The sequence below is a fragment of the Pseudoduganella rhizocola genome, assembly GCF_045984285.3.
Lineage (GTDB): Bacteria > Pseudomonadota > Gammaproteobacteria > Burkholderiales > Burkholderiaceae_D > Rugamonas.
On sequence record NZ_JBJQIK030000008.1, the window covers coordinates 223,888 to 277,541 of the forward strand.

The following is a 53,654-nucleotide window of genomic DNA, read 5'->3' on the forward strand; positions in this document are numbered from 1 at the left end:
ATGCTGGACAGGCTGGAGGAAGGCGTGCAGCGCCTGTCCGGCTTTGCGGCCGACCTGGCGCATGATATGCGCACGCCCGTCAATACGCTGATGGTGGAAACCCAGGTGGCGCTGTCGCGCCCGCGCACGGTGGAGGAGTACCAGGCGCTGATGGCGTCCAATCTCGAAGAATACGAACGCCTGGCGCAGATGATCGAAAACACCCTGTTCCTGGCACGGGCCGACAATGCGCAGCTGGGACTGCAGCGCGAGCCGCTCGAGCTGCGCGCGGAGCTGGAAAGAATCGGGGAGTATTTTGAAGGGCTGGCCGACGACAGCGGGGTGGCGCTGGCGCTGGAGCTGCCGGAGGGCGGCAGCCTGCAGGCGGACGCGATCCTGTTCCAGCGCGCCGCCAACAACCTGGTGTCGAACGCGATCCGGCATACGCCGCGCGGCGGCCGGGTGAGCCTGGGCGCCCATTTTGCGGACGGTGAACTGCTGGTCAAGGTGCGCAATACCGGCGAGGGCATCGCGCCGGAACACCTGTCCCATATCTTCGACCGCTACTACCGCGCCGACCCGGCCCGGCCGGCTTCCAGCAGTTCGGCCGGACTGGGCCTGTCCATCGTGCGTGCCATCATGGCCCTGCACGGGGGCCGGGTGGATGCCGCCAGCGGGCCCGGCGAAACCTGCTTTACGCTGCACTTCCCCCACAATGGCTAGAGCGGCGGTAGCGGCACAGCAGCCGTATCGGGCAATTGCAGGGAGGGGAAGCCGGCGCCGGCATGGGGTGCTGCGGCGGGGGTAAGGTCTTTTGCATCGCAATCCTCTCGAAAAACATCCGGACAAAAAAATGCCCGCTCAAGAGCGGGCTAAGTCCAAAACTAGGGATGTCCTGAAAGAGACGGTTCCATAGTAGGCCAAGGACTTGCCGCGCTCTGTGCGCCAGCTAACATAACTTGATAAATCACCAGACCGGGTTGGTGTGCTGCCAGGCCGGCAACTGCTGCACCCTGCCGAACCATGCCATCATGTGCTGGTACTGCGCCACCGGCAGGCCGGCACGCTCGATATACATCAGGGGCGCCGCCACCGCGAAGTCGGCCAGGGTCAGGCCGTCGCCGCACAGCCATTGGCGCTTCGCCAGGTGCTGGTCCAGCACTTGCGCGTATTGGGCCAGTTCGGCGGCGCCGCGCGCCAGCTCAACCGGGTCCGGTTCCGTGCCCTCGACAAACTTCTTCCACACGTTTTCCCAGGTGAAGATGCCGACCGAAGGCGAAAAATGCTGACAGGCCCAGAACAGCCAGCGGTTGACGTCGGCCCGCGCCCGGCGTCCTTCCGGATACAGGGTCTGCTGCGGCGCCAGCTCGGCCAGGTATTGCATGATGGCGCCCGATTCCCACAGCAGCATGCCGTCATGCTCCAGCACCGGCACCTTGACGTTGGGGTTGATCTCCGCCAGGCGGCGGCGGTCGTCCGGGCTGCCGAGGTTAATCTCGGTAACATCCAGCTTCAGGCCGAGGTGCAGCGCCGTCATCATCACGCGCCGGGCGTTGGAGGAAAAGGGGTTGTGGTAGAGGTGCATTGCCGTCTCCTTCATGCATAGTCGATCCATGCATGGTAGCGAGAGGCGCTGACAGATTCTGTCAGTAGTGTTCGTCGATGCGGTACTCTTCGCGCCACTGCCGGATGAGGACCGCGCGCGGGGTTGGGTAGCGGTCTGCAAGCTGCTCGGCCGCCTGGATGCGGTCGATGCGGAAATGGCGCGTGGCGTCGCGCAGTTCACACCATGCGGCGAGCACGCGTTTGCCCTCGAAGAAGGCCAGCGCGAAGGGCCAGACGGTGCGCTCGGATGCCGCGCCGTGTTCGTCGCTGTAGCCGAGCCGCAGTTTGCAATGGCGCCGGATCGCTTCGCGCGCGGGCTGCAGGAAGGCTTCCTGGCTGAAGTTGTTGGCGGGCGGCGCCACATACAGGCTGGTTTCGGCCATGTGGTCGCGCAGGTCTTTCGGCGTGGCGGTGGCAATCTTGGCCAGGGCGGAATTGGCGGCGCGCGACAGCGCGGCATCGCCCTGGTGGCTTACCCAGCGCGCGCCCAGCACCAGGGACTCCAGTTCATCGGCGTCGAACATCAGCGGCGGCAGGAAGAAACCGGTGCGCAGCAGGTAGCCCACGCCCGCCGAGCCTTCCACCGGCGCCCCCAGTTCGGCCAGGGTCTGGATATCGCGGTAGATGGTGCGTTCGGAGACGCCAAGCTGCCCGGCCAGCACAGCCGCGGTCACAGGGCGGCGGTTGCCGCGCAATGCATCCATCAACTGAAACAGGCGGCCGGTGCGGCTCATGCTCTTTACTCTCTGCGTGCAAAGATCGCCAGCTTATCACGGCGCGCTCATTGACAGGGACGGCAATTCACGGTGAAATCTAGCCGCCCTTAACAGTAAATGAGCGAGATGAGCAAAGCCCCCTCCGGAAAGAGCCGTGCCAGCGGCCGCGTTACCCTCAGCGATGTAGCGCGCCTGGCCGGCGTGGCCCCGATGACGGCTTCGCGCGCCATCAATCAGCCGGAGCTGGTGTCGTCCATCCTGCGCCAGCGCGTGCAGGAGGCGATCGATGAACTGGGCTATGTGCCGAACCGCGCCGCGCGCGCGCTGGCCTCGGCGCACTCGAATGTGATCGTGGTGCTGGTGCCTTCGCTGTCGAACGCCGTGTTCACGGCCGTGCTGGCGGGCATACAGGATGCGCTGGATGCGCACAACTACCAGATCCTGATCGGCAATACGCGCTATTCGGACGCGGAAGAAGAAAAACTGCTGAACATCTACATGCAGTCCAACCCCGACGGCATCCTGCTGTCCGGGCTCACGCACAGCCCGCGCGTGAACCAGATGCTGGCATCTTCCCGGGTGCCGGTGGTGTCGATGATGGACCTGGCGGCCGATCCCGAACAGCTTTCGGTCGGGTTCTCACAGTACGAGGCGGGACTGACGATGACGCGCTACCTGATCGAGAAAGGCCGCCGCCGTATCGGCTTTATCGGCGCCCAGCTTGACGAACGTACGCTGAAGCGTTTCGAAGGCTACCGCAAGGCCATGGAGGAGGCAGGCCTGGGCGACCCTGCGCTGGAACTGATGGTGCCCGATCCCTCGAACATCGCCCTCGGCGCCGAGCTGCTGGGCCGCATGATGGCCAAGGTGCCGGACTGCGACGCCATCTTCTGCTGTAACGACGACCTGGCGCACGGCGCCATCTACCAGTGCCAGCGGCGCGGCATCGCGGTGCCGGAGCAGCTGGCCATCGCCGGCTTCAACGACCTGCCCGCCTCCGCCTGGATGAAACCTTCGCTGACCACCATCGGCACCCCGCGCTACCGCATCGGCTATGAGGCCGCAATGCTGCTGCGCGCCGCCATCAAGGGCGAAGCACCGCCCCAGACCCGCATCGACCTTGGCTTCACGCTGATGGCGCGCGAGAGCGCCTGATCCGCTGACAACTGGCGTCCTGCGCCCGATATCCGCAACGAGCCAGAAACTCGTTGCGGCCATCCTCAAGGCCTGATCACTTGCCGCGCACGTTCAGCGCGCGCGCCTCCAGCTTCACCGTCACGCTGGCCACCGGCGCAGCGGACGATTCACCCAGCGTCAGCACATAGTCGCCGGGCGCAATCTTCCACTGCTTGCCGGCGCTGTCGTACATCGCCAGCAGGCGCGGATCGATACGCACCGTGCTGCTGCGGCTCTCGCCCGGTTTCAGCGCCAGCTTGTCCCAGCCGGCAAGGCGCTTCGGCGCTTCCCAGCCGCCGGCCTTGGGCGAGATGTAGAGCTGGGGTACTGCGGCGCCTTCGCGCTTGCCGGTATTCTTCACCGTGAAGCTGGCTTCCAGTGTGCCATCCTTCGCCTCCGCCTTCAGGCCGGAGTAGGCATAGCTGGTGTAGGAAAGGCCGTGGCCGAAGGGGAACAGCGGCTTGTAGCCCTTGCGCTCGAACCATTTGTAGCCGACCGCCGCGCCTTCGATGTTGTAGTCCACGTCGGCACGCACCAGGTCCTTGCCATCGCCATCGATCTTCAGGCGCGGCAGCTGCTGTTCGGATACCGGGAAGGTGGCAGGCAGCCGGCCGGATGGATTGACTTCACCGGTCAGCACGCGGGCAATCGCTTCGCCGCCGCGGGTGCCGGGATACCAGGCCTCCACGATGGCGGCAGCCTTGTCCACCCATGGCATGGTGACGGGGCCGCCTGTCTCCAGCACCACCACCGTGTTGCCGTTGGCGGCGGTGACGGCGGCGATCAGCGCGTCCTGGTTGTCCGGCAGCGCCAGCGAAGGCGCATCGATGCTCTCGGCGGTCCATTGCGTGGCAAAGACGATCACCACATCGGCGCCCGCTGCGGCGCGCGCGGCCGCTTTCACGTCCTTGCCGTCGTGGTAGCTGATCTGCGCCTTGCTGCGCGCCTGCAGCGCTTTCAGCGGAGAATTCGGCAGGTAGACGATGGGGCCGGGGAATTCCGGCGTGCCGAGGTCCGGCACGGCAAAGCCGCCTTCCGGGTAGACCAGCGCGGAACCGCCGCCGGACAGCACGCCCTTGTCCGCGTAGCCGCCGATGACGGCAATCTTGCGCAGGCCGGGCGCCAGCGGCAGCAGGCCCTTGCTGTTCTTGAGCAGCACAATCCCCTCTTCCGCATCGGCCTGCGATACCAGCGCATTCGCCTTCATGTCGATCGGCTGGCCCGGCGCGGGCACCGGGTTGTCCATCACGCCATGCGCATACAGCGAGCGCACCACGCGCTGCGCCATATCGGTCAGGCGCGCTTCCTTCACGTGGCCGTTCTGTACCGCCTCCAGCAGGGCGCCGTTGAAATACTCGGATTTGTCGAAGGGCCAGCCGGACTGCTGGTCCAGGCCTGCATTCGCCGCCGGAATGGTGGAGTGGGTGGCGCCCCAGTCGGACATCACATAGCCTTTATAGCCCCAGTCGCGCTTCAGCACCTGGTTCAGCAGCCAGTCGTTCTCGCAGGCGTAGTCGCCGTTCACGCGGTTGTAGGAGCACATGACGGAGCCGGGGTCGCCGCGCTCGATCGCGATCTGGAAGGCCAGCAGGTCGCTCATGCGCGCCGCTGCGTCTTCCACCTTCACGTTGATGGTGTTGCGGTTGGTTTCCTGGTCGTTCAGCGCGAAGTGCTTGATGGTGGAAACGATATTATTCGACTGCACGCCGCGAATCTGCTCGCCCACCATCACGCCTGCCAGCAGCGGATCTTCACCGGCGTATTCGAAATTGCGGCCGTTGCGCGGCTCGCGCATCAGGTTCACGCTGCCGCCCAGCATGACGTTGTGGCCGGACAGGCGGGCCTCCTTGCCGATCATGGCGCCGCCTTCGAAGGCGCGCTGCGGATTCCAGGTTGCGGCCGTGGCCAGTCCGGAAGGCAGCAGGGTGCGCGGACGCGGCTCCTTGGTGCGCTGGGTGGAAACGCCGATGCCGGAGTCGGTGAGGTGCTGGTTCGGCAGCTTGAGGCGCGGCACGCCGTAGACGAAGCCCGCAGTATCGGCCACGCTTTCCGCCGGGCGCTTCACACCCTTGAAGTCGGTGGCGAAGTAGCCGAAGACCACGCGGATCTTTTCTTCCGGCGTCATCTGCGCCACCAGCGCGCGGGCGCGTTCGTCGGGATCTGCCGTCTGCGCCTGCGCGGGGATGCCGAAAGCGGCCCCCAATGCGAGCGCCAGCGGCGCCAGTTGCCATGCCTTCACCATCCTCGTCTCCTTTTGTTATGGAATACTGACTTCCAGTTCGTAATGCTTGCCTGCCTCGATACCGCTCACATGTGCCGCCGGTAGCAGCTCGCCATTGCAGCGCACCTGTACTTCGGCCGCGCCGGTGCGGCGCACTGCCACGTTGAAACTCGCGCCGCGGAAGCTGCGCTGGATCTTCATGCCATCCCACCCTGCCGGAAGCTGGGGCGCAATGCGCAGGCCGTTCGCATCGCCGTGCAGGCCGCACAGGCCTTCCACCACGCAGCGGTAGACCCAGGACACCGTGCCGGTGTTGAACAGCTGGCTGGAACGGCCTGCCGTGCGCGGATACTCCTTCCACGCGCCACGGTAATAATTCGGGATGAAGACCGGAAGCTGGCCGCGCTGCAGGTAGTCCGCCTCGTCCGGGCCGGGAATCATCTGGCGCAGCAGCTTGTAGGCGGTATCGGTTTCCGCGATCGTGTAGAGGCTGTAGATGTAGAACACGGCGGCGTGGTTGTACACCGCGCCATTCTCCGCCGAGCCGGGATGCTTCTGCGTGACGCGGCCGACGTCGTCGCGCATCTTCGAATACGGCGGCGCAAACATCTGCACGCCGAACGGCGTAAACAGCTGCTGCGCCACTTCCTCGAGCATCAGTTTGCGCTGTTCCTCGCTCGCGGCGCCGCCCAGGATGGACCAGGCCTGCGGGTTCAGGTAGATGCGGCCTTCCTTGTCCTTGCTTACGCCGAATACCACGTTGTCGTCGGTGATGCCGCGCGCGAACCAGCGGCCGTCCCACAGGTGGCGGTTGGCGGCCTCGTTCAGCTGGCGCGCGCCGTCGGCATAGTTATCGCGCCCGCATTCGTCGCCGCGCTGGGCGCACATTGCCGACCACAGGTTCAGCGCGTAGCCCGCCGCCACCGTCAGCCAGCCGGACACGCCCTTGCCGCGGTAGCCAACCATGTTCATCGGGTCGCACCAGTCGCCTTGCGCGATGAAGCTCAGGCCACGATGGTCGCGCTCCTTCAGCAGCCAGTCCATGGCGCGGCTGATGCGCTGGTGTACGCTCAGGCTGTGGCCTGCGGCATCGATCACCTGTTCGTCCAGCAGCGCCCAGTCGGCCGTTTCGTCGAGGTAGGCCTTGAGGCAGACCGGCAGCCACACGCAGTGGTCAGTGTGCGGCACCTGGTTGATGTACTTGAGCTCCGCCCCCTCCACCAGCAGGATCCCGTCCGGCATGGCGCCCGTTTCCTCCTGCTGGCTCAGCGCATGCAGGAAGGCGGCCCGCGCGACGGAAGGCTTGATGAAGCTCATGCCCATATTGTCCTGCAGGTAGTTGCGCGTCTGCGGGTCGGTGGTCAGGCGGTTCACGTCGCCGTGATAGAAGACCTGGCGCGGCAGCCAGTTGTTGACGAAGTTATCCAGTTCCTTGTCAGGCGTTTCAATGCGCACGCAGCCGCTGCCGCCTGCCACGTACTCCGCGTATTCCTGCGCCGCGGCGCTGAAGCCCTCCGCGCTCAGGTAGCGCGTGCGCACGGCCGCGATCTCGGCGTCGTCCAGCGCGGGGCCGAAGACGAAGCGGAACTCCTCCGCCGCCCCGCTGCCCAGCGCCAGCCGGTATTGCACGGTGGCCGCAGGCGTTTCATAGCGCGCATCGCCGCCGGCCAGCATTTCGCGCTGCGTGCCATCCGGCTTGTGCAGGCCCCCCTCGCCTTCGAACGCTTCCTGGCAGGCTTCCCATGCATCCGGCGCGCGTTCGCAGAGGAAGTAGGTCTTGTCCTTGAAGTCCTTGTTCTTGAAGTAGTCGGCAACCTTCTGGTAAGGCGTGACGCTGCTGGCGACGATGCCGCCCAGGTCATGGCGATACTCGGCCGACTGGTTCATCCACGACATATAGCCGATCGGGAAGTAGGGATAGATGCTGACCTTGCGCGCGCGGCCGGACAGGTTGCTCACGCGCAGGGACCACAGCTCCACCACATCGTCCACTGGAAGCGTCATCGACATTTCGATGCGCAGGCCGAGGTGTTCGATGGTCCACGCCAGGTCACTCTTGCCGACCGAGAAGCTGAAGCTGTCCGGCGCTGCGCGCACGGGCTCGTACGGCGCGGAGAACAGCTCGCCGCTCTCCTCGTCCTTCACGTAGAAGAAGCGGCCCGGATGATGCGCGAAGTAGCCCTGCTCCGGCTGCATGAAGCTCTTTGCTTCCATGTTCGGCGCATGGGCGTACTTGGCGGGCTCCGGCTGCATGAACTGCGCGACGGCATAGCCGCGACAGTTCAGCTGGATCATCATGCTGCGGTTCCACAGGAAGCCTGCAGCGCGCGGCATGGCGGTAGGGCTCTGCAGTTCGTAGCGTTCACCGTTGTCGGTGGGGCGTAGCATCTTACTTTTCTCCGGTATTTCAGGCGTGGCGTTCGGCCAGTTCGCTCTGGATCTGTTTCAGTTTGGCGGCGTCCAGCTGGTAGAAGAACATCGCCGCGACGGCCATCAGTGCAAAGAAGGCTGGAATCAGCGACATCAGCCACACGATGCCCGCCTGCGAGCCCGTGCTCTGTTCCGCATTGGGCACATAGCCCAGCGCCGTGAACAGCGCACCGATTACCGCAACGGCCAGCGCGGTACCCAGCTTCTGAGAGAAGGTGGCGGCGGCAAAGGTCATGGCCGTGGCGCGGCGGCCGGTGCGCCATTCGTTGTAGTCGGCGGTGTCGGCATACATGGAGAAGGCCAGCGGCGACTTCGGGCCGAGCACCAGGCCCATGCCGACCTGCAGGGCAAACATCAGGCCGACCTGGTCTTTCGGAACCACGAAGAAGGCGGCCGACAGCAGCGCCGTCAGCGACATCAGCACCATCATCAGCTTTTTCTTGTCGAGAAAGCGCGTCATCAGCGGCGTGAGCGCGGCGCCTGCCGCGGCAGCCATCATGTACGCCGGAATGAAGCCGGCCAGCAGCTCCGGACGGCCCACGTAGTACTTGAAGTAGTAGGCAGCCGTGGTGGTGCGCAGCGTGATTGTCACCATGATGATCAGCGCCAGGAAGAACAGCACCACCCAGGGTCCATTGCGCGTGAGATCCTTCACGTCCTGCACCACATTGCTCTTTTGCCCGGCGGGCGGCGCGATGCGTTCACGGGTGTTGAAGAAGGTGATGGCAAACATCAGCGCTGCCGCCACGGACCAGGCGAACATCGTTATCTGCCATCCCAGCTTGTCGTCGCCGCCGCCAAAGAAACGCACCAGCGAGGGCGTGGCGGCGGTAACGATGGTGCTGCCGCCGAAGGCGCAGATGAAGCGCAGGCCGTTGACGGTGGAGCGCTCCTGCGGGTCGGCCGTCATCACACCCGACAGGGCGTTGTAAGGAATATTGATGGCGGTGTAGCACACCATCATCAGCAGGTAGGTGCCGTAGGCCCAGATGATTTTGCCGTCATGGCCCAGGTCCGGCGTGGTGTAGGTGAGCACGGCGGCTGCGCCCAGCGGCACGGGCATCCATATCAGGTAGGGGCGGAACTTGCCCCAGCGCGTGCTGGTGCGGTCGGCCAGCGCACCGATCATGGGGTCGGTGAAGGCGTTGATCAGTTTAATCAGGAACATCATCGACGCCGCGGCCGCCGCCGAGATGCCGAAGACGTCGGTGTAGAAGATCAGCAGGAAGGTTGCGACATTGGTCCAATAAAAATTGAAGCCCATGTCGGCAATGCCGTAGCTGATTTTTTCGCGCCAGGAGAGGATCACGACCAGGCTTCCGGCGCAAAAAAGGGCTGTGCGGGTGCGCCTCCCGGGGCCCCGCCCGCACAGCTAAAAAACAAGCTGGGCGAGTGTGTCCCAGCCTGCCATCGGACCATCAGCATTTCTGTCTCCTGATTTTTGTTGATAGCGCTATCATTGATTATCTGGAGTGTAATAACAGCGCATTCCAAAGTCAACCGAAAAAAAAGCCGCGCAGCTTGCGCGGCGCGGCCTTTTGCGGAGAGCTGCCGTTTATACGACGGCGCCGTCCGTTTCGTCTTTTTCCTTGATCGGCTTGATCAGGTCTTCGCGCTTCACGCCCAGCCACATGGCGACCGCGGCGGCCACGAACACGGAGGAGTAGATACCGAAGCAGATACCGATGGTCAGTGCAATCGCGAAGAAGTGCAGCGTCTGGCCGCCCAGCAGGAGCATGGACAGCACCATCATCTGGGTGCAGCCGTGGGTGATGATGGTACGCGAGATGGTGGAGGTGATCGCATTGTCGATCACTTCATGCACTGTCATCTTGCGCTGCTTGCGGAAGTTTTCGCGGATACGGTCGAAGATAACCACCGATTCGTTCACCGAATAGCCCAGCACCGCCAGCACTGCGGCCAGCACCGTCAGCGAGAATTCCCACTGGAAGAAGGCAAAGAAGCCCAGGATGATCACCACGTCGTGCAGGTTGGCGATAATGGCGGCCACCGCAAACTTCCATTCGAAACGGATGGCCAGGTAGATCATCACGCCCACCACCACCATGATCAGGGCGTTCAGGCCGTTCTGCGCCAGTTCCTCGCCCACCTGCGGGCCGACGAATTCCACTTTCTGCAGCTGCACGGACTCATTGCCTGCAGCGTCCACGCAGCCCAGCTTGGCGATGTGCTCGCCCTTCGCGGTCACGGTGTCGAACTGCTTGGTGCTGCCCTGCTCGGCCTTGCACAGCGCCTCGAAGACTTTGCGCGAGGTGTCCGCGGTGTTCGAACCTTCTGCGATCGGCAGGCGGATCATGGCGTCGCGCGCGGTATCGAAGCTGGTGACTTCCGGCAGCTCGTAGCCCAGGCCTTCCAGCGTGTGGCGGATGCCGGGCAGGTTGGCTGCCTTCGGATACTTCACCTCCATCACCGTGCCGCCCTTGAACTCGATGGACAGGTGCAGGCCTTTGTGGACCAGGAAGAACACCGCCGCCACGAAGGTCAACGCCGAGATGACGTTGAACACCAGCGCGTGGCGCATGAAGGGAATGTCTTTATGAATGCGGAAAAATTCCATTTGATTCCTCTATCTTCCGTTGCCGATTATTTGGACTGGCCCGGCACCCAGACGGTACCGATCGACAGCGTTTGCAGTTTCTTCTTGCGGCCGTACCACAGGTTGACCACGCCGCGCGACACGAAGACCGCGGAGAACATCGAGGTCAGGATGCCCAGGCAGTGCACCACGGCGAAGCCGCGCACCGCGCCGGAACCGAAGACCAGCAGCGCCAGGCCGACGATCAGGGTGGTGACGTTCGAGTCCAGGATGGTGGCCCATGCGCGGTCGAAACCGGCCGCGATGGATGCCTGCGGCGAAGCGCCGGCACGCAGCTCTTCCCGGATACGTTCGTTAATCAGCACGTTGGCGTCAATTGCCATACCCAGCGCCAGCGCGATTGCCGCAATACCCGGCAAGGTCAGCGTGATCTGCATCAGCGACAGCAGGGCCAGCAAGAGCAGCAGGTTGACGGCCAGCGCCAGCACGCTGAAGAAGCCGAACATCATGTAGTACATGATCATGAAGACCGCGATGGCGGCAAAGCCGTACATCGTGGAGTGCAGGCCCTTGGAGATATTCTCGGCGCCCAGCTGCGGGCCAATGGTGCGTTCTTCCAGGAAGTCCATTGGCGCATACAGCGCGCCGGCACGCAGCAACAGCGCCAGTTCGGTGGAGTTCTCGATGGAGCCCATGCCGGTGATGCGGAAGCGGCTGCCCAGTTCTTCCTGGATGGTGGCCACGGACAGCACTTCAGGCTTGCCCTTCTCGAACAGGACGATGGCCATGCGCTTGCCTACGTTGCCACGGGTGGCTTCGCGCATCTTGCGGCCGCCGTCGCCGTTCAGGTCCAGCGATACGGCTGGCTGCTGGTTTTCGTCGAAGGTGGCGGTAGCGCTGGCGATGTAGTCGCCGGTCAGGATCACGTCTTTCGACAGCACCACGGGCACCGCCTTGCCGACCGTGAACAGCTCGGAGTTGAACGGAATCGCGGCAGACAGCTCGGTGCCCGGGGTGACGGTTTCGTCCACCAGGCGCACTTCCAGTGTTGCGGTGCGGCCGATGATGGACTTGGCGCGCGCCACGTCCTGCACGCCCGGCAGCTGCACCACGATACGGTCCGGGCCCTGCTGCTGGATGATCGGTTCGGCCACGCCCAGCTCGTTCACGCGCTTGGACAGGGTGGAGATGTTCTGCTTCACGCCGTTGTCCAGCGTATCCTTGAGGGCTGCAGGCTTCATGCTGGCGACCAGTTTCAGGTCGGCGCCATCGGCGCTGTCGGCCAGCTGCAGGTCGCTCATGTCCGCCAGCGCCTTGCGCGCAGCCTGGCGGGTTGCGTCGTCGCGGAACTTGACGATGATGCTGTCGCCGGAACGCTCGATGCCGGCGTGGCGCACATTCTTGTCGCGCAGTTCGCTGCGGATCGCGGCCTGGTAGCCCTGCACGCGCTTGTTCAGCGCTGCCTTGGTATCCACCTGCATCAGGAAGTGCACGCCGCCACGCAGGTCAAGGCCGAGATACATCGGCAGCGCGCGCACGTTCTGCATCCACTGTGGAGTATTCGGCATCAGGTTGACCGTCACGATATAGGTCGGGTCGGCCGGATCGGCGTTCAGGCCTTTTTCCAGCGCCAGGCGGGCCCGGAACTGATCGTCGGGGCTGGCGAAGCGGGCGCGCACGGAGTGGCTCGCCCCTTCATCGAGCGTCACGCCTTCATTCGGAATGTTTTCGCGCTTGAGCACAGCTTCCACTTCGGAAGCCACGGCACTGGTGATCTTCACGGTGGACTTGCCGCTGGTGATCTGCAGCGCAGGCGATTCGCCGAAGTAGTTAGGCGCCGTGTACAGCGCGCCAAGCAGCACCACCACGAGGATGACGATATATTTCCAGACAGGATAGCGATTCATATTCTTCAGCGTTCAATAAGCCGATACACAAACGGGCGGCAGAGCCGCCCGTACCGTGGGATTACAGACCCTTCAGCGTGCCCTTCGGCAGCAGCGTGGTAATGGATGGCTTCTGCACCACGATTTCGGTGTTGGCCGCCACTTCCAGGGTCACGTAGGTATCGGTCACTTTGGACACTTTGCCCAGAATGCCGCCGGCGGTCACGACTTCATCGCCCTTCGCGAGCGCGTCCATCATGGCGCGTTGTTCCTTGGCGCGCTTCTGCTGCGGGCGGATCATGAGGAAGTACATGACCACGAACATCAGGATCAGCGGCAGGAAGGTAGACAGGTTGCTCATGGTTGCTGCTTCGGCGCCCTGAGCGTATGCGTTGGAAATGAACACGGATGACTCCAGATAGTGGTATTACTGTTTTAAAAAATTTAGCGCTGTATTCTAGCACTCGCCGCAGGCGCCCAGATTGGGGCCTATATCACTTTTTACAAGATCGTGCTTAAACCCCACGCGCGCGGTCGGCATGGAACTGTTTCACCCAGTCCGGGAAGCGGTCTTCATCCAGCGCCTCGCGCATCTGGCGCATGATGTCCAGGTAGTAGTGCAGGTTGTGGATGGTGTTCAGGCGCGCGCCCAGGATCTCCTGTGCGCGGTGCAGGTGGTGCAGGTAGGCGCGGCTGAAGTTGCGGCAGGCGTAGCAGGAGCAGGTAGGGTCCAGCGGCTCCTTGTCATCCTTGTAACGCGCATTCTTGATCTTGATGTCGCCGAAACGGGTGAAGATCCAGCCGTTGCGGGCATTCCGGGTCGGCATCACGCAGTCGAACATGTCCACGCCGTTCGATACGCCGGCCACCAGGTCTTCCGGCGTGCCCACGCCCATCAGGTAGTGCGGCTTGTTGGCAGGCAGGCGCGGGCCCACGTGCTCCAGCACGCGCATCATGTCTTCCTTCGGCTCGCCCACGGACAGGCCACCGATGGCCAGGCCGGGGAAATCGATCTTTTCCAGGCCTTCCAGCGATTCATCGCGCAGGTTTTCGAACATGCCGCCCTGCACGATGCCGAACAGCGCGTTCGGATTCTCGCCGCGCCTGAATTCATCCATCGAGCGCTGGGCCCAGCGCAGGGACATGCGCATCGATTTCGCCGCTTCGTCCACGGTGGCGGGACGGCCGTCGATTTCATACGGCGTGCACTCGTCGAACTGCATCACGATGTCCGAGTTCAGCACGCGCTGGATCTGCATCGAAATTTCCGGTGAGAGGAACAGCTTGTCGCCATTGATGGGCGAGTTGAAATGCACGCCCTCTTCCGTGATCTTGCGCATTTCGCCCAGCGAGAATACCTGGAAGCCGCCGGAGTCGGTGAGGACAGGCTTGTCCCAGCCCATGAAGCCGTGCAGGCCGCCAAATTTCGACATCACGTCGTTACCGGGGCGCAGCCACAGGTGGAAGGTATTGCCGAGAATGATCTGGGCGCCGATTTCCTTCAGCTCCAGCGGCGACATGGCCTTCACCGAGCCGTAAGTCCCCACGGGCATGAAGATCGGCGTCTGCACTTCACCGTGGTTCAGCTTCACGGTGCCGCGGCGGGCCTTGGTTTTGCCGGTGGTATCGGTCTTGAGTAGCTTAAATTCCAACATTGTTTAAATCCTAAATCAAGCCCGGTTGGGCGTCGTCAGCAGCATGGCGTCGCCATAGCTGAAGAAACGGTATTCATTGGCAATGGCATGCGCGTAGGCGGCACGGATCTCATCGAAGCCCGCGAAAGCCGACACCAGCATCAGCAGGGTGGACTTCGGCAGGTGGAAATTGGTGATCAGGCGCGTTACCGTCTTGAACTGATAACCGGGCGTAATGAACAGGGCCGTGTCGGCGCTGCCCGCTACCAGTTCGCCCGTCTGCGAGGCCGATTCCAACGCACGCAGGCTGGTGGTGCCGACCGCAATCACGTCGCGGCCCGCCTTGCGCGCGGCCTGCACCGCATCCACGGTGGCCTGCGGCATGGTGTACCACTCGGTGTGCATCTTGTGTTCGGCCAGGTTCTCGGTGCGCACCGGCTGGAAGGTGCCTGCGCCCACGTGCAGCGTGACATAGGCGAACTGCACGCCCTTTTCCTTCAGCTTTGCCAGCAGCGCTTCGTCGAAGTGCAGGCCGGCGGTCGGCGCGGCAACGGCGCCCGGCACCTTGCTGAAGACCGTCTGGTAGCGCGTTTCATCAAATTCTCCCGGTGCGTGCTCGATATAGGGCGGCAGCGGCAGGCGGCCGTACTGCTCGATCAGCTCGAAGACGTCGGCGTCGAAATGCAGGGTGTAGAACTCGCCGGCACGCTCCCCCACGGTCACGTCGAAAGCGTCGGCCAGGCGGATCTTTACACCGGGGCCGGGCGACTTGGACGCGCGCACCTGGGCCAGCACCGTGCGCGTGTCCAGAACGCGCTCCACCAGCACTTCCACCTTGCCGCCGCTGTCCTTCACGCCGAAGAAGCGCGCTTTCAGCACGCGCGTGTCGTTCATCACCAGCAGGTCGCCGGCTTGCAGCTGGCCGAGGATATCGGTGAACTGCCGGTCCACCAGGCGTGCGCCATCGACGTGCAGCAGGCGCGAGGCGCTGCGGTCCGGCAAAGGAAATTGCGCAATGCGCTCTGGCGGCAAGTTAAAATCGAAATCGGAGAGCGAATACATATGAAACACGGCTAAAAACGTTGGGCGAACCCTCTATTTTACGCCATCTGCCCAAAAAAACCGCAAACTGATGCCTGAACCGAAGCAAAAGAAGCCTGCCGCCACCGTCGAGAGCAAACTCGCCAAGCTGGGCCTGCACTCCGACATGGACCTGGTGCTGCACCTGCCCATGCGCTACGAGGACGAAACCGAGGTGATTTCGATCCGCGAAGCCTGCCTGCGCGGCGGCCAGACTTCGCAGGTGGAAGGCGTGGTGACGAAGAACGAAATCGCCTACAAGCCGCGGCGCCAGCTGCTGGTGCATATCGCGGACGAAACGGGCGACGTGCAGCTGCGCTTCATGAATTTTTACGGCAGCCAGGTCAAACAGCTATCCGAAGGCGTGCGGGTGCGGGCGCGCGGAGAACTGAAGCACGGCTTCTTCGGCGCGGAGATGGTGCATCCCGCCTACAAGGTGATCAACGAAGGCGCGCCGCTGCCGACCTCCCTCACCCCGGTCTATCCCGCAGGCGAGGGCTTGTCACAGACGGTGCTGCGGCGCGCCATTGCGGAAGCGATGAAGCGCGTGAGCTGGGCCGATACGGTTCCTGCCGAGGTGGTGTCGCGCATGCAGCTCTCGGCTTTCGAATCCAGCGTGCGCCTGCTGCACTACCCGCCGCAGGATGTGGACGAGCATGCGCTGGCCGAGCGCACGCATCCGGCGTGGACACGCATGAAGTTCGATGAACTGCTGGCGCAGCAGTTGTCGCTGAAGCGCGCGCAGCGGGCGCGCCGCATGAAAGGCTCCCCGGCGCTGAAGAGCGTGGGCAAACTGTCTGCCGCGTTCCAGGCCGCGCTGCCGTTCAAGCTGACCGGCGCGCAGCAGCGCGTGCTGAAAGAGATCCGCGCCGATATCGGCCAGCCGTATCCGATGCAGCGGCTGCTGCAGGGCGACGTCGGCAGCGGCAAGACCGTGGTGGCGGCGCTGTCCGCCGCGCAGGCCATCGACAGCGGCTACCAGGCGGCGCTGATGGCGCCCACCGAAATACTGGCGGACCAGCACTTCCGCAAGATCGCCGCATGGATGGAGCCATTGGGCGTGAAGGTGGCATGGCTCACCGGATCCCTGAAGAAGAAGGAAAAGCTGGCCGCAACGGCGCTGGTCGAATCCGGCGAAGCGCAGCTGGTGATCGGCACGCATGCGCTGATCCAGGATACGGTGCAATTCCCGAAACTCGGCCTAGTCATCGTGGACGAGCAGCACCGCTTCGGCGTCGGCCAGCGCCTCACCCTGCGCAACAAGGGCAGCGACGGCCTGGTACCGCACCAGCTGATGATGTCGGCCACGCCGATCCCGCGCACGCTGGCGATGACCTACTACGCCGACCTCGAAGTATCCGTGATCGACGAGCTGCCGCCGGGCCGCACGCCCATCGTCACGCGCGCCATCGACCAGAACCGGCGCGACGAAGTGATCGAGCGCGTGCACGCAGCAGCGCTGGAAGGCCGCCAGGTCTACTGGGTATGCCCGCTGATCGAGGAATCGGAAGCACTGCAGCTGCAGACCGCGACCGAGACCTATGAAACACTGGCGGCCGCCCTGCCCGACCTGCGCGTAGGCCTGGTGCACGGCCGCCTGAAGCCCGCCGAGAAGCAGGTGGTGATGGATGCTTTCGCCGCGGGCGAAGTGCATGTGCTGGTTGCCACCACGGTGATCGAAGTCGGCGTGGACGTGCCGAATGCCTCGCTGATGGTGATCGAACACGCGGAGCGCTTCGGTCTCTCACAGCTGCACCAGCTGCGCGGACGGGTGGGCCGGGGCTCCGCGGCCAGCGTGTGCCTGCTGCTCTACCAAAGCCCGCTGGGCCCGATCGCCAAACAACGCCTGATGACGATGCGCGAAACGACGGACGGCTTCGAAATCGCGCGGCGCGACCTGGAGATCCGCGGCCCCGGCGAATTCCTCGGCGCGCGCCAGTCCGGCCAGGCCATGCTGCGCTTCGCCGACCTCGAAACGGACGGCTGGCTGGTGGACCACGCCCGCGACATCGCCGCCGCCCTGCTGCAGGACGCCACCCCGGCCAGCAAAGCCACCGTCGAAGCGCACCTCGAACGCTGGCTCGGCGGCCGGGAAGAGTTCCTGAAGGTCTGATCAGAACTTCGTCGATACCTTGGCGTAGAAGTAGCGGCCACGCGTATCGTAGGTGTACATATCGAAGTTGATCGGGTTGTTAGCTGCGGAAGGAGGCGGCATCTTGTCGAATACGTTGTCGATGCCGAAGCCCAGCGAGGTCTTCCCGCCCGGCAGGTTGTAGTTGAACTGCAGGTCGTGGTACACCACCGATGCCGTTTCGCCGCCGTTCACCGCATTGTTCGCGATGTCCTTCGTGCTGCCGATGTAGCGTGCTTTCCAGCCGGCCGAATAGGCAGATGCCAGATAGCGCAGAGCCGCCTGGGCCTTCACACGCGGGAAGGTGGAACGCGGCTGGTCGCCCTTGCCGGCCCGGTCGTCCACCGCTACGCTGCCATCGGCCTGCGGCACGAAGGAACGGTAGCGGTCCAGGTAGGACATATCCAGCGACGTATCGAACTTGCCTTTCAGCGCCGGGAAGACATAGCGCAGCGTGGCGTCGACACCGGATACCTCCAGCCGCGAAAGGTTCACCACGGCCTGCGTGAGCTGCAGCACCTCGCCGCTCGCGCCGCGCTGCACCAGGTCGCAGAACTGCCCGGACAAGGCGCAGGCCTGCAACAACTGGGTGCCGGTCTGCGCTGCGATGGCGTCCTTGATCTTGATGAGGAACTTGTCCGCCACGAAGCTCAGGCCGTCGATCGAGGACGGAGTCCAGGACAGGCCGATGCTGTAGGTGTCGGCGGTCTCCGCATTCAGGTTCGGATTCCCCGCCGTCACACCGCGCATCAGGCCGCTGTTGTAAAGGCTCTGGTTATAGGTGGCCGGAATGCCGGCGCAGCCCGGCAGGCCCGCACCGCCGCCATTGCAGGGATCGACCGCCTGGAAGTTGGTCTGGCGCTGGCCCTGGTACAGCTCGGAGATCGACGGTGCACGGAAGCCCTGCGAGTACGTGCCGCGGATCAGGGTCGATTTCACCGGGCGGTACAGCAAGCCCAGCTTGCCCGTGGCCTTGCCGCCTACCGTGGAGTAGTGCGAGTAGCGGACTGCCGCGTCCAGCTCCAGGTAATGCACGGCCGGTTTTTCGGACAGCAACGGCACGCTCAGTTCCGCATACGCTTCCTGCAGGTGATAGCTGCCGTTGGTCGGGCTGCGGCCCGGATTGGTGGTCGGCGACTGGCCGACGCCGCCCACGGCCGGCAGCACGGTCGATATGCTGCCGGCGAATGCGTCCGGCGAGTCGCTGCCGCTTTCACGGCGGTATTCGTAGCCGGTGGCCAGGCCCAGGTCGCCTGCCGGCAGTTCCATCAGGGTGCGCGTGGCATTCAATGCGACGTCGGTCTGCGCGGTGCTGTTGCGTTCCTTGGCGTTATAGCGGATGTAGTTCGCCATTTCCGGCGTAATGGTGCCAAAAATATTAAGAGGCGTGCAGCCTGCTGCTGCCGCACAGACAGCCGGCGACGCCAGCGCGTTGTACACGTGATCGAGGTTGATCTGGTTGTAGGAATCGAAGTTCGCGCGCGACTTGGTGTAAGTCGCGGTCGCGTCCCAGCGCCATTCGCCTGCATTGCCTTCAAAGCCCAGCAGCAGACGGCCCAGCTTCACGTCCTGCTGCACCAGGCGGTTTCCTACCTCCACCGGCACCCGCTGGATGCGGAATGCAGATCCCGAGAAGGCGAGCGCATTCGCCGCCGGTACGCCGTTCGCGGTGCCGAAAGGGTTGAACGCCTGGTCGTTCGAAATGCGGAAGCCGTTGCTGCCGCGGATATCAAGCGAGAACGGGGCATACAGCTGGCTCGATTTGCGCTCGCTGTACAGGGCTTCGATACGGGCCGTGGTGTGCTCCGTCAGCTGGTAGCTCACGCGGCCGAAGATGCCACCGCGCTTGCTCGGGCCGGAAGCTTGCAGGCCCTGCGTCATCGTGTTGTAGTAGTCACCCGGCAGCGTGGCGGTGTGGAAGCTGTTGTCGGCGGCTGCGCCGGCGCCGATAGCGCCCACACCCTGGTTGCGCGTGATCGCGTTCGCAGCATTCTGGGCGAAGCCGGCCGGCGTTCCGAAGTAGGCATTGTTCGACAGACCCGGCAGCACATACAGGCCTTGCGGGCTGGTAGGAGGCGCCGTGAGCGGCGCCAGCGCCACCTGCGTAATGCTGCGGTCTGCGTTGGCGATCGGCTTGGTGTCGTTGAAGCTGGCGGACAGGAAGACCGTGGTCTTGTCGAAGCGCTTGCCCCAGTTCAGGTAGCCGCTCACGTTCTCGGCATCCTCGCGGCTGCTCTGGCCCACCCTGAGATCGGCCTCGAAACCGTCCAGGCGCTTCTTGGTGTAGATGTTGACCACGCCCGCGATGGCGTCGGCGCCGTAGATGGCGGAAGCGCCGTCCTTGAGTACTTCCATGCGGTCGATAATCCCCAGCGGGATGGTGTTCAGGTCGACGAAGTCGCGGAAGCCGCGGCCGCCGGCCGCATTGCCCCAGCGGTGGCCATCCACCAGCACCAGAGTCCGATTGCCGCTGCCTTCGGCGCTGCCCAGGTAACGCAGGTTGACTGAGCTGACGCCGTACGATGTGCCCTGGGTGCCGTTCGAGTTGAGGCTGACGCCAACGCTCGGCACCGCCTGCAGCAGGTCGCCCACCGAGGTCGGGGCAGCGAACTTCATGTCGTCCCTGGTCAGGGTCAGCATCGGGCCAACCCCGTCGGCATCGCGGCGCTGGATACGGGAGCCGGTCACCACCACCGACTGGGTTTCCCCCTCGGCCTGCGGCGCGGCCGGCGCGGCGGCCGCTGCCGTCTGGGCTGCTGCCCCGAGTGGCGCCAGCAGGCCAAGCGCCAGCGCTTCCAACACCCAATTTCTCTTGAAAGTCATTATTCACCTCTTCAATTTTGATTGCGCCTTGCCGGCGCCGATCCCCAGGCTGCAGGGTACGAATTGCTGGAACAACCGTGACCGCTTGTTCGGCCGTACATCTACAAGCGCGCGTAGCGCTCCGCGCGAGTTAATCGTTTCAGGCGCGCACCTCGTTCAGGTGGCAGGCCGACCAGTGGCGCGGCGCGATCTCGATGAAGGCCGGCGCCTGTTCGGCGCAGCGCGGCATCGCGTGCGGACAGCGCGGATGGAAAGCGCAGCCGCCGGGCCGCTTGAGGGGGCTTGGCAGCTCGCCCTGGATCGGCCGGTGCTGTATGGCCGGGCCATCCATGCGCGGCGCGTCGGCGGTCAGCGCCTGCGTATAGGGATGGTTGGGGCGCGCGAACAGTTCCGCGGTATCGGCCAGTTCCACGATCTGGCCCAGGTACATGACCGCCACGCGGTCCGCGATGTGTTCCACCACCGCCAGGTTGTGGCTGATGAACAGGTAAGTCAGCTGCTGCGCTTCGCGCAGGTCCATGAACAGGTTAAGGATCTGGGCCTGCACCGAGACGTCCAGGGCCGACACTGCTTCGTCACAGACGATGAGGCGCGGCCGGAGCGCCAGAGCGCGGGCAATGGCGATACGCTGCCGCTGGCCGCCGGAAAACTGGCGTGGATAGCGCGCGGCGTAGCTGGCGTCCAGCCCGACCTGGGACAGCAGTGAACGCACAAAGTCCGGGCCATCCTCCGGCGCCACGATGCCGTGGTAAAGGGCCGCTTCTCCCACCAGTTGCTCGATGCGCAGGCGCGGATTGAGCGAGGCATAGGGGTTCTGGAACACCATCTGCACCAGCCGGTGCTGTGCCACACCGGGCCGTTCGACGCCGCGGCCCGCCAGCTCCATGCTGCCGCTGGTCGGGGGCAGCAGTCCCGCCACCATGCGGCCGACGGTCGACTTGCCGCAGCCCGATTCGCCGACCAGGCCCAGTACCTCGCCTTCCGCGATGCTGAGCGACACCCGGTTGACCGCATACACGGTTTGCGGCGCGCGCCCGCGCAGGCGGGCCAGCAAGCCTGGCGCAGCACTGAAGCTCTTGCTCAGTTCTCGTGTTTCCAGCATCGTCGTCATGCCTCACCTACCGGTATCAAAGGGAAAAAGCAGCGGTGCTCGCGCTGGCCCGCGCGCACCACCGGCGGCGGCGCTGCACACGCGGCCTGGGCGCGGCCGCAGCGCGGCGCGAAGGCGCAGCCGGGCGGCAGCGCCAGCAGGGGCGGCGCCGCGCCCGGAATGGCATAAAGGCGCTTGCCGCGCTGCCCCGCATGCGGCAGCGAGTCGAGCAGGCCGCGGGTGTAGGGATGCTGCGGATGGGCCAGCACCTCGGCCGCAGGGCCCCGCTCCACCACGCGGCCGGCGTACATCACGCACAGCTCGTCGGCCAGGTCCTTGATCAGGCTGATGTCGTGGGTGATCCACATCAGGGCCGTGCCGCCTTCGCGCGCAAGCTTCTTCATCTCATACAGGATCTGCGCCTGGATGGTCACGTCCAGCGCCGTCGTCGGCTCGTCGGCGATGACCAGGTCCGGCTGGTTGATGATGGCGTTGGCAATGGCCACACGTTGCCGCATGCCGCCCGACATTTCGTGCGGCCAGGCGCGCATACGCTCTTCCGGCGCCGCAATGCCGACCCGCCGCAGCGCGTCCGCCACCTGCCGCGCGATCTCCGCCCTGGGGAGCTTGCGGTGAATGGCGATGGTCTCGCCCAGCTGGTCGCCGACGCGCACCACAGGATTCAGCGACATCATCGGATCCTGGAACACCATGGCGATGCGGTCGCCGCGCAACTGGCGCCAGCGCCGCGCATCGGCCTGCCGCAGGTCTTCGCCCTGGAAGCGGATCTCGCCGCTGGCGATCCGCCCCGGGGCATCCAGCAGATTCATCAGCGAGAACGCCGTCACCGATTTGCCGGATCCCGATTCGCCGACAATGCCCAGCACCCTGCCGCGCTCAATGGAGAACGAGACTTCGTCCAGCGCGCGTACCACCCCGGCCCGCGTGTGGAACTCGGTCACCAGATTGTTCACTTCAATCAAAGCCATGCCTTGTGCCCTCTCAAGCGTCCGAATCCGGCTGCAGCATCACGCGCAGGCGGTCGCCGACCATGCTGATCGATACCACCAGCAGCACCAGCGCAATGCCGGGGAAGACGCTGATCCAGTAGCGGTTGGAAAACATATAGTCGAAACCATTGGAAATCAGCAGGCCAAGCGAGGGCTGGGTCTGCGGCAGGCCGATGCCGAGGAAGCTCATGGTCGCTTCCAGCGTAATGGCCGATGCCATCTGGTTGGTGGTGGTGACGATCAATGGCGCCAGGCAGTTCGGCAGAACGTGGCGGAACAGGATGCGGCGCACCGGCAGCCCCTGCCCGCGTGCCGCCTCCACGTAGTCCTTGCTGCGCTCCACCAGCGCGGTGCCGCGCACATTGCGCGCGAACACGGCCCACTGCACGAGGATCAGCGCCAGCAGGGTCCTGTCTGCGCCCTGCCCCAGCACAGCCAGCAGCACCAGCGCCACCAGGATGGTCGGCAGGCTCAGTTGCACGTCCACGATACGCATCAGGAGTGCATCGATCCTGCCGCCGAAATGCGCCGACACCAGGCCGACACAGGTGCCGATCAGCAGCGCCAGCACGGCACTGGCGACGCCGATCACAATACTCACGCGCAGGCCGTAGAGAATGGCGCTGAGCACATCGCGGCCTGCGCCGTCGGTGCCGAGCAAGAAAGTCAATGCGCCGTCGTCGCTCTGCGCACCCGGCGCCCGTTCACTTTCCACGATCGTCACCTGGCGCAGGTCGTAGGGATCCTGCGGCGCCAGCCACGGCGCGGCGGCTGCGGCCACGCACAGCAGCACCAGCAACAGCACGGCGGCGCAGGCAGCGGGGCTGCGGAAGAAGCGGATCAGCAGGCTGCGCCACGGCGCCTGGGTCTGGATGGTGTGGTTCATCTTTGGTTTCTGGATCATGTCGTTCATCGCATGGCTCACACGGAACTGCTGCGCAGACGCGGATCCAGCACCAGGTACAGGATGTCCACGATCAGGTTGATCAGTACATAGAGCACCAGCACCACCATCAGGTATGCCACCACGACCGGGCGGTCCAGCTGCAATACCGAGTCGATAATCAGCTTGCCCATGCCGGGCCAGGCAAAAATGGTTTCCGTGATCAGCGAGTAAGCCACAAGATGGCCGAATTCGATGCCCATGAAGGTGACGATGGGGATCATTACATTGGGTGCGATATGGCGCAGCATCAGGCGCGCCGGGCCCACCCCCTTGGCACGCGCGAACTTGACGTATTCCTGCATGGCGACTTCGCGCGTGCCCGCCTCCGCCATCCGCAGGCCGAGCGCCACATGGTGCAGGGCCAGCGTGAGCGCCGGCAGCACGAGATAGGACAGGCCCTCCATGGTCAGGAAGCTGAGCTGCATCCCCAGCACTTCAACCGTCGGTCCGCGCCCGCCGGACGGGAACCAGCCCAGGGTGACCGAGAACACGAGGATGAGAATCAGGCCGATCCAGAACGAGGGCACGGTGACGCCCAGTACCGAAATGCCCATGGCCAGCCTGTGCGCCCTGCTGCCGGGGCGCAGGCCGATCCACATGCCGGCCGGCACGCCGATCAGCAATGCCAGCAGCAGGGCGCTGGTGGCCAGCTCGAAGGTGGCCGGCATGCGCTCGAAGATCAGGTCGATGGCCGGCCTGTTGAAGACGAAGGAATGTCCGAGGTCCCCGTGCAGCGCGTTGCGCAGGAAGCGGCCGTACTGCTCGTAGACCGGCAGGTCCAGCCCGAGCGCTTTCGAGGCGCGGGCAATTTCATCCGGGGTGGCGTTGGGCGGCACCAGCAGGTGGACCGGGTCGCCCACCAGGTTGATGCCGGCGAAGGCGATGCAGGACATCAGCAGCAGGACAGCGAGGCTTTGGGCCACGCGTTTGAGCAGCATTTCAAGCATGGCCGCCTCCTTCTTGGGCGCGCGGGGGGATCACCGGCAGCACCACGTGCGAGGGCCGCGCGCGGTCGAGGTACACGCGGTTGGTGGCCACCCGCACCGGGCCCGGCCAGCCTTCCGCATTGCCGGTATTGGGATTGGTGTCGAAGTGCGGGAAATTGCTGCTCGAAATATCGATGCGGATGCGATGCCCCCGCCGGAACAGGTTACTGGTCGGGAAGGCCTCGATGCGCAGCGCATAGACATGGCCGGGTTCCATCAGCGAAGGTTCCGACCAGGAATCGCGGTAGCGCGCGCGCAGGATGCCGTCACACAGGTTCATCGCATACCCGTCCGGATAGTCCGCGCTCGGCGGGTACACATCGATCAGCTTGAAGGTAAAGTCAGTGTCCGGACAATCCGACGACACCCACAGGTGAGCCACGATATCGCCGGTCACTTCAACATCCTGCTCCAGTGCCGCGCTCTGGAACACCAGCACGTCGTCGCGCTCGGCCAGCGCGCGGTATGGCGGCCGGGCGCCGAACACCTGCGGCCCTTCGCGCTGGTCAAAGGCGCCGCCAACCATCAGTGGCTCGCCCGAGGTTACGGCGCCGCCGACGGTCGGCACCGGCATGCGCGGGTCGTAGCGCCAGGCCCGTTCGGCGCCGTCCTGCTGCGGCTTGTGGCGCGCCAGGCTGCCGTCGGCATGCAGGTAGAATGCACAGGCTTGGGCATCCGGTAGCGGCCACGCTGCTTCGCGCCGCCACCGGCCGCCGTGATCCAGGCGGCCATCGGCATTGCGTTTGCCGCTGCCGCCCCCCATCACGAACAGCATCACCGGCGCCAGGCCGTGATCGGCGCCGGCATCATTTTTCAGCCAACGGTCGAACCAGCGCAGGCGCAGGGCCAGGAAGTCTTCCGCCAGCTGGCCGTCGAGCTTGGCCTGCGGGCCGAAATCGACGTCCCCCGCATAGCTCAGGGAACGATTGCCGTGGGTCCATGGGCCGAGGATCAGGTGCACCGGCCCGCGCTTTTCCGCGGACAGGCCGACGTAGTTGGCCGCCGCCGTGCGCGGGTACGGGTCGTACCAGGACGACATATGCACCATCGCCGCCTCGCTGAACTGCTTGTAATAGCCTTCGGCGTACAGGCCGGGCTGCATCCAGTACGCGTCGAAGCTGCCGTGGCGCCACTGTTCGAACATGAAGGCTTCATATTCGGGCACCAGCGCCAGCGGAGAATGGCCGGGCTGCCACTCCGAGAGACGGCCAAACCAGTCGCGGATATCGACCGCGCTCAGGGCTTCCAGCGTAGCGGGATCGTCCTGCACTTCCTGGCTTTCCAGTCCCTGGCGCAAGGCCCACGTGGCCTGTTTCAGTTCGAAGGCGCCGCCCTGGCGGATGCCGCCCTGGTAGGCGTTGGAGAATCCGCCTGAGTCCACGAACATGGCCACCACGCCCGGCGCATTGAGGCTGGCCAGCGCAACCTGTGTGTGCGCCGCGTACGACAGGCCCTTGGTGCCGATACGTCCATTGCACCATGGCTGCGCCACGATCCACGCGCAGGTGTCGTAGCCGTCCTCGCCGTCGCTGGTGTATTTCACGAAGCTGCCTTGCGACTGGTAGCGCCCGCGGCAATCCTGGTAGATCACAATATAGCCGTGGCGGGTGAAGTAGGCAGCCACCTCGGCGCGGCTTTTCGGCTTCGGATCCCGCGCATTGCATTCGCTGCGGCTGGGCAGGTGCTTGCCATAGGGCGTGCGCTCAAGGATCACGGGCAGTGCGGCATCGCCGCGGCCGGCGGGCATATAAATGTCGGTCGCCAGCAGCACGCCGTCGCGCATGGGAACCATGACGTTGGACAGCAGGGTATAGGTAGGAGCAGTCATATAAAAAATCAGTGAGCAGGCACGGCGCGCACTGCGGTGGCCATGGTGAAACCGTCGGCGCGCGGCGTAATCGCCAGGCCTTTGCGCATGGCCCAGGTAGCGTTGAGGTGAACCAGCGGGATGATGGCCCCGTCCTGAATGGCCAGCCTTGCAGCCTGTGCCAGCCGCGCCTCGCGCTGCGGCAGGTCAAAGGTACGCGCCGCCTCGTCGATCAGCCGGTCGACCCCCGGATTGCTGTAGCCGCCATAGTTATTGGCGCCGAGGCCTGCCCTGGTATCGCGGCTGCGGATCACGGACACCAGGCCAGTCATCGCATCGCCGGTGACGGAACCGTAGCCGATCAAGAACATGCTGAAGTCGGAGGCGCCGGCAGTACCCACCAGGCGGGTCTGGAATACCGCAAAAGGCATTGCCGCCAGCTCTACCTTGATGCCGATACGGGCCATCTGCTGCGCCAGCGCTTCACACATGCGGGCATCGTTGATGTAGCGGTTGTTCGGGCAATGCAGCGTGATGCGGAAACCATCGGCGTAACCTGCCTGCGCCAGCAGCGCCCGCGCCGCAGCTTCGTCATGACGCGGCAGCTGCAGGCCTGCGTCGTAGCCGACAAAGCCGGTCGGCACAATCTGGCGCGAGGCAGTGGCATCGCTTTTCATCAGGTATTGCACGATGGCTTCCCGGTTCACGGCCAGCATCATGGCCCGGCGCACGCGCAAGTCGCGCAGCGGATTGGCGGGCATCGGCCGGCCCTGGTTGTCGCGGATATAGGGCGACACCGCGCGGAACTGGTCCAGCCCGAGATAGTTCAGCATGTAGGAGGTGACCGAGCTCAGTTCGACCTTCTGCGACCGGGTCAGCGAGTAGGCCAGGTTGGCGGTGGCGCCGTCGATCAGGTCCACCGAGCCGGATAACAAGGCCGAGGCGCGCGCCGGTTCGCGCGGAATGAATTCGAAACTGACCTTGGCCCATGGCTCCTTCTCGCCCCAGTAGCCATCGTTGCGTGCCAGGATCACCCGCTGGCCATGGGTCCAGCTGCCGAACCTGTAAGGGCCGGTGCCGATGGCGCTGCGGCCGTTGGCGAACGTCTCTTCGCTGGCCGCACCCAGCGATTTCGGCAGGATGGCGATCAGTCCCAGGTTATCGGGCACCGTGGGGTTGGGCGTACTGGTCTTGACCTGGACCGTCATCGGACCGGTGGCGGTGACGGACGTGATGCCCTTCAGGTAGGTGCGGAATGTGCGTGCGCCCTTCACGGCCATGGCGCGGCGAATCGAATACTCCACGTCTGCGGCCGTCATCAGTTCGCCGTTGTGGAAGTGCACGTTGGGACGCAGCACGAACTCCCAGGTAGTGGGGTCGACGGTGCGCCAGCTCAGCGCCAGGCCGGGCACCGGCCGCAGCTGGCTGTCATGGATGGCAAGCGCTTCGTACACATGCAGCCAGACGTTCCGGTTCTGGCCGTTCAGCACGTGGGGGTCGGCTGACGTGACTTCAGCCTTGAAGCCGATGCGCAACTCCTGCGCGGCGGTACCGACCGCTACCGCCAGCAGCACCAACATCAAGCAGCACCTGAACCACTTCGACATCTGTGTCCCCTGAGAAGATTTGTTGTTTCACTGTGTGTTACAGTATCTCATTGAATGATACGCGTCAAGAAATTTGCTACATGGCTGGGCTTCGCTGGGGCGAGTCGGTGCCGCCGGCATACCGGCTTTCATAGGGAAAGTGGCACCGTCGCGCGGTACGCGCGGTGCTTATGGACTGTAGGAAAAATGCGACGCGGGCGCGGCGCGGAGAGAAATTCCGGCGTGCTCAGCCGCCGGTGTAGCCGAGTTCCTGTGAGAACTGCCGTGCGCCTTGCTGCAAGGCCGTGATCAACACCTGCAGCTTCTCGTCCGGAACGCGGCTGGATGGCGCGGTGGTCGCCAGCGATGCGATCACGGCGCCGCTGGCGTCGAAGATCGGGGTCGCCACGGATACGGTGTCGATGGCCTTCTCGGCATAGGAAATGCTGTAGCCCTGTTCGCGCACTTTCTGGATCGACTGCTTGAGCTGGTTCGCGCCTGTAATGGTATTGCTGGTAAAGCGTTCGCGTTCCGCGCCCAGCACCTGCTCCTGGATTTCTTCCGGCGCATAGGCCAGCAGCAGCTTGCCGGAGGCGCCTGCATGCAGCGGGCGGTAGCGGCCCAGCTGCGATTCCACCCTTACGGTATTGGGCGCGTCCCACCAGGCAATGCAGACAGTTTCGGTCGCTTCGCGGATGCGCACCAGCACGCTTTCGCCGCAGGCGGCGCCGACGGCTGGAAGCAGGGCGTCGGCCACTTTGGACAGTTGCACCTGCTCCCTGGCGGCCGCACCAACCAGCAAAGCACGGTAACCCAGGCTGTAGGTGGCAGCCGGATCCTGACGGCGGATCAGGCCGGTTTCCTCAAGCGTATTGAGCAAGCGGAAGGTACGGGCTTTGGTGATACCCGAACGCTTGGAGAGTTCGGTCACACCCAGGCCGGGGTTTTCCGCCACCACCATCAGCAGTTCGATCGCCACGTTCACCACGTCCACGGTGTAACTCATGCTTGATTCCTCTGTGTCCACATCGCCAGGTTATTCAGCCGGTATTGTAATGGTATGTCGACCGTTCATTGCCGCATATCATCCTGGCCCGGGCTTTCCTGATGGGACGCCGCGTGCATGCCAAGTCCCACGCCGATGCCGCTGCCGCCAGCGGCCGCATTGCCAACACCGCCCTTCGCGCCCTCGCGGCCGCCTTCCGCCTTGCCGCGGCCGGCGCCGCCTTGCACGCGTGCCGGGCCCTGCAGGGGAATGTTGACGCCTTCCGGAACGGGACCGAGGTCTAACGCCTTGCGGATGAAGTCTCGCAGCGAGATCACCAGTTCCGCCGTATGGATCGGACGCCCGGCGGCCATGTCGTTGGCGGCCTGGGCGGCAAGGCGGCAGTGCTCCTCAGTACCCAGCAGGATGATATCGGCCAGCGCTGCCTCGACCGCATCGCGAATGCGGCGCGCGCGCTCCGAACCAATGTCCTGGCCCTGCGCCCGCAGCTCGCGCAGATGGGCCGGATCGACCGCCAGCTGGCCTGTGAAAGAACCGCCAAGGGTCTTGTAGGCTGCAATCAAGGTGCGCAGGCGCTCGTTGATCTGACGGTTCATGCGCTCACGCCGCTGCTGGATGGTTTGCATCATCAATACGCGGATGCCAACGCCGATTAATGTGAAGACCGCGAGACCCAGCAAAGTGTTGAATACACCGTGCAATGAACTGAAATCGAAATAACGCACATATCCTCCCTGTCGAGGAAGTCTAGCGAGATTGGGGATGTGGGCGCGCCACCAAGCATTGCAACTGAATTAGGGTCTGTCCCCAATTAAAAGCACATGTAGATGCGGTTGGCGAGGTCGAACATGAACTCGGGCTGCAGGTAGGCGAGGAAGGCCAGCGCGAGCACGGCCGCTCCGGCAACCCAGAGGGTGGCGCGGAGCAGGCGCCGTTTCATCATGCCGCCTTCAGGTTTTCCCGCACCAGCGGACGCTCGTCCACCGGCAGGTTGGCGGTGCCGGCGAAGATGCCGAGCGCGATGGCGATGCCCCAGACCAGGTCATAGCTGCCTTTGAGGTCGAACACGTAGCCGCCCAGCCAGACGCCGAGGAAGCTGCCGATCTGGTGCGAGAAGAACACCACGCCCGCCAGCATCGACATATGGCTCAAGCCAAATACGCCCGCAATGATGCCGTTCGTAAGCGGCACCGTGGACAGCCACAGAACGCCCATCACGGCGGCAAACAGGTAGACCGACAGCGGCGACAGCGGCGCAAGCAGGAACAGGCCGATCACCACCGAGCGCGCGAAGTAGATGAAGGACAGCAGGTAGCGCTTGGGCAGCTTGCCGCCCAGCTGGCCCGCCATATAGGAGCCGAAGATATTGAACAGGCCAATCAGCGCCAGCGCCATCACCGCCACCTTGGGATCGGCAATGCCCTTGTCCTTCAGGTAGGCCGGCAGGTGGACGCCGATGAACACGACCTGGAAGCCGCACACGAAGTAGCCCGCCACCAGCAGCAGGAAGGAGCGGTTGCCCACCGCTTCGCCCATCGCTTCGCGGATGCTCTGGTGGTGCCCGCCCGCCTTCTGCACCGCCGGTTCGCGCAGGCGGAAGGACATCGGCACCATCAGGAACACGACGATGGCGGCCAGCAGGAAGAAGGCGTTCTGCCAGCCGACACCGGAAATGAGCTGCTGCTCGACAGGCATCATGAGGAACTGGCCAAATGAGCTGGCAGCGCCCGAGATGCCGAAAGCCCAGGAGCGCCTCTCAGGCGGCGCTGCACGGCCGATGATGCCGCTCACCGCGCCGAAGGCGGTGCATGCCAGGCCGAGGCCAATCAATACCCCCGAACCAATGATGAACAGCGACGGCTGCGTGACCACCGCCATCCAGATCAGGCCACCCATGTAGGCGAAGGCGCCCAGCAGCACCACGCGCATGGTGCCGAAACGGTCCGCCACCATGCCGGCGAAGGGGCCGAAAGCGCCCCACATCAGGTTCTGCAAGGCCAGCGCCAGCGAATAGGTTTCGCGCGACCAGCCGTTGGCCTGGGAAATCGGCTGCAGCCAGAAGCCGAAGCCATGGCGCACGCCCATCGCCAGTGTCAGGATGACGCCGGTCGCCAGCAGGACGGTTTTGAGGTCGGGGGCGCGTTGGGCTGTGAACATGGCAGTCAGCGTTAGCATTAAAACATTCAGTGTAGCGCAACTGTTTGCCGCGCGCTGAGGCCCGCTTTTATTGCTGCTGGTCCGCCTTGTAGCTTACGCCGATCTGCCTGCGGATCTCATCCATGACGCCCATCAGCGCCACGGTTTCCCCCCATGGCATGACCGGGCTTTCCAGCAGCCCTTCATTCAGGCAGCGGTTTACTTCGATGACTTCGTAGTTGTAGCCCGCGCCATTGCGCGGAATGTGCAAGTTGCGCCGCACGCCGTTGCGCAGGTCCACCGTGATGTCTTCCGTGCTGTGGAAACGGCCGCCAAGGCGGATAAAGCCCTTGTCGCCGCAGATGGTGAATTCGGTCGGCGTATTGGCCAGCAGGCTGCTGGTGCAGGCGGACATGCCGCCCCCCGCATGGCGCAGCGCGAAGGCGACCTGCACATCCACCCCGGTCGGCCCCAGCACGCCCAGCGCCTGCACGGCTTCCACATCGCCCAGCACATAGGCTGCAATCGAGAGCGGGTAGATGCCGATGTCCAGCAGCGAGCCGCCGCCCAGTTCCGGATTGAACAGGCGATGCTCGGGGCCTGCGTCCGCCGCGAAGCCGAAATCGGCCTGCACGTTATAGGGCTTGCCGATTTCGCCGCTGTCGATAATGCGGCGCACTTCCTGCACCAGCGGCTGGAAGCGGGTCCACATGGCTTCCATCACGAACAGCTTTTTCTCGCGCGCCAGTGCGAACACTTCCTCCGCTTCGCGGCGGTTGACCGTGAAGGCCTTCTCCACCAGCAGCGCCTTGCCGCCGTTCAGGCACATAATGGCGTTCTCGCGGTGCATGGGGTGCGGCGTGGCGATGTAGACCACGTCCACTTCCGGATCATCCGCCAGCGCCTGGTAGCTGCCGTGGCAGCGCTTCGCGCCGTGCTCCTTGCCGAAAGCGGTAGCGCTATCCAGGCTGCGCGACGCAACGGCCGCCAGTTCTGCATCAGGCACCTGCTTGAGCGCCAGCGCCAGCGCTTTGGCGATCTTGCCCGTTCCCAGAATGCCCCAGCGAATGACTTTGCTCATGGTATGTGTCGCTTTCTCCGCCTTGCGGTGTCAGGCCGCCGGTTTCCGTTTGGGACGGAACACGGTGGCGTCATCATAGAATTCCTTGTCCTGCTGCGGCCACCAGCCGGGAATGCCCAGCACCGGCAGCGGCGTGAAGCCTGCGTTGCTCAGTCCTTCTTTTGCCAGCGTGGCGGCCACCGTCTCGTCTATCCAGGCGCGGCGCTGCGCTTCGCCGCCATCGAACCAGCTATCCGGCGCGCGCATGATACGGGTGTGCGCCGTGATGGCCTTGTAGGGCGCGACCAGCTTTTCCATCAGCGCGTGGCCGAACAGCCAGACCTGCGCGTCCTTGCCGAACATGGCGGCGCGTTCGACAAAGGCTTCGTTCCAGCGGTGGCTGCGCAGCGCGTCTTCCAGCGCGGCGCCTTCGGCATTATCGCGCAGCACGAGCAGCGCGGCATTTTCGTCGAAGATTGTGGCGGCATCGCGTGCCGGACCGCGCGACTTGCCTACGCCGTCGCGCGCGATCTGCGCGGCCTGAAGCGCGTTCAGCTGCTGCTTGATGCGGGGGAAAGTGAGCCAGACCAGCCCATTGAAGAAGTCATGCAGATTGTCGCGCGTGGGCACCCTGCCTTCGGCGCCGATGAATTCTTCGTAGGCCGTACCTTCCGGCAGGTCGGCCTGCGGCACGAATTGCAGCGGCAGGCCGCGGTGGTTGCGCAGCGCCAGCGACTGTGCGGCGTGGTTGAAATCGGCGATCACGCTGGCCGCGTTCAGGTCCATGCGCAGCGCGGCGGACCGCACGGCGTCAAACCATGGACGGCCCCAGTCGATCCCGGCGAACACGCTCCCGCCTCAGACCATCTTCCAGTTGATGGTTTCGCCGGCGTTCAGCGGCACCAGCTGGGTTTCGCCAAACGGCAGCGATTGCGGCAGCGTCCATTGCTCACGCTTGAGCGTAATCTTTTCTTCGTTCGGTTCCAGGCCGTAGAAGGCCGGGCCATTCAGGCTGGCGAAAGCTTCCAGCTTGTCCAGCGCGCCCGCGCGTTCGAAGGCTTCGGCATACAGCTCCATGGCGTGCAGCGCCGTGTAGCAGCCCGCGCAGCCGCAGGTGTGCTCCTTCATGCCCTGTGCATGCGGCGCCGAGTCCGTGCCGAGGAAGAAGCGTTCGTCGCCGCTGGTGGCGGCCGTCACCAGCGCCAGGCGGTGCTCTTCGCGCTTCAGCACCGGCAGGCAGTAGTAGTGGGGACGGATGCCGCCCTTGAAGATCTCGTTGCGGTTGTAGAGCAGGTGGTGGGCCGTGATGGTGGCCGCGATCGGGCCTTCCGCCTCGGCCACGTATTGCGCGGCGTCCTTGGTGGTGATGTGCTCGAAGACGATGTTCAGCGCCGGGAAATCGCGGCGCAGCGGGCGCATGATGCGCTCGATGAAGACGGCTTCGCGGTCGAACAGGTCGATGTCCTGGTCCGTTACTTCGCCGTGGACCAGGAAGGGCATGCCCACTTCCTGCATCTTTTCCAGCACCTTGTAGCAGTTGGCCAGGTCGGTCACGCCTGCGTCCGAATTGGTGGTGGCGCCGGCCGGGTAGAGTTTGACGGCGTGCACAAAGCCGCTTTCGCTGGCGCGCACGATTTCGTCCGGCTGGGTGTTATTGGTGAGGTAGAGCGTCATCAGCGGCTCGAACTTCATCCCCTGCGGCAGCGCGGCCAGGATACGGTCGCGGTAGGCGGCGGCAGCCGCCACGGTGGTGACCGGCGGGCGCAGGTTCGGCATCACAATGGCGCGGCCGAACTGGCGCGCGCTGTGCGGCAGCACGCTGGCCATGGTGGCGCCGTCGCGCAGGTGCAGGTGCCAGTCGTCCGGGCGGGTGATGGTCAGGCTGGAAGGGGCTTCGAAGGTAGACATGGCAGCTCACAAATCAGGAATGCCGGTATTTTACCTTCTTCACGCTTGACGCATCGTACGCAAAAGCGTACGTTTCAGTATGACAGGAGGTCCCCATGAACAGCATCTCAGCAAGTGAAGCACGTGCAAATCTCTACAAACTGATTGATGAAGCGGCGGAGAGCCACGCTCCGCTCACCATTACGGGGAAGCGCAATAACGTAGTCCTCATTTCGGCTGAGGACTGGGCGGCGATTCAGGAGACACTGTATTTGCTGTCGATTCCGGGTATGCGTGAATCCATCCGTGAAGGCATGGCAGAACCCCTTGAAGACAGCGTTGCGGAACTCAAGTGGTGAAATGGCGCGTCGTCTTCACGAGACAGGCGGAGAAAGACGCGAAGAAGCTCGCAGCGGCGGGGCTGAAACCTAAGGCGCAGTCGCTTCTGGATGTTCTTGCTGTGGACCCTCTGCAAAGGCCGCCGCCATTCGAGAAGCTGGTTGGCGACCTGGCTGGGGCCTATTCACGCCGTATCAACATCCATCATCGGCTGGTATACGAGATCTTCCCCGAGGAACGCACAGTGCGCGTGCTGCGCATGTGGTCACACTACGACTAGTGAATGATGCGTGCGAGGAAGTCGCGGGCGCGTTCGGAGCGGGGAGCGGCGAAGAACTCGTCTTTGGCGCAGTCTTCGATGATGTGGCCCTTGTCCATGAAGACCACGCGATTGGCCACTTTGCGGGCGAAGCCCATTTCGTGGGTCACGACCATCATCGTCATGCCTTCCTGCGCCAGGCCGACCATTACATCCAGCACTTCGTTGATCATTTCGGGATCGAGGGCGGAAGTCGGTTCGTCGAACAGCATGGCGATGGGGTCCATCGACAGCGCGCGGGCGATGGCGACACGCTGCTGCTGGCCGCCGGAGAGCTGCACCGGGAATTTGTCCTGGTGCGCCAGCAGGCCCACGCGGTCCAGGTATTTGAGGCCGCGCTCCGTAGCTTCCCCCTTGCTGCGGCCCAGCACCTTCACCTGCGCCAGGGTCAGGTTCTCGCGCACGGAGAGATGGGGGAACAGTTCAAAATTCTGGAACACCATGCCGATGCGGGCACGCAGCGCATTCAGGCTGGTGCCCTTCGCGCCGACCGAGGTGCCGTCGACCAGGATTTCGCCCTTCTGGAAGGGTTCGAGCCCGTTAACCGTCTTGATTAGTGTGGACTTGCCGGAGCCGGAAGGGCCGCAGATCACCATCACGTCGCCGCGGGCGACACTGGTGCTGCAATCTGTCAGTACCTGGAACTGCCCATACCATTTGCTAACGTCTTTTATCTCGATCATATCTGTCCACATCTGGCCTGCAGCACGATGTGGAAGAGCCCCCACACTCGCTTGACAGTACACCTTTCCCGCAAGGATACTGCGGAACTTGCTGTTAATTGCCTAATAATTCAACATTCTACCGGCAAACTTGGTCCCGCCGCACCACGACGGAACACAATCTGGAGATCTCCGCACATGGAAAAGAAAAACCGCCTGACCACCTATATCCTGGTTGGTCTCGCCCTCGGTATCCTCGTAGGCTACTTTATTAACGCCTCGATGGCCACCCCGGCCAGTTATGCGGACACGATGTCGCTGATCACGACGATGTTCCTGCGCCTGATCAAGATGATCATCGCGCCGCTGGTGTTCTCCACGCTGGTGGTTGGCATTGCCCGCATGGGCGACGCCGGCGACGTGGGCCGCGTGGGCGCCAAAACGCTGGGCTGGTTCTTCATCGCTTCCGTGATCTCGCTGGCCCTGGGCCTGGTGCTGGTGAACCTGTTCCGTCCGGGCGATGCGCTGCTGGGCCACCTGCCCACCACCGCAGCCGCTTCCGGCCTCGCCACCAGCAGCCTGACGCTGAAAGACTTCGTTACCCACCTGATCCCGTCTTCCATTGTGGACGGCATGGCGAAGAACGAGATCCTGCAGATCGTGGTGTTCTCGCTGTTCTTCGGCCTGGGCGCTGCAGCCGTCGGCAAGAAGGCCGAACCGATGATCGAGGCGATCGACGGCGTGGCCCACGTGATGCTGAAAGTGACCGGCTACGTAATGAAGTTCGCGCCGTTCGCCGTGTTTGCGGCGGTGTCGGGCACCATCGCGAAAAGCGGCCTCGGTGTGCTGTCCACTTACGGCGTGTTCATGGCCGAGTTCTACTTCGGTATCGCGCTGCTGTGGGCCCTGCTGATCGGCGTGGGCTTCCTCTTCCTCGGCCGCCGCGTGATGGCGCTGATCAAGGAACTGCGCGGCCCATCGCTGCTGGCCTTCTCCACCGCATCGAGCGAAGCGGCATTCCCGAAAACGCTGGAAGGCCTGGAGCGCTTCGGCGTGCGTAACCGTATTGCCGCCTTCGTGCTGCCGATCGGTTATTCCTTCAACCTCGACGGATCGATGATGTATTGCACCTTCGCCGCCGTGTTCATCGCGCAGGCTTACGGCATCGAGATGTCGCTGGGCACCCAGATGACGATGATGGCCGTGCTGATGCTGACCTCCAAGGGCATGGCCGGCGTGCCGCGCGCCTCGCTGGTGGTGATTGCTGCAACGCTGTCGCAGTTCAATATCCCCGAGGCAGGCCTGGTTCTGCTGCTGGGCATCGACCACTTCCTCGACATGGCACGTTCGGCCACCAACGTGATCGGCAACGGCATCGCTACCGCCGTGGTGGCGAAGTGGGAGGGCGAACTCACAACGCCGGGGCAGAAAGAGCCCGCGGAAGCGCCGCTGACCTAAGACAAAGGCTCCCTCGGGAGCCTTTGTCTTACCTGTCCCTTGCTTAAACTCGTGCGGCCAGTACGGCGCCAAAGGTGGTCTGTGCCCATGCTTGCTTGTTACCCACCACATACAACCGGCGTTTCGCCCGTGTCACGGCAACATTGATAATGTTCGGCTTCGCGCCGGCCCAGTTCCTCGCTCCCGGCGATTTTCCGCCCAAAAGGAAGACCACCGACTCGCATTCCTTCCCCTGGAAGGTATGCACTGTGCCCACATGTGACTGCAGCCACGCGCCGACGACTTCTTCATCGATGCCATCGGCCCATTTTTCCGTTTGCTCACGCAGCAATGCTTTCATATCCGTTGCTACCGACTTGAATGGAGAGATCACGTAAAGGTCTGGCAGTCCATCCTTCTTGTTGCACAGTCCTAGCCGGCGGTATTCAAGAACGAATTCAAGCGCAGCACGTCCTTCTTGCTGGCTAAAATGATCCTCAAAATCGTCGGCAACGATGTCAACCCAACGCGAAGGACCCAATAGCGGACGTTCAATCGTGGCACGCTGTTCCTCTTCCGGTTCTGGCCCGAATACCATCTGGCCGTTATACGCGATTGCGTTGGAGATGCCAAACATCGGTGCGGCGCAACGGCGATGCACGCGCAGAGGCGAGCCGACCCAAAGCCTGGAACCATCGTATTGGGTAACGTATGCTCCATAGCCATTTGCCCGGTCTGCCAGGTGTTGTGCCGAATGCCGTGTCAACAGGTGCTCTTCCGACGCACCGTGGTACTTCATAATCTCAAAATCCAGTTTCACATCCATATTTATGACTGGCTCTACCTGCAAAGGATCGCCAACGATCAGGGCCCGCCGCGATCGCCATATCGCCCCAAGCGCATGGGAGGGAACAGCCTGCCCCGCTTCATCGACCAGCAGAAGGCCGATTTCCCCCTCGCCCACATGACTGAAGCAGCGCGAAACTGATGCGAAAGTGCTGGACACGACGGGAACGACCAGGAAGAACGTATTCCACAGATGCCGCGACATATCGGGAAGATGGTTTTGGATGTGGGCATCACCTGTCAACATGGATAGGGCCAGGCGGAAATTCGTTTCGAAAGGTTTTCCGGCATGCTTCATGAATGCTTGATGCAAGGCCATCGCTGCGACAAAGACATCGGCGCGCGCCTGATGATATGTCTCGTTACTGCGCGGGAGGAATTTCTGTTGCCGCTCCACCGGCCACGCTGCGAATTCAGAAGGATCGAAAGCGGCACTGCCCAGCTGTGCGCCCAGTCCGGAAAGCTGCCCTTCGGTCTGCGTTATCTCCTTTTCGTGGGCAGACACTGTTGTTTGCATCCGCGCTACTGCGCCTGACAGTTTATCCACGCTTGCCTGCAGTGCGCTGGCAGAACGCTTCAGCTCAGATCGGTTTTCCCTCAATTCCGCGTACTCGTCCTGCAGCTCCTGCCGCCGCGCCGTGAATTCGGCATGCAGGCCAGGATTGAATATACGAGCCCACAGTACGCGCCACCAAGCCCAATCATCGTTATATTGCTTTCGTTCCGCGAGATTGCGCGTCAGGCTTGCCTCAATATCGCCCACATTGGCCAGCACCTCATGAAGGCTGCCGGTGCTTGCCTGGAGCTCTTCTTCCTGCCGTCTCAATTCAGCAACTGCAAGGAATAACTGCTGTCGCGTACCTTTCAACGCGGCCAGCAGCCTGTCGAATTCACGTATCGCCTGACGGATAGCCAAAACTCCGTCAACCGCAGACTTGAAGCGCGCCTTGGCTTCGGGCCAACTTAATCTGGAAGGTTCAATCTGCTGCAGCGCCTTCTGAATACCAAATTCGCTGAATGCTCCCAGTTGGCTGGCCACCCTGCTGCGATTCTTCTTACTGCCCAACGCCGCGGAAATCAGTCCCCAGCAGCGAACGCCTTCCACATCCTCGACTTCAGCCTCGCCGGGCTCCGGTACATCATCGGCGGAGTCGGCTTGCGGCTTCGCATCCGCCTTCGTATTAAGAATTGCTTCAGCCGTTGAAGCGAAATAATCGAAATCCTCACCGTCCAAGGACAAGGGATGAGGGAAGACCTTTTCCAGGTTGGGCAAGTCGAGCGTGATATTTTCGACGGCCTTGTTGTTAGCGCTGGCCACAACGATGCCACAATCGAGCAGCCGTTCGTCCAAAAAGAAGCAAGGACCTGAGCGGATCTCTCCGGCCTTATTGGCGGGGTAGCTTATTGTGGCCGGGCTTTTTTTGAAGGCGTGCTCTGGATTCTCAAACGTTAGCAGGACCATCGCGCGATCAACGATGCGGGCGGCTATAACGTCCATCAGTAACGTTGTCTTGCCTGTTCCCGGCGGCCCGTTTACCGAGAATATCCCTTCAACGGCCAGCTCTTCAAGCGCAGTGTTCACCGCAACCTGCTGCATCAGGAACAAAGGGAATCTGCTGGGCCACCGGCCCAAGGGAAACTGATCAGCCTGCAACTTGCTATTGAGAGCATCGAACTGACTGAGAATTACCCGCGCCTTGTCGTTTCTCTCACCAGCGAGATATGCAGTGACCTGCTTCGGTACAGTTCCCGAAGCCGCTTTCGCACTTAATAGTTGAAGATCGCTCAGGTAGAAAGAATTAATCGGTTCCAATTCGGGCGGCTTGCGCAAAGGCTTACCGGTGCCTGTAAGCAGTGCGACACGATGCACGCAGATCTGTTCGCGGGCCATCAGCTCACGCGGTTGCCAATCCAGCTCGTCCATCAGGAACTCAATAACTTCCTCGAACCATTTTGAGTCCGCCAGCCTGGAAGTAGCGTCCGATTCGATGTTTCTGATCTTGTCCTGCAGGCGCGCCAGCACACCGGCATGGCTAATGTCGCGTGTACCTTTTTTCTGAGCGAATGCAACCGCATACGCTGCTAACTGAAGTGTGGCGGCAATTGGCACGCCATACCCGTTCACCTCGATGGCACATAAAAAAGTTTTTCCCGTCTTCTTCCGCTCTTGCGTACCACCGGGGTTTGCTTCCGCCCGCGTTTTGAACAGATCGTACAGTTCGGCCTCGAGCACGTTTTTCTGCACAAGGCCGAAATAAACAAAATACTTATGCGTGTCAGGCTGGCATGGGGGTTGCCACGGCATAGCTTCGCCATAGCCGAGAATATAAGATGGGCGCCTGCCAGGCTTCGGTATTTCGGGATAAGTTAACGCTTCTACCTCAAGCCAATATCGCAGAGTATTTGAGTGCAAGGAGGACATTTCAATCCCATGTAAAGTAGCGCAAACTTTACCATTCCACTCATCATTATTGCCAGGTATTAATCCTGATTAAGCCAACTATCCTAACGATAGTCGGGGCGCAGTTATGCTGCCTCATCCACGACATTATCTTCCCGGCGCGCTTGCTGGCGCTCCCACATTTGCGCATAAAGCCCATGCGCCGCCAGCAGATCCTGATGGGTGCCGCGTTCCACGATGCGGCCGTGGTCCAGCACCAGGATCTGGTGCGCGTCCGCCACGGTCGAGAGCCGGTGCGCGATCACCATCGTCGTGCGGTCGCGTGCAATCTCTTTCAACTGCGCCTGGATCGCCTGCTCGGATTTCGAATCCAGCGCCGACGTGGCCTCGTCAAAAATCAGGATCGCGGGATTCTTCAGCAAGGTGCGGGCAATCGCCACCCGCTGCTTCTCACCACCTGACAGTTTCAGTCCGCGCTCCCCTACCATCGACTGGTAGCCGTCCGGCAGGCTCTCGATGAAATCATGGATCGAGGCTGCGCGCGCAGCTGCCACAATCTCCTCCTTGGTGGCGCCCGGCTTGCCGTAGGCGATGTTGTATTCGATGGTGTCGTTGAACAGCACCGTATCCTGCGGCACGATGCCAATTGCGTGGCGCAGCGAATCCTGCGTGATGGAGCGCAGGTCCTGGCCGTCGATGGTGATGCTGCCGCCGTTCACCTCGTAGAAGCGGAACAGCAGGCGTGACAGCGTGGACTTGCCGGAGCCGCTGTGCCCCACCACGGCCGTGGTAGTGCCGGCGGCAATCGTGAAGTCCACATCGAACAGGATCTGGCGCTTGGACTCGTAGCTGAAATCCACATGCGAGAACTTTACCTGCGCGCCATGCGTGAGCAGCGGACGTGCATCCGGCGCATCGGCCACTTCGCGGTTCTGGTCCAGCAGCGAGAACAGGCGCTCCATATCGGCCAGGCTTTGCTTGATTTCGCGATAGATCACACCGAGGAAGTTCAGCGGGATGTATAGCTGGATCATGAAGGCATTTACCAGCACCAGGTCGCCCAGCGTCATGGAGCCATCAATCACGCCCTGCGCAGCGCGCCACAGGATCAGCGTTACAGCCGTGGCGATGATGGCCGACTGGCCGGTGTTGAGCAGCGACAGCGAGGTTTGCGACTTCACGGCTGCGTTTTCGAACCGCTGCAGGCCTTCGTCGTAGCGCTTTGCCTCGTACTCCTCGTTGCCGAAGTATTTCACCGTCTCGTAGTTGAGCAGCGAATCGATGGCCTTGGTGTTGGCCTTCGAATCGAGGTCGTTCATGGTGCGGCGGAAGTGCGTGCGCCAGTTCGTTACCACCACGGTGAAGGTGATGTACAGCACCAGTGCCGAAAAGGTGATGACGGAGAACCAGATGTCGTAGTGCGTTACCAGATAGCCCAGCACCAGCGTAATTTCGACCAGCGTAGGGAGGATATTGAACAGCGTATAGGAGATCAGCGAGCCCACGCCGCGGGTGCCGCGCTCGATATCGCGCGTCATGCCGCCGGTCTGGCGGTTCAGGTGGAAGCGCAGGGACAGCGAATGCAGGTGGCGGAACACTTTCAGCGCGATGGTGCGAACCGCGCGCTGCGTGACGCGCGCAAACAGGAATTCGCGCAGCTCGGTGAACACCGTGGTGGACAGCCGCAGCGCGCCGTAGGCGACCAGCATGGCCACTGGCAGCACCAGTACCATGCGCGGGTCGCCGGGGCTGATGGTCATGTCATCGACCAGGTGCTTGAGCACCACCGGCACGCCGACATTGGCCATCTTGGCGCCCACCAGCGCCAGCATGGCGGCGATCACGCGCCATTTATACACCCACAGATAGGGCAGCAGGGTTTTCAGGGTGGCGATATCGCCACCGCCCGGCGCCTGGTCTGGCGGGGCGGCTGAGTAGGCAGAGCGGCGCATGGAGTCGGGATAGCAGTTACAATTTGCCCCATTGTAGCCCTTCAAGAGATTTCATGATGACCACGCCCGACAACACGCCCATTGCTAACGCCAACACCGGCCTGCCGCCCGGAAAAATGCCGGAGCTGCGCGTGATGCCCGCCCCGGCGGACGCCAATGTGTACGGCGACGTCTTCGGCGGCTGGATCATGTCGCAGGTGGACATCGCCGGTTCGCTGCCTGCCACGCGCCGCGCCAATGGCCGCGTTGCCACCATCGCGGTGAATTCCTTTGTGTTCAAGAATCCGGTCTTCGTGGGCGACCTGCTGTCCTTCTACGCCGACATCGTCAAGGTCGGCAATACGTCCATCACCGTGCAGGTGGAAGTTTATGCAGAGCGCAACCGCCTGCAGGCCGATATTGTGAAAGTCACCGAAGCCACACTGACCTATGTGGCCACTGGCCCCGACCGCAAGCCACGCCCTGTGCCGCCTATCGAATCGCTGCTGCACACCTGATCGGCCGACAATCGCTGCATGAGCCCTTTCCGCCCCAACCTGTAGATACATGCAGCGCCGCAGCCTGCTGCTTGCCGCGCTGAGTTCCGGCCTGGTGCTGCCCGTGCGCGCCGCGCCGCCGGGCAATGGCCGCTATCCCTTCAGCCTTGGCGTTGCTTCCGGTTCGCCGCTGCCCGATTCGGTGGTGCTGTGGACGCGCATCCTCTATGATCCCCTGAACGCGGCGGCAATGCCGCAGGCGGCTTTCAATGTACGGTGGGAGCTGGCCGAGGACGAAGCTTTCCGCCGCATTGCCGCGCAAGGTTCGGCTGCGGCCCTGCCGGCGCTCGCGCACAGCCTTCATATCGATGTGAAAGGGCTGAAGGCCGGGCGCTGGTACTGGTACCGCTTCATGCTGGACGATGCGGTGAGCCCCGTGGGCCGCACGCGCACGGCGCCCGCGCCGGGCGAAATGCCGGATGCGCTCAAGCTGGCCGTGGCGTCCTGCCAGCACTGGGAATTCGGCTACTACGCGGCGCACCGCCATATAGCCGCTGCCACGCCGGACCTGGTAGCCTTCCTCGGCGACTATATCTACGAATGGGGCGCCTATAGCCTTGAACACCCCGCGCGTGCAGTGCGCCGCAACGAGAGCTTCACGCTGGCCGAGTACCGCGCCCGCTATGCGCACTACAAGACCGATCCCGACCTGCAGGCCTCGCACCACGCCGCGCCCTGGATATTGACGTGGGACGATCACGAAGTCGCCAACGACTACGGGGGCCTGCGCGACGAACTGCTGTCGGGCAGCTTCCCCGAACGGCGTGCAGCCGCCTACCAGGCCTGGTATGAACACCAGCCGGTGCGGCTGGCCCAAGCCAGCGGCTTTGCCGACGCGCGCATCTACGAACGCTACGACTGGGGCAGGCTGGCACGCTTCCATGTGCTGGATAACCGCCAGTACCGCTCACCGCAGGCCTGTCCGCGGCCGGGCCGTGGCGGTTCTTCCTCCGTCTACCGGAATGCCTGCGCCGTGCTGGCGGACCAGCGCCGCACCATGCTCGGCATGCCGCAGGAGCGCTGGCTGAAAGAAGGGCTGGAAGGTTCGCGCGCCCGCTGGAATATCCTGGCGCAGCAAACGCTGATGGCGCAGTCCTCGCAGGTGCCGATCCATCAGGCCGGCGATGGCCGTTTCTGGACCGATGGCTGGGACGGCTATCCGGCTGCGCGCCAGCGCCTGCTGGATGCCTTGCGCAGCAGCCGTGCCTCCAATCCGCTGGTGCTGTCCGGCGACGTGCATACCTTCTATGCGGCGGAGCTGAGCCAGCGCCCTACCGTGCAGCAGTCGCGCAGCAACCCCGTCATCGCCACCGAATTCTGCGGCACTTCCATCACTTCCGGTTCGCGCCCGCAGGCGCGCACCGAGGAGTATGTGAAGATGAACCCCCACATCAAGTACGGCCGCAGCGATAAACGCGGCTTCATGCTGCTGGATGTGCGCCCGGAACGGACCACGGCCCTGTTCCAGGGACTGGACAATGTAAGGGAAAAGGCCAGCGGCATACGCACGCTGGCCTCCTTCGATGTGAGATCGGGACGGCCGGGACTGGCCGGGGGCTGATCAGGCGCCCTGCTTCTCGTCGCGCAGCTGGCGGCGCAGAATCTTGCCGACATTGGTCTTCGGCAGGTCGTCGCGGAACTCGATGTACTTGGGCTTCTTGTAGGCCGTAAGCTCGTGCTTGCAGAAGTCCATCAGCTGCTCGGCGGTGAGGTTCGGGTCCTTGCGCACCACGAACAGCTTCACGGCCTCGCCGGAGTTCTTGTCCGGCACGCCGATGCAGGCCACTTCCAGTACGCCTGGATGGCCGGCCACCACGCCTTCCACTTCGTTCGGATACACATTGAAGCCGGATACGATGATCATGTCCTTCTTGCGGTCCACAATCTTCGTGTAGCCGCGTTCGTCCATGATGCCCACGTCGCCGGTCTTGAAAAAGCCATCCGGCGTCATCGACTTCGCGGTTTCTTCCGGACGGTTCCAGTAACCCGCCATCACCTGCGGGCCGCGGATGGCGATTTCACCGGCAGTGCCGAGCGGCACTTCATTGCCGTCGTCGTCCAGGATGCGCACTTCGGTCGATGGAATCGGCAGGCCGATGGTGCCGGTGAACTCGCGGATATCCACGCGGTTCGCCGTGGCCACCGGCGAGGTTTCGGACAAGCCGTAGCCTTCGATGATCGGCGTGCCGGTAATCTTCAGCCACTTGTCCGCCACCGCCTGCTGCACGGCCATGCCGCCGCCGTTGCAGACCTTGTAGCTGGAGAAGTCCAGCTTGGCGAATTCAGGATTGTTCAGCAGCGCGTTATACAGCGTGTTCACCGCCGGGAACACGGTTACGCGGTACTTCGCCAGCTCCTTGATGAAGCCCGGAATATCGCGCGGATTCGGAATCAGCACATTCAGGCCGCCCAGGCGCATGCCCATGAAAGCGCTGATGGTCAGCGAATAGATGTGGTACAGCGGCAGCGCGCACACGAACACCACCTGCTCCTCCTGCGGCGCCATATGCAGCCAGGCTTCGTTCTGCAGCACATTGGCGATCACGTTCTTGTGCAGCAGCACCGCGCCCTTGGAGACACCGGTGGTGCCGCCCGTGTACTGCAGGAAGGCGATATCGTCGTGATTCAGCTTCACGGGGTTCAGCGTGAGGCGGCCGCCTTCGGCCAGCACCTGCTTGAAGGATACCGAACCAGGCAGCGAGAAGGCCGGCACCATCTTCTTCACCTTGCGCACCACGAGGTTGACGATGGCGCCCTTGAGGGTGCCCAGCAGGTCGCCCATGGTGGCCACAATCAGGTGCTTGACCGGCGTGTTGGCGACCACTTCCTGCACCGTATGTGCGAAGTTCTCCAGCACGATAATGGCTTCGGCGCCGGAGTCCTTCAGCTGGTGTTCCAGCTCGCGCGGCGTGTACAGCGGATTCACGTTCACCACCGTGTAGCCTGCGCGCAGCACGCCCGCCATCGCCACCGGATACTGCAGCACGTTCGGCAGCATGATGGCCACGCGCGCGCCCTGCTGCAGCCCCTTGCCCTGCAGCCAGGCGCCGAACTTCTGCGACATCTGGTCGACTTCACCGAAAGTGAGGAACTTGTCCATGCAGACGTAGGCCTTCTTGTCGGCGTACTTCCGGAACGATTCCTCCAGCAGGTGCGTTACGGAGCGGTACTGCGTGCTGTCGATCTCCGCGGGAACGCCTTCGGGATAGGATTTCAACCAGATTTTTTCCATCTTCTTGCCTCGTCTTTCATATCAATGCCACGCAAAAAAAGCCGCCTGACCGGCAGGCGGCTTGCCTGGCGGCCGCGCGGTTTATGCGGCCTTCTTGTCGTCCGGCTTGATCTCGTCGCGCAATACGCGGCGCAGGATCTTGCCCACATTCGTTTTCGGGAGTTCGTCGCGGAACTCGATATATTTCGGCTTCTTGTAGCCAGTCAGGTTCTCTTTGCAGTAGGCCATCAGCACATCCTGCGTCAGGTTCGGGTCCTTGCGCACGACGAAGACCTTTACCGCCTCGCCGGAGTGCTCGTCCGGCACGCCGATGCAGGCGCATTCCAGCACGCCCGGATGCGCGGCAATCACCGCTTCCAGTTCGTTCGGATAGACGTTGAAGCCGGATACCAGAATCATATCCTTCTTGCGGTCCACAATCTTCACGAAGCCTGCGGCATCCATCACGCCCACATCGCCCGACTTGAAGTAGCCGTCGGCCGTCATGACCTTGGCCGTTTCGTCCGGGCGGTTCCAATAGCCCGCCATCACCTGCGGGCCGCGGATCGCGATCTCGCCCGGCTGGCCCAGTTCCACTTCCTTGCCTTCGTCATCGAGGATGGCGATATCGGTCGACGGCACCGGCAGGCCGATGGTGCCGGTGAAGCCCTTGTTGTCGGCGCGGTTGCAGGTGGCCACCGGCGAGGTCTCGGACAGCCCATAGCCCTCGATAATCGCCACGCCGGTCGCCTTCAGCCACTTGTCGTTCACAGCCTGCTGGACGGCCATGCCGCCGCCATTGCAGATCTTCAGCTGCGAGAAGTCGAGGTGGGCGAAGTCCGGATGGTTCACCAGCGCGTTATACAGCGTGTTCACGGCAGGCAGCATATTGAACTTGTACTTGCCCAGCTCGCGGATAAAGCCGCTGATATCGCGCGGATTCGGGATCAGGATATTCAGCGCGCCCACCCGCATGCCCCACATCGCGCAGGCCGTCAGCGCGAAGATGTGATACAGCGGCAGCGCGCAGACGATGGAGATCTGCCCTTCCACGGCGCCGAGCCCCGGAATCGCCCAGGCTTCCGACTGCAGCAGGTTGGCGATGATGTTCTTGTGCGTGAGCGTGGCGCCTTTCGAGACGCCAGTAGTGCCGCCCGTGTACTGCAGGAAGGCCACGTCGTCATGCTTCAGTTCCACCGGCGTGAGCTTCATGCCGGCAGCATGGCCCAGCGCCTCCTTGAAACGCACGGCATTCGGCAACGAGTAGGCCGGCACCATCTTCTTCACATGGCGCACCACCAGGTTGACGATGATGCCCTTGGCGCCGCCCAGCATCTCGCCCATGCTGGCCACGATGATGTGCCTGACCGGCGTGCGCGGCAGCACCTGCTCCAGCGTGGTGGCAAAGTTTTCGAGAATGATGATGGCTTCCGCGCCGGAGTCCACCAGCTGGTGTTCCAGTTCGCGCGGCGTGTACAGCGGATTCACATTGACCACGGTGTAGCCCGCGCGCAGGATCGCCGCAATCGCCACCGGGTACTGCAGCACGTTCGGCATCATCACGGCCACGCGCGCGCCCGGCTTCATGCCGCGGCTTTGCAGCCAGGCCCCGATACGCTTCGAATAGGTATCCAGCTCGCCGTAGGTGAGGAATTTGTCCATGCAGACGAAGGCATTGCGGTCTGCATATTTCTGGAACGATTCCTCCAGCAGATGAACCAGCGAGCGGTATTGGTTAGTGTCGATCTCCGCTGGAACGCCAGGGGGGTAGGACTTCAGCCAAATTTTATCCATCTGTGCCTCGTGTCTCGAATTATCGTTGTGATCGCGCCATTCGCCAAATAAACGAACGCTCGTGCTATCTGCAAATTAAGATGCTATCGGCAGGCAGTCCAGTATGCAAGCGCTTTTGATAATTTGGAATGTCTGTTCGCGCAGCTTTTTCTGCTGCGACGCAACATTACTGTGCGCCGAGGGACTCGCTGCGTTTCTCGGCGAGGGTGGTTTCGGCGGGAGGCGGCGCGAGCCGCGCCAGTTGATGAAGGCGCTCATGGCGTTCCACCGAAGGCAGATTGCTCATGCTTTGCACCGCAGCATAGAAATGCCGGAAGTCTTTTTGCTGCGCCAGCAGGGCGCGGAAGCCCGGCAGCAGGTCGTTATAGGTGGCCACGGAAGCCAGGTGGGCATTGGTGAGCTTCTCCGCGAAGAAGCGGTCATAGCCCGCATAGCCGCCCCAGCTCACTTTGAGCTGCTGGTATTCGGCCTGCAGCTGCGCGAAGATGCGCGCCTTGCCTTCGCGCTTGCGTTTCGTGCTTTGCTTGCTCGCATAGAGGTCCGACAGCAGCTGGCGGTGCTTGACCAGCAGCGCCAGGAAGTCCTGGCGGCGGGCGCTGTAGCGCGCATAGGCTTCGCGCATCTTCTCGTCGCCATACACTTCCAGCCAGCGCTGTACGCCGGCTTCTTCCACCGAGGTGGCAAAGGCCTCATTGAAGCGCGAATCGCCCTGCACATAGGCCACCTGGTGCGCCAGCTCATGGAACACCATGCGCGCCAGTTCGGCATCGGAATAATTGATGAAGGTGGACAGCAGCGGATCGCTGAACCAGCCCAGGGTTGAGTAGGCGGGCACGCCGCCCATCTGCACGTCGTTGCCCTCGGCGCGCAGTTCGTCGGCGAAGGCGCTGGCATCGTCCTTGTTGTAGTAGCCCTTGTAGCTCACGCAGCCCGCGATCGGGAAGCACCACTGGATCGGACGCAGCGACAGCTCGGGCGTGGCCACCACATTCCACAGCACGAAAGGACGGTTGAGCGCAGCGTAGTTCTTGTAGCTGGCGTTGTCGGGAAGGCCAAGTTCCTTGACCGCGAAGCGGCGGATCATGCGCGCCTTTTCCAGGCGCGCCTTCAGCTTGGGATCGGTGGCCGGATCGCCCAGCCAGTCGTCAATGGGACGGGTGTCGGACCACAGCGAGTACTGGCCCTGGGCGGCCTGGAAGTAATACTTGAATTGTGCACAACCTGCCAGCATCAGCGCGCAAGTGCCCGCTGCCAGAAGATATCTGGCCCTTATTTTCAAAGGGACAATCTTGCGCATAACTCACCTTCAAACTGCTTTCTCCACCTGAACGAGTGTATCGTAAAACGTTGGCGCGCGTCCCATGTCGGTCAGGCGCTGGCTGGTGACTTCATTGGCGTTCTTGCCATCGCGGGCGAGCTTCTTCCACCATATCGAAAGGCCAACGACCAGGCCTTTGCGGGCCTTGTCCGTCACGCGCGCCTTGCACACGAAGGAACCGCGATCGTTGAAGATGCGGACCATATCGCCGTGGATCACGCCACGTGTTGCCGCATCGTCAGGATGCATGTCGAGGTGGGGTTCGCCTTCCGTGTTTCGCAAGCTTTGCACGTTGACAAAGGTGGAGTTGAGGAAGTTGCGCTGCGGCGGAGATATCATCGCAAGGGGGTACTTTGCCGCGAGATCCGGGGCAGATGCGCGAGATTCGTAGTTCGGCACGTAGGTTGGCAGCGGGTCCAGCCCATCCGCCTGCATGGTGGCTGAAAAGAACTCACATTTTCCTGAGGGTGTGGGGAAATTGCCGCATGCAAAGGGCGCATCGGGCATGTTCAGCTTCTGCCAGCCCTTCAGCTTCAGCGACTCCCAGTCGAAATGGATGGCACGTTCGTCATCCTTGCGGAAGGCCTTTGCTGCCATCTCGTCATCGGTTTCGCGGAACATCGGGTCATCGAGGCCCATGCGCGCGGCCAGCAGGCGGAAGATCTCGGTGTTCGGTTTCGCTTCGCCCATCGGCGCAATCGCCGCATTGTTTGCCATCATGTACAGATGGCCGTAAGCGAGGTGCACGTCCGTGTGTTCCAGCTGCGTGGTGGCGGGCAGCAGGATATCGGCGTAGTCCGCGGTGTCGGTCTGGAAGTGTTCGAGCACCACGGTGAACAGGTCTTCGCGCGCGAAACCGGCGGCTACTTTGGGCGAATCGGGCGCGATGGCCAGCGGGTTCGAGTTGTAGACGATGACGGCTTCCACCTTCGGCCCGAACTCCGGCGATGCCTCGCGCAGCAGGTCGTTGCCGATGGTGGTCATGTTGATCGTGCGCGGCATCTTCTTCAGCAGGTCCGGGCGCTGCAGCGCGGGCTTGTTGGTCGGGAAAGTGCCGGAGGTGGACAGCTGCACGCCCCCTGCTGCGTGGCGCCAGGCGCCGACCAGGGCCGGCAGGCAGGCGATATTGCGCACGGCCATGCCGCCGCCATGCACGCGCTGCACGCCGTAGTTGACGCGGATGGCGACCGGTTCGCCCGCCTTGGCAGTGCGGCCGTATTCGCGCGCCAGCTCCAGCACTTCTTCAACGCTGATGCCGCATACTTCGGCGGTGCGCTCGGGCGTCCATTCCAGCGCACGCTGTTGCAGCTGTTCGAAGCCCAGCGTGTACTTGCCGATATAGTCCTGGTCCAGCAGCTCTTCCTTGATCAGCACGTGCATCATGCCCAGTGCCAGCGCGGAATCGGTACCAGGCATCAGCGCGATATGCTGGTGGCATTTCTCGGCCGTGAGCGAACGGTAAGGATCGATGGCAATCAGCTTCGCGCCGCGCCGCTTGGCTTCCTGTGCGCGCATCCAGAAATGCAGGTTGGAGGCGATGGGATTGCCGCCCCAGATCAGGATCAGCTTCGCATTCTGGAACTGCTCCATATCGGTGCCGATGGAGCCGCCAATGGTGTACTTGTAGCCTGTCGCCCCCGCCGTTGCGCAGATAGTGCGATCCAGCAGCGAAGCCCCCAGCTGGTGGAAGAAGCGGGACGACATCGAGTCGCCCTGCAGCAGCCCCATGGTGCCGGCATAGCTGTAGGGCAGGATGGCTTCGGGGCGCTCTTGCGCCAGCGGCTTGAGGCGCGCGGCAATCGTATCCAGCGCTTCGTCCCAGCTGATGCGCTCGAACTTGCCCTCGCCTTTTTTCCCTACCCGCTTCATGGGATACAGCAGGCGGTCGGCGGAGTAGGTGCGTTCCGCGTAGCGTGCAACCTTGGTGCACAGCACGCCAGCTGTGGTGGGATGGTCTGGATCGCCTTTGATCTCGGTGGCAACGCCGTTTTCGACGGTGACGAGGATGGCGCAGGTGTCGGGGCAGTCGTGCGGGCAAGCGGCACGAACCTGGGTGGTAGTCATGGGAAATCCGGATAACGATTGCAGCAAACCCTTATCGTAAACCATTCCCGGCCGGCCCGTTGCGGAGCTACAATGTCCCGACAGGCGCCCCTCACGAGGGGGCGCGCACAGAATATTGGAGAAGCAGATGAAACTAGTCGAACCAATTATTGCGTTTCAGTCCGAGCTACAGGAAATCCGGCGCGATATCCACGCCCATCCCGAGCTCTGCTACGAAGAGCAGCGCACCTCGGACGTAGTGGCCGCCAAGCTGGCCGAATGGGATATTCCCGTGGTGCGCGGCCTTGGCATCACTGGCCTGGTCGGCATCATCAAGAACGGCACATCGAGCCGCGCCATCGGCCTGCGCGCCGATATGGACGCGCTGCCGATGCAGGAAGTGAATACCTTCCCGCACGCTTCGCGCCACACCGGAAAAATGCATGCCTGCGGCCATGACGGCCACACCGCCATGCTGCTGGGCGCGGCGAAGCACCTGGCGCAGCACCGCAATTTCGATGGCACCGTCTATCTCGTCTTCCAGCCAGCCGAGGAAGGCGGCGGCGGCGCACGGCGCATGATGCAGGATGGACTGTTCGAACGCTTCCCGATGGAAGCCATCTACGGCATGCACAACTGGCCCGGCATGGACGCCGGCCAGTTCGGCGTGTGCCCCGGCCCCATGATGGCCTCCTCCAATGAATTCCACGTTACCGTGAAGGGCAAGGGCGCGCACGCGGCGCAGCCGCACAAGGGTATCGATCCAGTGATGATTGCCGTGCATATCGCACAGGCCTGGCAGACCATCATCACGCGCAACAAGAGCCCCCTGGATACGGCCGTGCTGTCGATCACACAGATCCATGCCGGCAGCGCAACCAATGTCATTCCGGACGAGGCGGAGCTGGTCGGCACGGTGCGCACCTTCACCACCGAAGTGCTGGACCTGATCGAAACGCGCATGAAGGCGCTGGCCGAAAGCCTCGCCGCAGGTTTCGGCGCGGAAGTCGATTTCGTCTTCAAGCGCAACTACCCGCCACTGGTGAACCACGAGAAGGAAACCGCCTTCGCGGTGGACGTAATGCGCTCCCTGGTCGGAGCCGATAACGTCGATGCCAATACCGAGCCGACCATGGGCGCCGAGGACTTCGCCTACTTCCTGCAGGAGAAGCCGGGCTGCTACATCTTCATCGGCAACGGCGACAGCACCGGCGCCCACCGCCATCATGGCCATGGCCTCGGCCCCTGTGTGCTGCACAACGCCAGCTACGACTTCAACGACGCCCTGCTGCCGATCGGCGCCAGCCTGTGGGTGCGCATGGTGGAGGCGGCGCTGCCGCTCTCGAAGTAAGGCTTATGGCAGCTGGTCCGGCGCGTCACCGACGCGCTGGCCCGGGTTCAGTTTTTCCAGCGCGAGCAGCGCTGCCGAGTGGTCCGCCATCGGATAATCGCCGCGGATCGATTCATAGCGCTCGGTGACGAGGCTCGTTACCGGAAGCGCCACGCCTGCTGCCGCAGCGGCAGCGAGAATGTTGTGCATATCCTTGAGCTGCGTCGTTACCTGGCCACCTGGGATGAAGTTCCGGTCCAGCATGCGCTGGCCATGCACTTCCAGAATGCGGCTCTCCGCAAAGCCGCCGCGGATGGCCGCTCTCACCGCCGCCGCATCCGCACCTGCCGCCTGCGCCAGCAGCAGCGCTTCCGCGACGATGTTAATGGTGCCGCCCACGATGAGCTGGTTGCACAGTTTCGATACTTGCCCGCTGCCTGCCGGGCCCACCAGCGTTGGCCGCCCCATCGCCTCGAACACCGGGCGCACTGCTTCGAAATCCTGCGCGCTGCCGCCAGCCATGATCGCCAGCGTGCCCGCCTGGGAGCCGCCAACGCCGCCGGAGACTGGTGCATCGAGGAAGCGGCAGCCGGCGGCGCTGATCCGGGCATGGAAGTCCTGCGCTTCGGACTGGCGCGTCGAGCTCATATCGATCCATAGCGCGCCGGGCTGCATTGCCGGCAGCGCGGCATCGATCAGCGCCGCCACCACCGGCCCGGCCTCCAGCATGGAGATCACCACATCCGCGTCGCGCACGGCATCAGCCGGCGACACAGCAATGCGCGCGCCGGCAGCGCCCAGCTGCTCAGCCTTTGCCTGTGTGCGGTTCCATGCAGCCAAGGGAAAGCCGGCCGCCAGCAGGCGCCGCGCCATGGGGTCTCCCATCAAGCCGATACCGAGGAAGGCAATTTTTGTCGAGAATGGCACCTTGATGACTCCAGCAAATGGACATTGCAGACATTTTAACGATTTGACTGCGCCCTGCCGGAATTTGCGAACGCCGGTACAATTGAGCGATTGCCTGTCTGGCATCTAGAGAGAAAGCACAAACATGAAGAAGATGATTGCGGCAGTTGCCGCTTTGATGGCGGCGAATGCTGCCTTTGCGGCCGATGGCCTGGTTGACACTGCGTATACCGAATTCGGTACCGGCTCCAAGATCCGCATGGTGCGCGTGGGCGCTACCCAGGACTGGAAAGACAGCTGGAGCTGGTTCGATTCCAACGGCCGTCACCTGACCGGCTACTGGGACGCCAGCTTCGGCCGCTGGGAAGGCACGCAGTACAAAAACGTGCCGGGCGCGAAGATGCACCTGGTTGATATCGGCTTCACGCCGGTGTTCCGCTACGAGAACAAGAACAAGCTGGGCTTCTACGCCGAAATCGGCATCGGCGCCCACCTGCTGTCCCACCACTATGACAACAACGACGACGGCCTGTCCACGGCCTTCCAGTTCGGCGACCACATCGGCGTCGGCTATGTGTTCAACAAGAACTGGGAAGTCGCACTGAAGATGCAGCACTTCTCGAACGGCAGCATCAAGAAGCCGAACAGCGGCGTCGATTACGGCGTGCTGAAGCTGGCCTACCGCTTCTGATAATCCGATGAGAAGCCCGAAGCCCGCGAAAGCGGGCTTTTTTTACGGCCGCGTAAACGTAAAAAAGCCCACCAGATCACTGGTGGGCTTTTTCGGTATAACAGCCTGACGATAACC

The 53,654-nt window shown here is 63.2% G+C and carries 42 protein-coding genes (1 of these 42 running past the window's edge); 10 read left to right on the forward strand and 32 right to left on the reverse strand.

Annotation, left to right across the window (positions count from 1 at the left end):
• Positions 1-702 carry the 3' end of a heavy metal sensor histidine kinase gene (locus tag ACJRPG_RS18415; RefSeq protein WP_408001557.1) on the forward strand. It extends 702 nt beyond the left edge of the window, so the window shows 702 of its 1,404 coding nt (coding positions 703-1,404); its start codon lies off the left edge, out of view; it ends in the stop codon at positions 700-702.
• A 244-nt stretch (positions 703-946) separates the two neighbouring features.
• Here ACJRPG_RS18415 and ACJRPG_RS18420 read toward each other — a convergent pair whose 3' ends face one another.
• Positions 947-1,564: a glutathione S-transferase family protein gene (locus ACJRPG_RS18420; protein ID WP_408001558.1), complete on the reverse strand. Its 618-nt coding sequence runs from the start codon at positions 1,562-1,564 to the stop codon at positions 947-949.
• A gap of 61 nt (positions 1,565-1,625) precedes the next feature.
• A complete protein-coding gene (locus tag ACJRPG_RS18425; RefSeq protein WP_408001559.1) occupies positions 1,626-2,318 on the reverse strand; it encodes a helix-turn-helix transcriptional regulator in 693 nt (230 codons plus the stop codon).
• A gap of 108 nt (positions 2,319-2,426) precedes the next feature.
• Here ACJRPG_RS18425 and gntR point away from each other — a divergent pair, with 108 nt between their 5' ends.
• The gene (gene gntR, locus ACJRPG_RS18430) at positions 2,427-3,455 is read left to right on the forward strand and encodes an HTH-type transcriptional regulator GntR (RefSeq protein ID WP_408001560.1); all 1,029 of its coding nucleotides are present in this window, start codon (positions 2,427-2,429) and stop codon (positions 3,453-3,455) included.
• A 76-nt stretch (positions 3,456-3,531) separates the two neighbouring features.
• Here the strand turns inward: gntR and ACJRPG_RS18435 are convergent, their stop codons facing one another.
• From ACJRPG_RS18435 to queA, 8 genes are all read right to left on the reverse strand, one after another.
• Complete coding sequence (locus tag ACJRPG_RS18435; RefSeq protein ID WP_408001561.1) at positions 3,532-5,718, reverse strand: beta-glucosidase family protein; 2,187 nt, start codon at positions 5,716-5,718, stop codon at positions 3,532-3,534.
• Positions 5,719-5,733: 15 nt separating this feature from the next.
• Entirely contained in the window at positions 5,734-8,085 is a 2,352-nt protein-coding gene (locus ACJRPG_RS18440; protein WP_408001562.1) for a GH36-type glycosyl hydrolase domain-containing protein, read from the reverse strand.
• Positions 8,086-8,104: 19 nt separating this feature from the next.
• A complete protein-coding gene (locus ACJRPG_RS18445; protein WP_408001563.1) occupies positions 8,105-9,436 on the reverse strand; it encodes an MFS transporter in 1,332 nt (443 codons plus the stop codon).
• Between the two features lie 246 nt (positions 9,437-9,682).
• Positions 9,683-10,705 (reverse strand): protein translocase subunit SecF, encoded by a 1,023-nt coding sequence (gene secF, locus ACJRPG_RS18450; RefSeq protein ID WP_408001564.1) that lies wholly within the window; start codon positions 10,703-10,705, stop codon positions 9,683-9,685.
• Positions 10,706-10,731: 26 nt separating this feature from the next.
• A complete protein-coding gene (gene secD / locus ACJRPG_RS18455) occupies positions 10,732-12,591 on the reverse strand; it encodes a protein translocase subunit SecD (protein WP_408001565.1) in 1,860 nt (619 codons plus the stop codon).
• A 61-nt stretch (positions 12,592-12,652) separates the two neighbouring features.
• Positions 12,653-12,931, reverse strand: coding sequence for a preprotein translocase subunit YajC (yajC, locus tag ACJRPG_RS18460; protein ID WP_408001566.1), 279 nt, complete (start codon positions 12,929-12,931; stop codon positions 12,653-12,655).
• Positions 12,932-13,085: 154 nt separating this feature from the next.
• Complete coding sequence (tgt, locus tag ACJRPG_RS18465) at positions 13,086-14,225, reverse strand: tRNA guanosine(34) transglycosylase Tgt (protein ID WP_408001567.1); 1,140 nt, start codon at positions 14,223-14,225, stop codon at positions 13,086-13,088.
• 15 nt (positions 14,226-14,240) lie between these two features.
• Positions 14,241-15,266, reverse strand: a complete 1,026-nt coding sequence (queA, locus tag ACJRPG_RS18470) for a tRNA preQ1(34) S-adenosylmethionine ribosyltransferase-isomerase QueA (RefSeq protein WP_408001568.1) — start codon at positions 15,264-15,266, stop codon at positions 14,241-14,243.
• A gap of 70 nt (positions 15,267-15,336) precedes the next feature.
• Here queA and recG point away from each other — a divergent pair, with 70 nt between their 5' ends.
• On the forward strand, positions 15,337-17,397 hold the full coding sequence (gene recG / locus ACJRPG_RS18475; protein ID WP_408001569.1) for an ATP-dependent DNA helicase RecG: 2,061 nt from the start codon (positions 15,337-15,339) through the stop codon (positions 17,395-17,397).
• Here recG and ACJRPG_RS18480 read toward each other — a convergent pair whose 3' ends face one another.
• From ACJRPG_RS18480 to pyrC, 14 genes are all read right to left on the reverse strand, one after another.
• A complete protein-coding gene (locus tag ACJRPG_RS18480) occupies positions 17,398-20,238 on the reverse strand; it encodes a TonB-dependent receptor (protein ID WP_408001570.1) in 2,841 nt (946 codons plus the stop codon). It abuts the gene before it with no gap.
• A gap of 139 nt (positions 20,239-20,377) precedes the next feature.
• Entirely contained in the window at positions 20,378-21,349 is a 972-nt protein-coding gene (locus tag ACJRPG_RS18485; RefSeq protein ID WP_408001571.1) for an ABC transporter ATP-binding protein, read from the reverse strand.
• A complete protein-coding gene (locus ACJRPG_RS18490) occupies positions 21,346-22,317 on the reverse strand; it encodes an ABC transporter ATP-binding protein (protein WP_408001572.1) in 972 nt (323 codons plus the stop codon). Before ACJRPG_RS18490 ends, ACJRPG_RS18485 begins: the two co-directional genes overlap by 4 nt.
• 13 nt (positions 22,318-22,330) lie before the next feature.
• On the reverse strand, positions 22,331-23,242 hold the full coding sequence (locus tag ACJRPG_RS18495) for an ABC transporter permease (RefSeq protein ID WP_408001601.1): 912 nt from the start codon (positions 23,240-23,242) through the stop codon (positions 22,331-22,333).
• Between the two features lie 17 nt (positions 23,243-23,259).
• Positions 23,260-24,231, reverse strand: a complete 972-nt coding sequence (locus ACJRPG_RS18500; RefSeq protein ID WP_408001573.1) for an ABC transporter permease — start codon at positions 24,229-24,231, stop codon at positions 23,260-23,262.
• A complete protein-coding gene (locus tag ACJRPG_RS18505) occupies positions 24,224-26,098 on the reverse strand; it encodes a CocE/NonD family hydrolase (RefSeq protein ID WP_408001574.1) in 1,875 nt (624 codons plus the stop codon). The genes ACJRPG_RS18500 and ACJRPG_RS18505 overlap by 8 nt, the downstream gene beginning before the upstream one ends.
• An 8-nt stretch (positions 26,099-26,106) precedes the next feature.
• On the reverse strand, positions 26,107-27,657 hold the full coding sequence (locus ACJRPG_RS18510; RefSeq protein ID WP_408001575.1) for an ABC transporter substrate-binding protein: 1,551 nt from the start codon (positions 27,655-27,657) through the stop codon (positions 26,107-26,109).
• 253 nt (positions 27,658-27,910) lie between these two features.
• Positions 27,911-28,669 (reverse strand): IclR family transcriptional regulator, encoded by a 759-nt coding sequence (locus ACJRPG_RS18515; RefSeq protein WP_408001576.1) that lies wholly within the window; start codon positions 28,667-28,669, stop codon positions 27,911-27,913.
• 65 nt (positions 28,670-28,734) lie between these two features.
• Positions 28,735-29,394, reverse strand: a complete 660-nt coding sequence (locus tag ACJRPG_RS18520) for a hypothetical protein (protein ID WP_408001577.1) — start codon at positions 29,392-29,394, stop codon at positions 28,735-28,737.
• A gap of 86 nt (positions 29,395-29,480) precedes the next feature.
• Positions 29,481-29,612 (reverse strand): hypothetical protein, encoded by a 132-nt coding sequence (locus ACJRPG_RS18525; protein WP_408001578.1) that lies wholly within the window; start codon positions 29,610-29,612, stop codon positions 29,481-29,483.
• Positions 29,609-30,826 carry an MFS transporter gene (locus ACJRPG_RS18530; RefSeq protein ID WP_408001579.1) on the reverse strand — a complete coding sequence of 406 codons (1,218 nt, stop codon included), beginning with the start codon at positions 30,824-30,826 and terminating at the stop codon, positions 29,609-29,611. Before ACJRPG_RS18530 ends, ACJRPG_RS18525 begins: the two co-directional genes overlap by 4 nt.
• Before the next feature lie 67 nt (positions 30,827-30,893).
• Positions 30,894-31,886, reverse strand: a complete 993-nt coding sequence (locus ACJRPG_RS18535; RefSeq protein ID WP_408001580.1) for a Gfo/Idh/MocA family protein — start codon at positions 31,884-31,886, stop codon at positions 30,894-30,896.
• A 30-nt stretch (positions 31,887-31,916) separates the two neighbouring features.
• A complete protein-coding gene (locus ACJRPG_RS18540) occupies positions 31,917-32,714 on the reverse strand; it encodes a DUF3025 domain-containing protein (protein WP_408001581.1) in 798 nt (265 codons plus the stop codon).
• Between the two features lie 9 nt (positions 32,715-32,723).
• On the reverse strand, positions 32,724-33,773 hold the full coding sequence (pyrC, locus tag ACJRPG_RS18545; RefSeq protein WP_408001582.1) for a dihydroorotase: 1,050 nt from the start codon (positions 33,771-33,773) through the stop codon (positions 32,724-32,726).
• Between the two features lie 95 nt (positions 33,774-33,868).
• Here pyrC and ACJRPG_RS18550 point away from each other — a divergent pair, with 95 nt between their 5' ends.
• Both ACJRPG_RS18550 and ACJRPG_RS18555 read left to right on the forward strand, forming a co-directional pair.
• Complete coding sequence (locus tag ACJRPG_RS18550) at positions 33,869-34,111, forward strand: type II toxin-antitoxin system Phd/YefM family antitoxin (RefSeq protein ID WP_408001583.1); 243 nt, start codon at positions 33,869-33,871, stop codon at positions 34,109-34,111.
• Positions 34,108-34,371: a Txe/YoeB family addiction module toxin gene (locus ACJRPG_RS18555; RefSeq protein WP_408001584.1), complete on the forward strand. Its 264-nt coding sequence runs from the start codon at positions 34,108-34,110 to the stop codon at positions 34,369-34,371. The genes ACJRPG_RS18550 and ACJRPG_RS18555 overlap by 4 nt, the downstream gene beginning before the upstream one ends.
• Here the strand turns inward: ACJRPG_RS18555 and ACJRPG_RS18560 are convergent.
• Complete coding sequence (locus ACJRPG_RS18560) at positions 34,368-35,093, reverse strand: amino acid ABC transporter ATP-binding protein (RefSeq protein WP_408001585.1); 726 nt, start codon at positions 35,091-35,093, stop codon at positions 34,368-34,370. The genes ACJRPG_RS18555 and ACJRPG_RS18560 overlap by 4 nt on opposite strands.
• Before the next feature lie 177 nt (positions 35,094-35,270).
• Here ACJRPG_RS18560 and ACJRPG_RS18565 point away from each other — a divergent pair, with 177 nt between their 5' ends.
• Positions 35,271-36,530 carry a dicarboxylate/amino acid:cation symporter gene (locus ACJRPG_RS18565; protein WP_408001586.1) on the forward strand — a complete coding sequence of 420 codons (1,260 nt, stop codon included), beginning with the start codon at positions 35,271-35,273 and terminating at the stop codon, positions 36,528-36,530.
• Positions 36,531-36,573: 43 nt separating this feature from the next.
• Here ACJRPG_RS18565 and ACJRPG_RS18570 read toward each other — a convergent pair whose 3' ends face one another.
• Both ACJRPG_RS18570 and ACJRPG_RS18575 read right to left on the reverse strand, forming a co-directional pair.
• Positions 36,574-39,660, reverse strand: a complete 3,087-nt coding sequence (locus ACJRPG_RS18570; RefSeq protein WP_408001587.1) for an AAA domain-containing protein — start codon at positions 39,658-39,660, stop codon at positions 36,574-36,576.
• Between the two features lie 221 nt (positions 39,661-39,881).
• Positions 39,882-41,708, reverse strand: a complete 1,827-nt coding sequence (locus ACJRPG_RS18575; protein ID WP_408001588.1) for an ABCB family ABC transporter ATP-binding protein/permease — start codon at positions 41,706-41,708, stop codon at positions 39,882-39,884.
• Between the two features lie 56 nt (positions 41,709-41,764).
• Here ACJRPG_RS18575 and ACJRPG_RS18580 point away from each other — a divergent pair, with 56 nt between their 5' ends.
• Both ACJRPG_RS18580 and ACJRPG_RS18585 read left to right on the forward strand, forming a co-directional pair.
• Positions 41,765-42,205, forward strand: coding sequence for an acyl-CoA thioesterase (locus ACJRPG_RS18580; protein ID WP_408001602.1), 441 nt, complete (start codon positions 41,765-41,767; stop codon positions 42,203-42,205).
• 49 nt (positions 42,206-42,254) lie between these two features.
• Positions 42,255-43,805 carry an alkaline phosphatase D family protein gene (locus ACJRPG_RS18585; RefSeq protein WP_408001589.1) on the forward strand — a complete coding sequence of 517 codons (1,551 nt, stop codon included), beginning with the start codon at positions 42,255-42,257 and terminating at the stop codon, positions 43,803-43,805.
• On the opposite strand, the gene ACJRPG_RS18590 is transcribed toward ACJRPG_RS18585, so the two are convergent.
• The 4 genes from ACJRPG_RS18590 to ACJRPG_RS18605 all read right to left on the reverse strand — a co-directional run bounded on the left by ACJRPG_RS18590 (position 43,806) and on the right by ACJRPG_RS18605 (position 50,631).
• Positions 43,806-45,476, reverse strand: a complete 1,671-nt coding sequence (locus ACJRPG_RS18590) for a long-chain fatty acid--CoA ligase (protein WP_408001590.1) — start codon at positions 45,474-45,476, stop codon at positions 43,806-43,808. It abuts the gene before it with no gap.
• Positions 45,477-45,557: 81 nt separating this feature from the next.
• On the reverse strand, positions 45,558-47,249 hold the full coding sequence (locus ACJRPG_RS18595; protein WP_408001591.1) for a long-chain-fatty-acid--CoA ligase: 1,692 nt from the start codon (positions 47,247-47,249) through the stop codon (positions 45,558-45,560).
• 166 nt (positions 47,250-47,415) lie between these two features.
• Positions 47,416-48,480, reverse strand: coding sequence for an aminopeptidase (locus ACJRPG_RS18600; protein ID WP_408001592.1), 1,065 nt, complete (start codon positions 48,478-48,480; stop codon positions 47,416-47,418).
• 75 nt (positions 48,481-48,555) lie between these two features.
• Positions 48,556-50,631 carry a molybdopterin-containing oxidoreductase family protein gene (locus ACJRPG_RS18605; protein WP_408001593.1) on the reverse strand — a complete coding sequence of 692 codons (2,076 nt, stop codon included), beginning with the start codon at positions 50,629-50,631 and terminating at the stop codon, positions 48,556-48,558.
• Positions 50,632-50,758: 127 nt separating this feature from the next.
• On the opposite strand from ACJRPG_RS18605, the gene ACJRPG_RS18610 reads away from it, so the two are divergent.
• A complete protein-coding gene (locus tag ACJRPG_RS18610; RefSeq protein WP_408001594.1) occupies positions 50,759-51,961 on the forward strand; it encodes a M20 aminoacylase family protein in 1,203 nt (400 codons plus the stop codon).
• Positions 51,962-51,964: 3 nt separating this feature from the next.
• Here the strand turns inward: ACJRPG_RS18610 and ACJRPG_RS18615 are convergent, their stop codons facing one another.
• On the reverse strand, positions 51,965-52,873 hold the full coding sequence (locus ACJRPG_RS18615) for an NAD(P)-dependent oxidoreductase (RefSeq protein WP_408001603.1): 909 nt from the start codon (positions 52,871-52,873) through the stop codon (positions 51,965-51,967).
• 118 nt (positions 52,874-52,991) lie between these two features.
• Between ACJRPG_RS18615 and ACJRPG_RS18620 the strand changes: the two genes are divergently transcribed.
• Positions 52,992-53,537, forward strand: coding sequence for an acyloxyacyl hydrolase (locus ACJRPG_RS18620; protein ID WP_408001595.1), 546 nt, complete (start codon positions 52,992-52,994; stop codon positions 53,535-53,537).
• Positions 53,538-53,654 lie beyond the last annotated feature (117 nt).

Bases quoted from the DNA above. Each gene is read 5' to 3' on its own strand.
- ACJRPG_RS18440 (WP_408001562.1), bottom strand. From the start codon at position 8,085: ATGCTACGCCCCACCGACAACGGTGAACGCTACGAACTGCAGAGCCCT.
- ACJRPG_RS18530 (WP_408001579.1), bottom strand. From the start codon at position 30,826: ATGTTCACAGCCCAACGCGCCCCCGACCTCAAAACCGTCCTGCTGGCG.
- ACJRPG_RS18480 (WP_408001570.1), bottom strand. From the start codon at position 20,238: ATGACTTTCAAGAGAAATTGGGTGTTGGAAGCGCTGGCGCTTGGCCTG.
- ACJRPG_RS18575 (WP_408001588.1), bottom strand. From the start codon at position 41,708: ATGCGCCGCTCTGCCTACTCAGCCGCCCCGCCAGACCAGGCGCCGGGC.
- ACJRPG_RS18570 (WP_408001587.1), bottom strand. From the start codon at position 39,660: ATGCCGTGGCAACCCCCATGCCAGCCTGACACGCATAAGTATTTTGTT.
- tgt (WP_408001567.1), bottom strand. From the start codon at position 14,225: ATGTTGGAATTTAAGCTACTCAAGACCGATACCACCGGCAAAACCAAG.
- ACJRPG_RS18515 (WP_408001576.1), bottom strand. From the start codon at position 28,669: ATGAGTTACACCGTGGACGTGGTGAACGTGGCGATCGAACTGCTGATG.
- ACJRPG_RS18490 (WP_408001572.1), bottom strand. From the start codon at position 22,317: ATGGCTTTGATTGAAGTGAACAATCTGGTGACCGAGTTCCACACGCGG.
- secF (WP_408001564.1), bottom strand. From the start codon at position 10,705: ATGGAATTTTTCCGCATTCATAAAGACATTCCCTTCATGCGCCACGCG.
- secD (WP_408001565.1), bottom strand. From the start codon at position 12,591: ATGAATCGCTATCCTGTCTGGAAATATATCGTCATCCTCGTGGTGGTG.
- ACJRPG_RS18560 (WP_408001585.1), bottom strand. From the start codon at position 35,093: ATGATCGAGATAAAAGACGTTAGCAAATGGTATGGGCAGTTCCAGGTA.
- ACJRPG_RS18425 (WP_408001559.1), bottom strand. From the start codon at position 2,318: ATGAGCCGCACCGGCCGCCTGTTTCAGTTGATGGATGCATTGCGCGGC.
- ACJRPG_RS18435 (WP_408001561.1), bottom strand. From the start codon at position 5,718: ATGGTGAAGGCATGGCAACTGGCGCCGCTGGCGCTCGCATTGGGGGCC.
- ACJRPG_RS18510 (WP_408001575.1), bottom strand. From the start codon at position 27,657: ATGTTGGTGCTGCTGGCGGTAGCGGTCGGTACCGCCGCGCAGGAGTTG.
- ACJRPG_RS18420 (WP_408001558.1), bottom strand. From the start codon at position 1,564: ATGCACCTCTACCACAACCCCTTTTCCTCCAACGCCCGGCGCGTGATG.
- ACJRPG_RS18600 (WP_408001592.1), bottom strand. From the start codon at position 48,480: ATGCTGGCAGGTTGTGCACAATTCAAGTATTACTTCCAGGCCGCCCAG.
- ACJRPG_RS18525 (WP_408001578.1), bottom strand. From the start codon at position 29,612: ATGATGAAACGGCGCCTGCTCCGCGCCACCCTCTGGGTTGCCGGAGCG.
- yajC (WP_408001566.1), bottom strand. From the start codon at position 12,931: ATGAGCAACCTGTCTACCTTCCTGCCGCTGATCCTGATGTTCGTGGTC.
- ACJRPG_RS18505 (WP_408001574.1), bottom strand. From the start codon at position 26,098: ATGACTGCTCCTACCTATACCCTGCTGTCCAACGTCATGGTTCCCATG.
- ACJRPG_RS18485 (WP_408001571.1), bottom strand. From the start codon at position 21,349: ATGACGACGATGCTGGAAACACGAGAACTGAGCAAGAGCTTCAGTGCT.
- ACJRPG_RS18585 (WP_408001589.1), top strand. From the start codon at position 42,255: ATGCAGCGCCGCAGCCTGCTGCTTGCCGCGCTGAGTTCCGGCCTGGTG.
- ACJRPG_RS18535 (WP_408001580.1), bottom strand. From the start codon at position 31,886: ATGAGCAAAGTCATTCGCTGGGGCATTCTGGGAACGGGCAAGATCGCC.
- ACJRPG_RS18610 (WP_408001594.1), top strand. From the start codon at position 50,759: ATGAAACTAGTCGAACCAATTATTGCGTTTCAGTCCGAGCTACAGGAA.
- ACJRPG_RS18500 (WP_408001573.1), bottom strand. From the start codon at position 24,231: ATGCTTGAAATGCTGCTCAAACGCGTGGCCCAAAGCCTCGCTGTCCTG.
- ACJRPG_RS18605 (WP_408001593.1), bottom strand. From the start codon at position 50,631: ATGACTACCACCCAGGTTCGTGCCGCTTGCCCGCACGACTGCCCCGAC.
- recG (WP_408001569.1), top strand. From the start codon at position 15,337: ATGCCTGAACCGAAGCAAAAGAAGCCTGCCGCCACCGTCGAGAGCAAA.
- ACJRPG_RS18495 (WP_408001601.1), bottom strand. From the start codon at position 23,242: ATGATCCAGAAACCAAAGATGAACCACACCATCCAGACCCAGGCGCCG.
- gntR (WP_408001560.1), top strand. From the start codon at position 2,427: ATGAGCAAAGCCCCCTCCGGAAAGAGCCGTGCCAGCGGCCGCGTTACC.
- ACJRPG_RS18620 (WP_408001595.1), top strand. From the start codon at position 52,992: ATGAAGAAGATGATTGCGGCAGTTGCCGCTTTGATGGCGGCGAATGCT.
- ACJRPG_RS18595 (WP_408001591.1), bottom strand. From the start codon at position 47,249: ATGGATAAAATTTGGCTGAAGTCCTACCCCCCTGGCGTTCCAGCGGAG.
- ACJRPG_RS18590 (WP_408001590.1), bottom strand. From the start codon at position 45,476: ATGGAAAAAATCTGGTTGAAATCCTATCCCGAAGGCGTTCCCGCGGAG.
- queA (WP_408001568.1), bottom strand. From the start codon at position 15,266: ATGTATTCGCTCTCCGATTTCGATTTTAACTTGCCGCCAGAGCGCATT.
- ACJRPG_RS18565 (WP_408001586.1), top strand. From the start codon at position 35,271: ATGGAAAAGAAAAACCGCCTGACCACCTATATCCTGGTTGGTCTCGCC.
- pyrC (WP_408001582.1), bottom strand. From the start codon at position 33,773: ATGTCTACCTTCGAAGCCCCTTCCAGCCTGACCATCACCCGCCCGGAC.
- ACJRPG_RS18580 (WP_408001602.1), top strand. From the start codon at position 41,765: ATGACCACGCCCGACAACACGCCCATTGCTAACGCCAACACCGGCCTG.
- ACJRPG_RS18550 (WP_408001583.1), top strand. From the start codon at position 33,869: ATGAACAGCATCTCAGCAAGTGAAGCACGTGCAAATCTCTACAAACTG.